Below are 57671 nucleotides of genomic sequence, written 5' to 3'. Positions count from 1 at the left end.
GCCGGATGTCCAGGCTACAATAGTGCCACTTTCTGTAGCAAAAATAAAATGGGCCCCGCCAAAGCTGTTCGTATTGTTGAATACTACACCACTGGGAGCAGAACCACCTTTTTCGGAAAATGCAGGGATTCTCACCGGCGCTCTCAGTGTGTTTCCGTCTTTATCATAGATAACACTCTGATCGGTGCCATTGGAGGAAATCCAGAAAGCTCCGGTAGGGCCTACTGCAAGCCCCCAGGCATTAAGAAGATTTTGATCAATGTGAGCCGCACCGAAACCAGCGGTGTCAGCAACCAGGTTGGTTTGTTTGTAATCTTTGGATAAACAATCACAATCGTTGCAGTCATGACCATCGAATCTGCGGCAACTGGTTACCATCATTAAAAGCATGACCAGCATCACTGCCATTCCTGAATAAACATTTCCGGGATGTGTTCCTGCAGTCAATCTTGCTGCAAGCATTTTTTTAAATGAAGTTGTCATCTTGCTGCGTTTTAGAAGTGAAGGAATAATGATCGTATCGTTTCCTGAACCTGAATGATCAAAGAGGACGGCCGGGAACTATGCTGTGCCCGGCCGCTGTGCTGCTGCAATTCCTGGTAGATGTACTGTATTGTGGATGTTAATTCTTCAGGATGTAACCAAAGAGGCCATGAGTTTCTTCAAGAGGGCCTGCAGTGAAAAAGATTTTATTTCCGTTACCGGTTATATGACTTTCAATAGCCCATAATCCATCAATCTTCAGCGGAGCATTACCTTTCTTGAGTTGTCCGAGGAAGGTGCCATTTTCTTTATAGGCATTGATATGGCCATCGCCGAAGTTGCCGACAAGGATCACATCATCACCAATTCCGCCGCTGCAACCTTCTGTAATACCCCAGGGAGAATTAAGCGTACCCTGAGAAGCAAACCTTCTTACAAGGGAGCCATTAGGCCTGAAAATATTGATATATCCATTGCCGGGACCTGCCTGATCATCATGCTTATCAGGAAGTTTCTGTTTGGCGTAAGTCACAAATATAGAGCCGTCGATGTTCCTGATATTAAACGGTGCGAAATCGTTTGGAATATTCGGATCACGGAATTGTTTGTACGAAATATAGTGGAAAGCAGTATCAAATACGTCTACAGTTCCATTGTGGAAATTGGTGGCATAAATATAGAGTTTGCCACTGTCACTCGCGATAGTAATACCTTTGTAAACAGCATTAAACGCGGAACGGTCTGCCTTAATCACAGCAGAGTCGCCGGATTTCCAGGCTACAATAGTGCCATCTTCTGTAGCAAAAATAAACCGGTTGCCATCAAAGCTGCTGGAGCTATTGAATACTACACCGCTAGGTGCGCCTGCGCCATGGCCGGAGGGAGAAGGAATGAATACCGGTCCTCTCAGTGAATTGCCATCCTTATCATAAATAACGCTTTCGCCGCTGCCATTGGCTGAAATCCAGAAAGCACCGTTGGAGCTTACAGCAATGCCCCAGGCATTAACGAGATTAGGATCAATGCGGCCTGCACCAAAACCTGCGGTATCAGAAACAAGGTTGGTTTGTTTGTAGTCTTTCGACAAACAATCACAGTCACTGCAGTCAGGGTGGTCCCATTTGTGACAGCTGGTAGCCATCATTAATAGCATGACCAGCATGGCCGCTATTCCCGAATGAACATTTTTAGCATGGGGTCCGGCAGCCAGTCTTGCTGCCAGCATTTTTTTAAATGAAGTTGTCATCTCTCTACGTTTTTTAGGTGAAGGATTAAGCATGGTGGAGTGAAAGCATCATTCCATCGACCGGTCCGCTAAGCAATTATGCATTGTCTTTCTTGCTACATTTATTCAAAGGGGCTTACACCAATCTCTGCTGTCATAATCACTATGCAGGATTTGTTATTTCGGGGTCAGAAATATTTGGGTGGTGAGATGAATAAATAAGGATTAAATGATAGGAAAAGTTGACTCTTTGGAAAAAATATTATTCTTTGAAGCTAAGGATGGGGACGGTTTTTATGACTTTTATGGTTGTTGTTGCTATCCGCTGAAATTTATTTTTCCGATAGATAGCATCCGTGGATTTAGTAAATTCATACAGTCATGTTTTTCTTCATTAATAATCATTAATGCAATGATTTTTGTTGAAAGTGAATTTGCCCCGCTGCAAACGGTCGTACTGGCTGAATCGGAATTTGGAATGCCTAAAGTGCCTCGTGAAGAAGATCTTAAATTTTTACGTCCTGAAGCATTCACCGAAATGTATGAAAAGGCCGGTATGGATTACGCGGAGGCATATCCTGAAAGTCAGCAGGCATGGGAAAATGAACGCATCGCACTGGAAGCAGTACTGACAAAACACGGTGTGAAAGTGCTGCGTCCGCGGCGGTTGACCACCGCTGAGAAACGGGCTGCCGGTGATGATGGTTACGCTAACTTTTTTGCCCGTGATCCTTTTTTTACCATCGGTAATCTGGTCATTGAAGGCTCTCTTCGTTTTCTGCACCGGCGCATGGAAATACTCCCTATCAGGGATATCATCCTGAAGAATGTATATCCGGAAGACTGTATGTATGTGGCTGCTCCCCGCCCGGAAGTGGCTGCAGCCGACGATCTTACACTGGGGCCTGGTCCGTTTATAGAAGGAGGGGATGTGCTTGTACTCGATAAACATATTTTTGTAGGTAACTCTGGTCTGGCTTCCAACGCACTGGGCGCACGCTGGCTCGAAAAATTACTGAAGCCACATGGTTATACGCTGGAGATGCTACGTCTGCAACCGGAAATCCTGCATCTGGACTGTGCACTGGGACTGATACGCGAAGGTCTGATGGTCATTTGTGAAGCTGCTTTTAAAGATGGCGTGCCAGAAAAACTACGCTCCTGGGACCGTATTCCGGTTACCCTTGAAGAAACCTCCCTGCTGGCCACCAATGGACTTCCGATCAGCCCTGAGGTATATGTGACCGATCCTGTGTTTAAGCATATTGGAGAAAAGATCGCTCAACACGGAGTTAAAGTGGAATATGTGGATTTCCAGGTATCACGCAGCCTCGGAGGCGCCTTCCGTTGCAGCACTCAACCCTTGTTGCGTAAAAGTTGAATCCGGATAATAGACTTCAGCTTTAAAAAGTATCACTTTTTTCCTATTTTTCTACAACATCACACACCTTTTTAAGCCGGAAAAATGACAAAACAAAAAGTAAGTCTTAATGCTCAGGTAACAACATTTCTGGATAATCTGGAACATCCGTTACGAAAGGAAATCGAACAACTGCGGCAGGAGATTTTGACCACCTGTCCGTCATTGATGGAAAATATAAAATGGAATGGTCCCAATTATCACTTGCACGATAAAGACAGGATAACTATGAAAATTCAGCCACCCCGGGCAATTCAGTTGATATTTCATCGCGGGGCAAAAGTGCTGGCGATGCCCAAAGAAAAACTGATATCCGACGATACAGGGCTATTGGTATGGAGGGCTAATGATAGAGCAGTGGCCACTTTTAAGAGTACAGCTGATATTAATCAGCATAAAGATGTGCTTTCAGGGTTGATACAGCAATGGATCGCAAAAGCATAATACGCAGACGCCTATACGCAATTGTACTAACGACAACGATTTAGTCCGTATATTTGGTTATGATGCCTATATTTTCACAAACGATAACTGACTGCTGGCAGGCGCCCTTTTTGAACGGAACCCTTCTCTGTAGTGATAACTTGTTTACAGTGATTGTTAGTCCGCACCTGGACGAAGATAGCCCCATAACGGTGCTGGAAATGCCCGACGGCCAGATAAGGGTAGCCCTGACTCCTGCGCTGGCAGATCATCTGGACCTTCATCCACAACAAAATTTAACAGCTCAGGACTTCCGTCGGAAACTAAATGAAGCAGATGTACAGCTCCATGGTGCTGATTATCTTTTTTATTTTTTGGAAGAAGAGAAACAGATATTGCTGCAGGAACCTGTGAAAGCTAACGTGCGCCGTTTAACAGCACAAGACAAAGTGATTTTTGATGCGTTTTGCTCCCAGGCTTCCGAAGAAGATCTGGATGGCGCTTATGTAGAACTGGACCACTGGGCGGTATTTGGTGCTTTTGATGAAGATCGACTGGCTTGTGCAGCCAGCATATACGCCTGGGGAGATACAAAGATCATGGACCTGGGTGTGCTGACACTCGATGCTTTCAGAGGAAGAGGACACGCCCGTCAGGTAGTGCGTGCCATCTGCCAATATGCCCTTGAAAACGGATATGAGCCACAGTACCGGTGCCAGCTGGATAATCTGGCTTCCGTGGCACTGGCTAAATCAACCGGTTTAACTTTGTTTGCAAAATGGGATACGATATTTCCCGACTCCGGAGACTGAGTCATTTTAGTTTAAACCGATGATAACATCATCGGTTTAAACTAAAATGTTATTAAGCTCAGCTGCCGAATAATTAACAGATTTCAGTGTTTTGTTATCAGATTTTCTGTAAACAAGATACAGGTCGTCTACTTTATTATAGTAACAATCTGTGTTGTGATGAGTCTTATAATGCTCAATGGTTTTTTCGGCTTCTTCAATGGTTTTGCATGCCTTACTCATGTTGGACCGATGCACTTCACTGAACAGCGTATTAAATTTTTCACCTAATCCAAACTCCAGGATAGCCCCGGCTAACACATATTGCAGGTCGCATAAAGCATCTGCAATTTCAACAATGTTTTTATCTGCAATTGCCTGCTGTAATTCATTTAATTCTTCACTTATAAGCGATACTCTTAAATCACATCTTTGCTGATCGGGAATAACAGGTGTCTTTTCAATCGGGTGTTTAAAGGTGGTATGAAACTCGGCCACTTTATTGAGCGCTTTTACATCTTCCATCATTAATTGAATTAAAAGTAAACAAGGGCTCAAATATAGGGCTTATCCTGAAATTTAATGGGATGCCATAGATACCAACAAATGCGAATAATATATGATATCGTTATAAAAATTTTAATGCATCTTTAATAAGGAAACCAGAGGGATAATATTTTTTACCCGTTATTAATACTGAAAAACCTTAAAATCCTTAAACCGAAACCCAAACACCATGCGTTCAATTTGTAGCAACCTTGCCCTCATCATGATCTGCCTGCTTGGCCTCACATCATGTAGCAAAAAAGAATTATCAGAAAACAGCAGCAACAAAGATGTCAGTAAGACATCTCCCAAAACGGAACTGATCGACTACCGCCAGGAACTGCGCACCTTTATCCAGGATATCAGCGCCTGGGCACGTGCACAGAAACCCGGATTTATTGTGGTAGCACAAAACAGTACGGAGCTGATCACTACCAATGGAAGTCCTGCCGGCCCTGTTGCGGCTAACTACCTCAAAGCCCTCGATGGCATTGGAAGAGAAGAGTTATACTATGGTTATGAAAATAATGACGACTCAGTAACCCCCTCCAATGTCACCAATGCATGGGTAAACCTACTTAAAATTGGTACTGCCAACAAACTCACGGTTCTTACTACAGACTACTGCAGCACTGCAACGAAAGTAACCGCTTCTTACCAGAAGAATGAGAAAAATGGCTTTATCTCTTTTGCAACGCCCAGCCGTGAACTGAAAGTCATACCAGCCGGCGCTCCTTATCATGAGAATGTAAACAACATCAACACACTCGCTGATGCTAAAAACTTTCTCTACCTGATCCATCCAACCAATAACCAGTACCTCAACAATCTGAAAGCTACCAACTACGACGTACTGATTATTGACGCTTTTCAGCTTGATAATGAAAGCGTTACCTGGACAAAAGATCAGGTCAATTCACTTAAGGTGAAAAAAAATGGCGCCAAACGCTTGGTGCTGGCCTACATGAGCATAGGACAGGCAGAGGATTACCGCTGGTACTGGAATCCGTCATGGCTCAACAATAAGCCAGCATGGTTTGGCGATCTGGACCCTGATTGGGGAGGCAACTATAACGTACGCTTCTGGATGCCGGAATGGAAAGCCTTTATTTATGGTAACGCCAACTCCTATACGCAGAAAATACTCGATGCAGGATTTGATGGTACCTACCTCGATCCGGTAGACGCTTCCGGATACTGGGAAGAACATCCCAATACAATCATAAAACGCTAAGGCGCTTCGGGTAAAAGACAAAAAAGCCGCATATATCGAAAGATGTATGCGGCTTTGTCGTTTTGGGTGGATCTGTTTTTTAATCTTTGTTTACCCACCCCCTTCAAAACTTACCTATGCTTTAATCAAAATTGATTTTGTCAACCTGGTTGTTTCCATAAAAATAATTCGCCTCAAATGATTTTCCGTCCTTATGATAAACTTCTTCAACAATTATTTTATCAGCAATTTTGTTTCTTTCCAGGATATATGACTTTTGCTCTTCCGTTAATTTTTCGAATGGAATAATCCTTTCAAATTCATATCCTTCATCATACTTATATTCAAATGCGTATCCCCTTTTCTGCCATTTAATTTTTGCTTGAACCCCATTTGAATCCACACTGGTAGATAAATTCACCTGATTGTCATGAGCAAAGGCCGATACGGATTGAAACAGCATCACAACACCAGATAATACCATGGCAATATATCCGACCTTTTTGAATACAAATTCACTCAGGAAAGGTAATATCCATTTCATTGTCCAGGAGGAGACAACAGCTGCTATAGCCACCACGGCGCCTATCCATATAACTTTTGCAGATATTAATCCAAAGATGGCATATAGAATAATTTTAATCAGATGCAGGATAATTTCATTTGCTGCCCTGGTAGCAACAATTTCCTCTTTTTTAAGGCCATAGCGCATATAAAACTTATTGAACAACAGTCCTACTGCACCAGTTAAACCAGATAAAAATCCCGCAGAAAAGCCAATCATCGACAATGTAAAATTACCTGGCTTCTCTGTCTGGTCATTCTCCTCAGTCTTCTTCCTGAAAACAAATGGAAGATTGCCAATTAAAAAAAGTCCCATCGCAATTTCCAGATACAATGGATTAATAAATTTCAGGAGTAAGACACCGAGCCCAACCGCAGGTAACGCCGCAGGCACAAAATACCGAACGATAGGCCAACAAATATTTTTTCTAAAAACATATAATCTTGATGCAGAACTGGTAAATGTGCCAATAGATAATGCAGCCGGCACCTGTGCAACAGGTAACAGCCTTCCAAGGATCGGGAGCATGATTAACCCTGCTCCACCACCACAAATAGCACTTATTGCAAATGCTAAAAAACTACAGATAAAAACGATTAACAACAACACTAACATCTGTTCTCAAACTTTTTAAAACCCCAGGGTATTGTTTTTCCAGAGCTTCTGGTTAAATAATTACTGCAAAGGTGGCACATGATTTTGGAGGAAATATGAAGCAGTAATCCAACTATCTGAAAAAAGAAAAATGAATAATCGTAATATTATATATTACAACAATATACACAGATAAATCCCGTAAATTGGCTGCCAGAAGGATATTCATGACCGAAGAAGAAAAATATTTAGCTGAGTTCAGGGAAAAGCTCCTGACATATTATCCGATTTCGGATACTGCTTTTCAGCTGTTGAAGGATATTATCAGTTTTCACCGGTTAGATAAAGGCGAGATACTGTTAAATACCGGACAGGTTTCCAAACACCTTAACTTCATTTGTCAGGGAGCTATGATTGCTTTTTTTACAGATGATCAGGGAAATACCTATAATAAAAACATCTTTCTGGAAAGACAGTTTGCCGGATCAGCTGTCTCTGCATTGTTAAAAGCCCCGTCTGAATTTACGCTGCAGGCTATTGAAGATACGACCATTATCAGAATGAATTATAGCCAGTATAAAGAGCTCATCTATAACAATGATGAGCTGAAGCGTTTTTATATCGCCTATCTCGAGAAAAACTGGATCATAGATAAAGAACAAAGAGAAATTTCCCTGGTAATGGAAAATGCCACCACCAGATATCAGAAGCTGCTGGCTGCATATCCGGATATAGACAAAAGAATTCCATTACAACATATCGCATCACACCTGGCTATTACCCCCACACAATTAAGTCGTATCCGGAAGGATTTAAGGGAAAAAGATTCCACTCAACATATGTAAAGAACAATGAAGATGCTTAGGGATAATTTTGCCCTATGAATCAATATTTTGTTTCCGCAATAGCTTTTTTTGGAGGTGTTTGTCTGGCTATACAGGCTGGTTTTAATGCCAGGTTAGGTTCATTGCTCAAAATGCCGGTCCTTGCCTCTATTTCATGAGAAAACAATCGGCGTCACGGCTATGTTAATAGGAATAATTTTAATTAGTTCAAAGTAAACTGTATTTCAAACAGATTTATCCAATAGCCAGTACAATGGATTTCATTAAAAATATGGAATGGCGGTATGCCACCAAAAAATTTGACACCACCCGGAAAATTTCCCGGACAGAGCTGGATCTTTTGAAAAGAAGTATTCAATTAACTCCATCCCCATACGGGCTGCAGCTTTACAAAGTGATCATCATCGCCAGCCAGGAGCTGAAAGAGATGTTGAAGCCCATTTCTCAGCAGCAGCATCAGATTACGGACTGTTCGCATCTCTTTGTATTCTGTAATTATTCAATGGTGAAGGATGAATATATTGATGATTACATCCGCACCAAATCCGGCATATTGCATATGGACACGGATAGGGCTGCAGCTAACGGCGCATCGCTGAAAGCAAAGATCGCTGAAAAAACGCCGGAACAAACGGCCAACTGGTTGAAGAATCAAACCTATCTTGCGTTGGGGTCTTTACTAACAGCTTGTGCCGATTTAAAGATCGATGCATGTCCGATGGAAGGTTTTGAACCAAAACATTACAACACTATTTTAAGGCTGGAAGAAAAGGGACTCAATGCCTGTGTGATTGCTGCAACCGGCTACAGAAGCGCCGAAGATAAAGTACAGTATAATCCGAAAGTAAGAAAACCTGCCGGATTACTCTTTGAAGAAATCTGAAAACATGTTTAAAATATATGCTTATGAAAAAGCTTAATAAAGAAGATATCAACCCGGCAGTTTTTGAATTATACAATGATTACGCACACAATCGTTTAAGCAAGGAGGAGTTTACGGAAAAGTTGTCCACCTATGCTGTCGATGGATGGACGGTTGCATCACTGGTTACTTTTTTGATGCCTGATTACAAAGATGCCATACAGATAAAGCCGGATGATCCGCGCATTGTTACGGAATATATCAGCTATCCTTCTCCCAAAGGAGGAGGGACTATAAAAGCGCTGTTGTGTATGCCTGCCGGCAATCAGAAAAAATTACCGGGCATACTGGTCGTACACGAAAACAGAGGACTGAACCCACACATCGAAGATGTAGCCAGACGTGCTGCTTTGGCTGGTTTTATCAGTCTGGCGCCGGACGCATTAAGTCCTTTGGGTGGTTATCCCGGAAATGATGATGATGGCCGTGCCCTCCATAACCAAAGGAAGCCGGACGAAATGCTGGAAGACTTCATAGCAGGCTTCGAATGCCTGAAGAAACAGGAGTATTGCAACGGAAAGATAGGTGTAGTAGGCTTTTGTTTCGGTGGCTGGATTTCCAATATGCTGGCGGCCAGAGTCCCCGATTTGCTGGCAGCAGTTCCTTTTTATGGCGCCCAGGCGCCTTTGGCGGAAGTGCCGCATATCAAAGCGGCGCTTCAGTTGCATTATGCAGAATCCGATGCTAGTATCAACAGCGGTTGGGCTGCCTATGAAAAAGCATTAAAAGATAACGGAAAGGACTATACGGTTTATCATTATCCGGGCACACATCATGGTTTTCACAACGATACCACACCACGCTACAGCAAAGCAGATGCTGAATTGGCATGGAAACGTACGATTGCTTTCTTTACTGAAAAGCTGGGAAAGTGATTCTCGATTGAAAAAAATGGAAAAGCAGCTGGAGTAATTATCTCCGGCTGCTTTATGCGTCCGCTCTCTGGCTATCTTCGTCATCTGCATGATCTTACTCCATAACAAGTTCTCCTGGTCAATATCTAAGGCTTCCATACCGATACGCCTCATCCTAAAAGAACTGTTTGTATATACGATAGAATTTACTGAAATTCATTCTGATGTTGTATATTGCTGTATGTCTGTTTACCTGCTTGTATAGGTAACCTAACAACATCTTTTTATTCAATCACCCGCCGATTTTTTGTTGACATATCTTAATAAACACAAAACATTAAAAATTATGAGCAAAATTATCTTTAACAGCGGAATATCACTTGATGGCTTTTTCGCAGGTGATAGCAGGAGTCCAAGCAACCCAATGGGCGACAATGGACAAGCAATTCATAACTGGATGTTTAAACAAAAAGCATTTTGGAAACACATCAATAAGGAGGGTGGTGAAGAATATGGTGCAGACAGTAAATTGATTGATGATGTGTTTGCAAGAACCGGGTCTTACATTATGGGAAAACGGATGTTTGAAGAAGGTGAAGTCCATTGGGCAGAAGATTTATACAAAGCAGATGTTTATGTGCTGACACACGAAAAACGGGAACCCTGGGTTCAAAAAGGAACAACAACTTTTTATTTCATCAATGACGGAATACAAAGTGCATTGGAAAAAGCAAGACAATCAGCCAAAGGAAAAGACATAAGAATACAAGGTGGTGCGGATACTATTCAACAATTTCTTAATGCAGGGCTTGTGGACGAATTTTTTATTCATATTGCCCCGCTTTTTTTAGGAAGTGGTATCCGACTGTTTGATGGGATTGATAAAGATAAATATGATATTCAAATTATGGAAGTAATACCATCGGAATTGACCACACACCTGAGGTATAAATTGACGAAGAAATAAACAAACCGGCCCTTATAGAATTTTGGAATTCTTTCAATTGATTTATTTAAATTAGATGGGAATTTTTTCCCGGCTAACATTAATAGGGCATATATGAACAAACTCATTCTGGAAACTCAGATCAGTATAGACGGTTTTATAGCAGATAAAAATGGTGGTACAGATTGGATGATCTGGAACTGGGGGCCAGCATGGAATTGGGATGAAGATTTACAATTGTATCATACCAATCTGAATAAATCCGCCAGTAGAATTATTATCAGCAGCCAAATGGCAAAGGAAGGTTTTAATGCACATTGGCATGATGTTGCTTCTAGACAAAATGATAAGCAGTACAATTTTGCCCATCATATCGATAATGCTTCTAAGTATGTAATTTCAACTACTTTGACTAAAGATGTTGAAATACCTGGAGGGTGGAGTAAGACCGATATTTTAAATGGTGATTTAAAGGATAGCATCACGACATTGAAAAAATCTGAAGCCGGTGATATAATTGTCTATGGCGGTGCAACACTTGTTTCTAACCTGATAAATGAAGATCTGATTGATGAGTACCATTTAATTGTAAACCCTGTTGCCCTGGGAAGCGGTTTATCCATTTTTAAAAAATCGAAACATTTAAAACTGATAAAATCCACCTCATTTTCATGTGGAGTTATTGTTAATCAATATTCTAAATGATTTTGCCATGCGTAGGAATTTATCAATCACCCCTACAGCTAAACCGGAAAAAGTAATCATCCCCTCAACCAGCTATATTTAATTCAGATAAAATAGGAAGATATGCAAAAATATTGTTATCTTTATTTCGCTTTTTAATTTCTCCCCATAACCCGTCACCTCTGTTAAAGCTTGTTTAACTTTCCCGTCAGGGCGTATGCTTTTGAATGGGATATTATTGCCAATAGACACATGACAAAATCAATGCATGGTACATGCACGAAAGGGATATCAGTATTACTTGTTTTCCTGTGCTGTTTTAATTTTTTGGGAATCGCGGGTAACGCCCAACCCGGAAAAGACTCTGTCGCCGCAGCTGCGCCCGGCCCCGTGAAGCTAAGTGCCGACAGCCTGTTGATACGGATGGAGGAGCTCCACAACACGCTCAACCGCATTAATGATATCACCTCCCGGGGATTTGATACACGTGGTATGGAGGGAGAACTTCCTGAAATAAAATCCAATCTGCAAACCATTGAAGATAACCTGAGGCTGTACAATAAAGTTTTAAATATCCGCAACCTGCAAATGTTCCGTGTATTGCTGGCTGATATGCGGGAACATCTGGACGACTGGCGCTCCCGGTTGTTCGACTACAACAAGGAACTGATGAGGATGAATGCAGAGATGATGGCCTTTACCAAAGATTCCTTTGTAAAACAAATCAAAGCAGACACTACTTTCCGGAAGTTTTACCTGCCTGAGTTAAAAGAATTAAAAGGAAAATGGGTTGAGGCACAGAAAGCCACCACACAGCATCTGGATAAGATTTCCGTATTGCAGGCCGGTATTTCAGGCAGTTATTTTAAAGCGATAGAACTGGAGAATAAGGTCAATGAACAGTTACGGATTTTTAGTATCAAGTCTTTCAGTAAAGAGTATAATTACCTGTGGGAAGATAAAGGCCGTACTGATTCCTCTGCTGCTACGCTGACGCAGCAATCTTCCAAATCATTTGAGGGATTGGGAAAAATACTGAATTATTATACCCGTAACCATTCCAATACCTGGTTATGGATGTTGTTGATAGGACTGGTATTTTTCTTCCGGGTGAATAAACAATTCAGAAGAATAAAAAAGGCTGACAGAAGCGAATTGCTGCAGCCGCCCTATATAAAGTATCTGCGGGCGCTTCCTGTTTTAGGAACGTTGGTGGTCATTCTTAATATCGCCTCTTTCTTTGACCTGAATGCACCGTCGGCTTATATAGATTCGCTGCAGTCCTTTTTACTGTTTTTACTGACCATCTTGTTCTGGCGCAATTGGGAACGCCGGATGTTTGTTTACTGGATCGCCATTTTTGTACTATACCTGCTTACAACGGCAACCGCGGCAGTGGTTGTACCGGATGTGCGTGTCCGGATATGGATGCTGGTACTGAATGTTTTATCCGTAATAACCGGCTTGTTTATTTATTTCCGCATCTACAAAAATTTATCTGCCGGAAAGCTGGTTAGAATTGTGTCTATGATCTTCGTTGTTTTGAATGTACTGGCGGCACTGTTCAACCTGTATGGCCGTTTAAGTATAGCTCAGGTATATAGTACTGCTGCGATCGCCGGTTTATTGCAGATCATTGGCCTCACAGTGTTTATACAGATCGTGGAAGAAGCCTTTTACCTCCAGATGCAGGCCAGCCGGATAGCAGGTGGTATTACTGCCCGGTTTGACTTTGAAAAAGTGCGCGGAGGACTACACAAAATACTGGTGGTACTGGTTGTGGTATTATGGCTGATGGTGTTTACCACCAATCTGAATATCTACAATGAATTATATAGTAATGTCAGCAGCATGATTACTGCACCCAGAATTATTGGCAATACTTCTTTTACATTGGGTAATATTCTGCTGTTCTTTGTGATTCTGTTAATTTCCAATCTTTTCCAGAAGTATATCGGTTATTTTTTTGGAGAGACAGAGGATGACCTCGTGGGTGAAGTAAAAGAGAAAAGTACCCGGTTATTACTGTTACGACTGCTGGTACTGGTAACTGGTTTTCTGATTGCCATCGCGGCTTCCGGTTTACCGATGGACAAGATTACCGTGGTACTCGGTGCCCTGGGCGTAGGTATTGGTTTGGGGTTACAGAATATTGTAAACAACCTCGTGTCAGGTGTGATCCTCATCTTTGAACGCCCGCTGAAGATCGGCGACTTTGTAGAAGTAGCCGGGCAGAAAGGCCGGGTAAAAGATATTGGCATCCGGTCCAGCAGAATGATAACCACAGAAGGCGCAGAAGTCACTGTACCTAATGGCGATCTGTTATCTTCCAAACTGATTAACTGGACACTCAGCAATAACCATATACGAACAGAACTGCTATTCACCATTGCTCCTTCCACAGCATTGCCGCTGGCTAAAAAAATTATCCTGGAAGAAGTGTCCGGTTCGGATGCCATTATCGGCAAAGTAGCGCCTGAATTACTGGTGAAGAGTATTAATGATAGCAGCGTAGCGCTCAAGCTACAGGTATGGATTCAGAATGTACACCAGGAAGAAACATTCAAGAGCCGTATGTTACAACAGATCTATCAACGGTTAAAAGATAATGAGATCACGATGTCATAATATTTCTTCAGTAATTTATTATTTATAATTTTATCTGATGGGGTCTCTTTCTGGTATTTACGGAGAGAGACCCTATCAGATAATAGTATCTATTAAACATAGCCTTGAGGAATAACTAATCAAAAATAAACTGTCGCATGAAAATATTAATTATTGGCGCTAATGGAACAATTGGTAAAAAACTCACACCACAATTAGCCAAACAACATGAGATAATAACGGCTGGAAGAAACAGCGGGGAAGTCAGGGTGGATATATCTTCCGAAGAATCCATTAAAGAAATGTTCCAACAAGTAAAGAATATTGATGCTTGTATTTGCATTGCGGCTTCCGGTCCTCTGGATAACTTTTCAACTCTTACGGAGAAACAGCTTTTAGAGGATTTTAAAGGGAAACTATTTGGTCAGATGAATTTAGTCCTAATCGGCCAGGAATATTTAAATAACAACGGTTGCTTTACTTTGACTTCTGGAGTATTTGCTGACATTCCGTATAAAGGAGTAACCGGTGGAGCTATCATAAGTGGTGGTTTACATAGTTTTGTATTGTCTGCATCAATAGAATTACCGAGAGGACTAAGGATCAATGTGGTAAGTCCAAGTATGGTTGAAGACTCCGTGGCAGATTTTGGATATTTATTTCCGGGACTAAAGGCCGTTTCAATGAAAGAATTAGTCGATGCTTACGAAAAAACAATAAACGAAAATATTACCGGGCAAATTCTTAGAGTCTATTAAAAGCCCGTCCTCCGGGAGAAGTATACTCCCCGATTACAGCTTCATACAGACCCGAAGGGAAACAAGACCATCTGACAGAAAAATGTAAGCTAAACGCTATATATCTAAAACAAAAAGCCTCCGGATATAATCCGGAGGCTTTTTTGTTTCTTGCGGGGAGATGGTTACAACTTTCGACATTTTTTTCCCGCGTTAAATTGGAGTAATGGCTTTCCGGGGTGTGCAATGAAATGATACGAATGGCCTGATTGATACGTTCAGTCAGCGTTTCCCCGGAATGATATTCACTAACCTTCAATAAGCTGTCCAATACCCCCGCTGTTCCAAAGATCTGATGGACTGCTTTTTGCAGCTATTTATTTGCAAATTCAATTGCTTTGGCTAATAGCGGATCACGATTTTCGATGGCATCAGCAACAGTATACCTTACTTCAATATCAATTGGGATGCCTTTTCGCTGGGTCTCAGTACCATCAGGAAAATAAATCCCTAAACCTGAAAAAGCTATTTTGTATCCGCCTGGAAGAATCGTTCGGGTTACATTTCCGTCTGCTCCAGCCGTCTGGTTTCCAATTATCGTTACATTTTTGGATGTCAGCAAAGTCATACAAGCCCATTCTGCTGCGCTTTGCGTACGGCTGTCAACCAGTAAAATGATTTTTCCGCTGTAAGGATTTTGGTTATGCCTTCCAACCTGGGAAAAAGCTGTTCCCTCATTCGATATCATGTAATTGAATCTGCCAGGCAAACTGAAATCAGGATACGTGTTTCTGGCGTATATCTCAGGCTGGGAAAGGAAATGTCCTGGAACCTGGTACGTTCCTGTTCCCTCTCTGGGGTAGTTTCGCATATCGAAGATAATTGCTTTGGCATTCATTACAGATTTCATTGCGCTATCCAGGTTTTGATGGTTGAGATTACTAAAAAACACATAACCGATATTACCTTCCAGTACCTTAGTTGTTATCTTGCTGTCCATTTGAAAAAAATCGAGATAGTCTTTCAAAAAATCCCTTTCTATTTGCCGCAAAACCGTTTTGATCTTCTTGCCATCTTTGTTGATGCCGCAATATAGCGCCTGCTCTAAATGGGTGTTAAGTATAAAAGCATGCATGGATTTAAGCTTGCCGCCAGCATTGGATGCGGGTACATAATCCCAATATGTTTTGATCAAACGGGAAATGGGAACGCCGTTAATAGATGTCAGGGTTGCGCCCACCTGGAATCTGGCATCATGTACCAGCGTACTATCGATAATTTTTGTTACCACTGCTTTCCCTTCAATCAAACGGAAGTTGAAAGGAGGCATATATTTACCTGCGATAGGTTTGAATACCTCCGGCCACAATCCTCCATGTGAGTCGTTTATGGAGGCCGCCATTTGCGCGATGGCCCGATAATAGGATAGCGTGTCACTGGCCTTTATCATCACAGGAATCATCTCTAGCAGCACTTGATCCCAGGGCTTGCCTATCGCATATTTGTATGGATAGTAATAATTGATCACGTTCCAGAATCTGAAAAGCCCCAGCAAGCGGTATTTGACATCAGGAAGCAACATGTCTTTGTATGGTTTTTCATTAGAGGTGGAGACTGCACTGTCCATGTCATCTCCTGGATGTGCATAGAAGTTTTTTCCTCTGTGGGGATGAGTTGCTATATAATGTAGTTTTTTCTTCTGCGTGTTACTCAAATATCTGGCACTATTGATCCAGGAAATATCATAGTTTCTGTATCTTATTGAATGATCTGTGTTAGGCGAATAATAGTCTGTAGTATCATTACCAGCCACCGCTAAGATGTCATCAATTGCTTTACGGAAACGGTCAGCATCCCTGGCGGATAGAATGTTACCTATATTGACAATCAATACGCTGTCCCAATCATGTTTGCCGCTCGCAATCTCAGGATGATAGTATTTTAATAGTCCCCATGTCCTAGACAGCTCACTAAGCTGATGACGTTGTGTTTTAGATTGTGCAAAAGCAGTTGTCATTGCCAGGATTATAATCAGGATGGTAGCATAATTTCTTTTCATACCCCAATATTAGCCAGGCTATACGCCAACGGGATATTTATTCGATGAAATCTGATTCCTGCTTGCCGGACAGATATCTCATTCACTTCGACCTGTAAAACGACAGGTTCATCTAAAAACTTTCCTGAGGTTGTAAATGATGTTTAATTTTAGGGAATGCGTTTTCGATCCTTTGCACTCAGTTACAAACAGAAGGGACTGCTGGCTGAGTTTGTGTATTTATTTGTAACAGGCGTGTTAAGCCCTCTTGCAGTTGGTCTTCAAATATTCAGTCAGTTTTCATTCACATTGAGCCTTGTGCTGCTCAATATTTTTCAGTTACCCCTGATCGTTTTATTCTATCGTGTATATTTACCCTACACTATTGGAAAAGGCAAATACCTGTTAGCTTTAGTTTTATTTCCAGTATATATACTGGTATATGAATTAGGTTCCAGGTTGAGTAGTCTTGTGATGATTCATCTTCCATTCATACCGAAAGTATACCGTGATAATCTTTTAAGCGCACATCCTGAAGATCTGTCAAAAGGTTACTTCAACCAATCCCTGGGTTACACCTGTTTAGTATTGCTGGCTGCCTCTTCGTTATACGTAGTAAAGCTATTATTTAAAAAGCAGCACAACCTGAGTGTGGTGGAAACGGAAAAGTTAAAACTGGAGCTAAACCAATTAAAAATTCAGATACAACCCCACTTTTTTTTCAACACCTTAAACAACATCTATTCGTTAAGTGTACAACAATCGTCAGGTGCTCCCAGGATGATTGAAGGCTTGTCTTCGATTATGAGGTACGTGATTTATGAGTGCCGCCATGAAACCGTTAGATTGGAACAGGAAGTGGAATTTATTAGAAACTACATCTATTTGGAAAATATACGGCATGCCTCAATGAATCTGATTGATTTCAGTATCCAGGGAGAGATAAATAATATCAATATCGAACCTTTACTTTTTATGCCGTTAATTGAGAATACCTTTAAACATGCCCTTCATCAGAATATGCCTGAGAAATGGGTTAAAATGGTGTTATCAATTGATGACAATGAGCTTATTTTCCAAATCTCTAATGCAAAGAACTTATCCGCAACGATGACAGAAGACAAGTATAGCGGGATAGGTTTGGTAAATGTGAGAAAACGTTTAGAATTGCTTTATCCGGACAGACATGAATTGATTATTCATGATGAGCCAGGTATCTTTACCGTAACCTTAGTAATTAGCATTTCATGATCAACTGTATTGTAGTCGATGACGAACCCCTGGCGAGGCAGCTGATTATTTCTTATATAGATCAGATAGCTGACCTGCATTGCCTGGGCTGTTATAATACCGCAATGGAGGCCTTTGCTGTAATGCAAAGCCAGTCGGTAGAGTTGATGTTTTTGGATATCGACATGCCTGGCATCAATGGGATGAATTTTGTCAAATCAATCAGGAATTCGCCTAAAGTGATATTTATTACAGCTCATGCTGAATTCGCCGTAGATGCCTTTGAACAGGAGGCGGTTGACTATCTTGTAAAACCTGTTTCCTTCGATCGGTTCTTAAAATCGGTTCAAAAAATTGTACAGCCGGGCAGGGTAAACCATGAGGAAAGAGATACATTGCAAACATCAAGTATCTTCCTTAAAGTTGACAAGCGTTTGATAAAAGTGGACTTTTCAGAAATCCGCTACATAGAGGCATTGGGGGATTACTTAAAGGTTCATACAACGGGTGGTACTATTGTGAGCTATATAACCATTGGGAAAATCGAGTCCTTGCTTCCTACATCAAAATTCATAAGAATACATCGGTCCACTATCATAAATTCCAGTTTTATCCAATATCTGGAAGGGAATTTCATGGTAGTGGATGGCATAAAGCTCTCCGTTGGACTTACCTATAAAGAAGCCTTGATAAGAAGATTATCCTGAAATTAAACAATGCGTTAAAGAGAAAATTAACTTGTTGCTAATTCACAAACGGTAATCCTTTTAGCCGTGACAGGTCCTTAACCATGAACTGGCACAAACGCAAAAAAGTCACACCCTTTTGAGATGTGACTTTTATTTGCGGAGCGAAGGTTGCAACTTTCGACACTTTTTGCCCGTGATCTGACCAGTATTTCGGTATTTATTGAGAAATATTGCAAAGAAAACCCTGAGTTTGGCTTTAAGTGAAAAGCAGATGAACCGTCCTGAAAAAAGTTGACGGTTCACCAACTAGGAATGGCGGATTCTACCAATTTTGTGTAAAAAACTAAAAGAATTGTCTATAGCCCTTTAGTGCCCACAGTTCTACCTGTCTTTCTATCATGTAAAGTAAATTGGTGAAAAATTTCTGCAGGTTGTTTAATTTGCAAAAAGATTTCATTAGCTTCTTCTGGACTATGTTCTATTCCGGACAATTCATTAAGTCTTTCTGGTGTCAGGAGCCGCCACTATTTTTTAAAGACTTCAATTTATTCAAATTTTTAAGGCACATTTTTAAGTGTTTCTGGGATAATATTTCGAACTGTATAATAAAAGAAATATACAATTCCCCAAATACAAAAAAGTTTTCAAATCTGATGACTTGAAGGCTTTCTAAATCCTTGAGAGAATCAGGGAGTACAATTGAACTCTTCATCTCACCGTTAAATTTTCTTAATTGTATTACTTGACTGTTAATTGTTTGAAAAGTAAAACGCTAATAATTTGCAATACAATTAAAATAGTATTATAAAAACGATAAAATAATACATTTATTGACACATTTACATTCTTTATAAAGTTAAAATGGCCGATACACTTGCGAACATAATACCAATAACTTTTTCTGTGTCTTTTACATTTAGTAGGTATATCATTCCGTCATCATTTTGATGAAGAATTTGGTTTCGTAGCACAAAAGCAAAATATATAAGCATAGCTTTAAATTTCACATCGTTGTTATCCTTCGCGGCCAGTTCTAATTCATTAAGATAAGTAACAAAGTGATTGTTAAATTGTGAAACGCTTTTCACTTTATATGTAGTGGACAAATTTTGGGAAGGACCATATATATAGTTCCAAACATCCAAATTTATTTTTTTTAAATCGTTGGTCAAAATACCACCCAAAGTCTGTTCTTTAGATTGGTAGTTATTCTTAAATACGGATTCACATAAAACAGATAGAGAATGGATTAGTTCTTGCCCCTGAATTTTATTTGTCACTAAATTATCCCCCAATCTTAGATTTTTTAAGATTTTTGTACTTTTAAGACTACAGGATAAAAAGTGGAAAAGGTCAGCATTGTTCCTCAATTTTTTGAAGTAGTCGTCAAATGGGAGCAGAAGTTTGAATTGAAAATAGATGAATTCGTTTTTATGATACCCTTCTGAAGCCGGGTTGTAAAGGGGGGGGAATGTCTCGCGAAAGCGACCAATTAAATCCTTACCCTGTGTATTTTTTTTGTTCTTCTTAGCAAGTTCTTCTTCGCTTAGCTCCCAATATTTCAGTCCATTATCATAATCATTGTGCGCGCTTGCTAAAAGCGCTTGAATAAAATATAAATCATGTTTATTAACTTTTATTTGATTTTCATTTTCATAGCTAAGGATCTTCTTTTCAATAGAATCACTTACTCCCTTTACTACGGAATGAAGAAATGAAGACTCTGTAAGGGATAATGCATAGACATCAGCTAATGGAATAAACAGATTATCATCCTCCTCAAGTCGATCATTAGAATTGCCTCTATTACTAAGTAACTCCTCAAATTTAGAAATCACTTCATCATTTAATTTTTTGGTCAAATTAGAGATTTCATTTACTTCTCTCTTGAAGTATTTAGGCTTACGAATTTTGTGTTTTTGTTTCACTGACGTTGAGGCTTGAGGAGATTGGAGGTTGGTTTGGGTCGTTGACATAAAATTCAAAAAATAATTATTGTTAAAATAACACAAGTTATAAAAAAACAACAAACTTTATTTTTAGTTTAATTGCAATGGTCTAAGCATCGATGAACAAAAGCTTATCTCTTATAGAACAAGAGGATCGCCTTAAGACTATAAAATTATTGCGGCGGAATGGCATTCAGGTAAATAAAGAAAAAGTTGAAATAATATTGAATTTCCTTTATCTCATTGCAAAGACATATAAAGCTCAAAAACTAAATAGTATCATTTAGTATCATTGATGAAGCAAAACGTGATGATTGATAACAGTGGTCAGGAGTTTCCAATTCATAAGTGCTATAAAGTACCCTTCGGTCCTCTAGAAAGTTTATAGCTTCTCGAGCGAGTTCAATGTCCGACTTTGAAGGCGACCGCGATACGCCAAAGATAGGGAAACTTATACCTGTAATTTTGCTGGCAATTTCTTTGATGTCATGGGGGCAATTGGGATTTCTAAATTCCAAACTTTTCAACTTGATCCAAAATTGGTTATAACCTAGACGAATATAGTAAATAAAGGCAAAAAGAAAGATCCAAATGGAAATATTTGATTCCATTTGGCTCTAATCGAAAAGTGCGGACTGGACGGGACTCGAACCCGCGACCTCCGCCGTGACAGGGCGGCATTCTAACCAACTGAACTACCAATCCGTTTCCCTTAAGGGAGCGCAAAGATAAAGATTTACTTCTCTAATTTCCAAGAGGATTGACATTTTTTTTCTGATAATGTTGTTTTTTCACCGGCAAAGGTATTTTTGTAGTAACGCATAAGCCATAACGGATGTATCAGAAATATCATAGAACCCGTATTGCGCCTACTCCCAGCGGTTATCTGCATCTGGGAAATGTACTTTCTTTTGCGCTCACTGCCACCCTGGCTCGCCGTCATGAGGCGCGGATACTGCTTCGGATTGATGATCTGGACCAGCCAAGGGTTCGCCCTGAATATGTACAGGATATCTTTGACACGCTGGATTATCTGGAAATACCCTGGCAGGAAGGCCCTCGTAATACGCAGGAGTTTGTGCGGGATTATTCACAGCTGCATCGGGTGGAAGTATACCGGCAGGCATTGGAATCTTTGAAAGAGCAGGGCAGGCTCTTTGCGTGCAACTGCTCCCGGTCTGGTTTACAGGCAAAAAATGCGGCATATAACGGAGGCTGTCAGATAAGGACTTTACCCTGGGATAGCCAGGATGTTTGCTGGCGGGTATATACAGATGATCATCAGCCATTATCACTGAAGACTTATGGCGGCGTATTGGCTGCTAGCCTGCCATCAGACCAGCAATATTTTGTGGTGCGGAAAAAAGACGGTCATGCAGCCTATCAACTGGCTTCCTTAGTAGATGATGATTATTTTAAAGTGGATCTGATTGTGAGAGGAGAAGACCTCTGGGCTTCTACGCTGGCCCAGCTGCATCTGGCCAGACTGGCAGGTATCCACCGCTTTGCCGACGCTACTTTTTTTCATCATACCCTGCTCATGGAAGGCCCCCAAAAGAAACTGTCAAAGTCGGAAGGTGCTACTTCTGTACGTTATCTCAGGAAAGAAGGAAAAACCAGAAGCCAGATTTATACCCTCATTGCAAATATGTTGGGGGTGGAAGCACCAGTGACCGGTTGGGAAGAATTGGGTAATATCCTGTTGGACCGGCAGCTGGCTTTCCGGCAGTAAGAACAGCTTTTAAGCTACTCCCTATATCCTAACGGATTTGTCCATGTAATATCCTTTATCGTCCATGTTCTGTTATTCTTCTGTTCAATAGCTTTGTTCAATCAAAATCAATAGAAGAATAAAAGAATAATACAATGAAATCCTTAAAAATTCACCTGTTTATCCTTGGCATCCTACTCGCAGGATCAGCTACAGCCCAGCACAAAAAAACATTTCAATGGATAGGTGGACCTACCTACGTATTACAGCTGGGGAACTTTAAAATATTGACAGATCCGATGTTTAGCCCGAAGGGTGATTCGGCATTTATGATTAAAAAGCATCCTTCCACCGGAATGGCTAATGCATATATTCAGCGTTATATTGCACCGGCGGCATTTGATACGGCCAATATAGACATCCTGCTGGTAAGCCATCCACACGCGGATCACTTTGACCAGCAAGCCAGGAATGCCCTCAATAAACAACTGAACGTGGTCGTTCCCGGTGCCAATACATCCACTTTACAAGGTTGGGGCTTTACACATCTCAGAGGACTCAACTGGGGGGATACTACAGAATTTAAAAAAGGGAATGAAACCTTGCGCATCATAGCCGTAGAAGCGATGCATGCCAAAGATGATCCATTAAAAACAGAGTTGGGAAAAGGAAATGGTTACATCATTGAATACACTGTAAACCACAGGGTATATCGGATATATTGGACAGGAGATACAGTTTGGTTTGATGATATGCAGCAATATACCCGTTATGGAAAAATCAACCTGTTTATCCCGGATATGGGTGCTGTGGGCTCTGATGGCCACATCGGACGTCGTGGATTAAATTCACAGGATTGTTTGAAAATAATAGAAACACTGCATCCTGATCTGATTGCACCAGTACATCATTCTACTTTTTCCATGTACATAGAGCCTATTGCTAAGCTGCAGCAGACATTGGATACTACATCATATAGAAAGAAGTTAAGGATCGTTCCTGCCGGAGGAGTAGTGGTATTGTAAAAGAGTAACACCGGAAATGATAAAAATAAAAAGCCTTCAGGTAAAACCTGAAGGCTTTTTTGATCCGCTTATATCGATCGTTAGTTTAGAGACTCATTTTTACGTATATGCGTTGGGTTTAACAATCAGGCTGAAAGGCTGGCTACTCACTTCGGGTTGAATCGTTTTGCTTTTGGCGGGCATCACGTGTATTCTTCTGTACAGCAATAACGGCAAACAGACTTAAAGTATAAGAAATGGCATAAAACCCTTTTTCACTCTTCGTAATACTGGCATTCCATAAACCAACTGTTAACAATACGATCGACAGCAATGTGGAAAACCAGGACAAGCCATAGTAAATATTCGTAACCGGTATATTCTCCAACTGATCTCGTACAGATTTTTGTACAGATACCGCAGCAAAAAGTCCAAACATCAATACCGTGAAATAATATCCCTTTTCGTTCAGGGCCATCTCTACATTCGATAAACCAATGATAAAAGATGCCAGGCCCACAATTAAGGCTAGCCAGGAAGCACCTACGAAGGCGGCAGATGGTTGTTGCTGATTTCTTTGTTCCATAGAGGTAAGTTTAATGCAACAAAGCTACCAGTAGCCAATGGCGAAACTTTTGACAATAGTCAAAAATCAGCTTTGTAATTGTTAAAACCGGCTACGGACACGGCTAAGTGTTTCCTGTGAAATCCCCAGATAAGAGGCTATATATCCCAGCGGCACCTTCTCAACGATATGCGGAGACTGCTCCAGTAACTGCTCGTAACGTTCTGCTGCCGTTTTGAAATGGGCGTTTACAAAACGTTCTTCCAGCCGTATATAATACCGCTCATACGCCAAACGTACCAGGCGCTCCAGCTCATGGTGTTTGTCCATCAGACTGGTGAGCGATTCCTTGGAAATAGCCCACAGGATAGTTCCGTTCATGGGCTGTATATTCTCTACCGCTGGTTGCCCGGTTATGAAACTATGAAAAGAAGTGACAAAGTCATTTTCAAAACTAAACCAGTGTGTTATTTCCTTTCCATCCTGATGATAAAAGCCACGTAAACTACCGGCTTCCACAAAGTAAAGATGTCTGCACACCCTTCCTTCTGTAATCAGCATTTCATTCTTGGGTAATATCGTTTGTTTAATACATGCTCGTAGATCATCAAGTGCTTTGTCTCCTATATGATGGATTTGTGTTAGTTGCGCTAGTAGACGTTCCATACGGTTAGATATTGGCTAATCACACTGTCCTGCAGATCTTAGCCTGGTTAGCAAAAAACCTGAAAAATAGCTAATTAAACATTGATTTCAATAATAGCTCCCTCCGGTTGGACAATTTAACAGGGTAAAGTATCATAGTGTCAATAGTAGACAAATTCAATTTTATCTACATAAAAATTATAAAAAACACTACTTATTTAAGAACCAATTATTTCCGTTAATCCCAAATTACACTGCAGAAATACCGCATACTTCCCGGGGATCTTCCAATCAGCAATATTGCTATGGTTCCTAAAAATTGTTTTATGGAAGTAACTGCATTTTCAACCACCCAGCCTATTACAACCACCCAGGCCGCGGAGATCCTGGAAACACGTACCATGATTACAGATCAGCTTCGTTCTGCCACACTGAATGCTGCAAAGCAATTGGGTACCACTCATGAGCATTATGTACAGGGACAACAAAATGCATTTCTGTTCGACCTGCAACAGCTGATAGAGATGGCTAAAAATGCTGAATATCTGATGGTGGTAATGGGCGCCCATCCGGAAAACGATGGCGGATTTAAAAAAGGGGATCCCACTGTAATGCTGGTTCCCTGTAACCACGAAAATATTAAAGAACAGGATGCTTCCGGCAGAACTATAAAAATGTCGTTTCCTGATACAGGAGACGATGACCCTATCGGATTAGAACATCCTCCTATTTTTACAATATGGGGATTTGAATTTTAGTAGCTGATTACTAGCGGCTAGCTGCCAGTAGCTAGCCGCTAACTTTATTAATCTTTATATTACATCACGTTTCCCAATCAGATAGTCGTTTTGACGAAGGTTTGTTGAAACGACTACTGTAAGTATGAAAAAAACTGGCATATTGGAGTCCCCGGCTTCAGAAGAGAATGATGAACTACTGCTAAAATGTTTTAAAGATCATTTCAATTTCACGATTGATGATTTGTCATCGATCAGAACGCACTTTAATTTTTATAACAAGAAGAAAAAGGACTTCCTCGTCAGGGAAGGGTATACCTCAACCAATTATTTTCTCATTCTTGAGGGCTATGTTCGTGTATTCTACAGGACAGAGAATGGTGAAGAAGTGACCATCGATATGCTGAGCAAAGGAGAGTTTGCATCATCTATGTATAGTATATTAAAAGGCGCCCCTTCTTTTGAGGATATTCAATGTTTAACAGATTGCCTCGTTTGTAAAATATCAGAAGCCTCTTTCGAAGCTTTGGCTGCTGAAAATCCTGCATGGATTCAATTAGGTATGAGAAGCCTTAAGGCCGCACTGCTGAAAAAAGAAGAAAGAATATTGACTTTTGGGAAACTACAAGGAAAAGAACGTTATATGAAGTTAATGGCAGAAAGACCTGATATTATTAAAAATGTGCCGCTTCAGTACATAGCCTCCTATATTGGTGTTAAACCCGAATCCCTAAGCCGGATAAGAAGATAGTATATAATAAAATAACAATTGTTATTTTAATTGCTTTTGATTGCTGTGATTTTTGTGTGGCAATAAAATTACAGCAATGATAGAATTCAATAGAAACACTCCTGCCGGCACTGTATCCTATTTCCGTCATTGTATCAAAACGGGTGATGTTAAAGGAGCCATGAGTTGTTTTGATGTTCAGGGAGTGTACATAGATAGGACTGGTGAAGAAATCAGAGGGCTACCACAAATTGAACAGGCAATTGGACATCTGTGTACATGGAGGCCAGACATAAAAGGTGGCCGGCCACATTTAACTATACTCGATGATATAGCGATTTGGCTGGATAAATGGGAAATGACAGGTAAAACACCAGATGGCAATATCATTAGCATGAATGGTCATACAACTTGTCTGCTGAAAAGAGATGAAACAGGCATTTGGTTGTGGTTGGTGGATAATCCTTTTGGTACGGCAGTACTGGAAGTCTGATTGGGAGCTATTCTCAGCTAATCAACCCGACCTCAAAAAAAGCCCTCAAATCGGGAGATTTGGGGGCTTAGTGCTTGTGGGGCGAAGGTGATGTTTAGTTTACAGGTTCATAGGTAAGTTGTACAACACCTGATTTAAACACATTGGTTTCAGTCAACTTTAAACCTATTCGTTCCTTTATGTCTTCAAATAGTGGTTTACCGGTTCCCAAAACTATCGGATGTACCGATACTTTATATACGTCGATAAGGCCTGATTGTATAAACGTCTTGATAAGACTTGCTCCACCATATAGCCAGATATCTTTGCCTCCTTGTCGTTTTATTTCAGCAACCTGATTAACAATGTCGGAGCTTATGAATGTAGCCTTACCATCTTGCCTGTTTTGCCTCGAAAAGACAAATTTTTTCTTTGAGTGTATTCCTTGCCACATCTCTTTTTCAGCCGGACTGGTAGTTGTGTCTGGCTGGAAATTTCCCCAGGCGTCATAACTTACCCTACCGTAAAATATGGTGTCGATGCTGGATATAAAACTACCAAAATCCATATCATCATCCATAATGCACCAATCAACTTCCCCATTTGGCCCCTCAATAAATCCGTCTAAGGTAACAGCCAGGTTCAAAATTATTTTTTTCATTTAAAAGACTTTTTACAAAAATAAATACCGGTCTTGTTTCTCTTTTGGAAAAAGGCGACAAAATTAAAATTGAGCAGGAGTAAGGCCTGTATGCCGTTTTACTTCATTCGTAAGATGTGCCTGATCATAAAAGCCACATTCAAAAGCTATATCTGATAAGCTTTTCTTTCTTATGTTGTTCATCATGGAAAGTACTGACTGGAAGCGAATAATCTTTACATATTCCTTAGGTGTTAAACCGACATGAGTTTTAAAAATCCGTTCCAATTGCCTGACAGTTGTAAAATTCCTTTTAGAAATTTCACGGATGCTTACATTCCCTTTAGAAATATGAATGTCGTTCAGAACAGCCTGAAGCGGCTGGTTGATACTTCCTTTCCTATCCAGAAAATATTTATTGAGGTAAGCGTAAGAATCTTTATTTATTTTCCCAATATCAAATGAGTGGGGCAAATCAAATTCAACAGTATGATTAGTCAATTCATTTTGTGGAGCATAGTTGTAAAAAGACGAAAACACAGCTGGTTTGAGACACACGCCTAACAGATGGGTGTTCCTGTCAATAAAACTATCCTTAAAAGTGGTCATTGCTCCTACGATGTATGTTTTGCCATAATCCATAGTAGCCAGGCCATTATCCGTTTTGCAGGGTTCCCCTAAATTTATAACTATCCCGGGACACCCATCAGGAAATATTCGCTCCCATTGGCCGTCGCTATCATCGCCTTTTAATTCCCAAAAAGAATGGATATAGGGTGCTAATTCCTGGCAAGGTTTGGTCCCATTATGTTTCATGACTAATACTAAATTGTTATTTATAATCTGGTTATAGAGCCAAATAAGACTACCGCAATATCCCGAAAATAAAAAGTATCAGGAATATATCCGAAAGGTTTTGTCTCCTAAATAGCATCTGCTAAAAGATGAAGGGTATAAAATGAGGCAACCGCAGCCCCAATAAATATTATAATTATATTCCACCACCGTATTCTGATAATAATGTTGAATTCTCTCCTCGTTTTGTCGTACTGAAAATAAGTGATCGACAACATATTGAGAATAATACCAAGAAAAGGAAAGCCGGTGAGAAATATAAAAAAAAGCAAAGCTTTCCAGTAGACCGGAAGTGATGAGGTTCCTGTGGCTATCCAGCCGGTCAGCCGTGGACCTAAATTAAACAGGTGTTGAATAAAAAAAAGCGAGATAAGTAAAAATGGAAACACGATCAATAGGGCTCCTATCCAGGAAGAACGTCTGGAATTCAGGAGGGCAAATTTGAGGGTGTCCTTTTGGGCCGGTAGAGGAGGCGTCGGCTTTTCCATGTTGTGCAGATAGTTTTCGAATTGTTGTTCGTCCATAATGATCCCAATTACGGGTGTTTATAATTGTGAAAAATAAAATATGGTTGCAAGTTTAAAGGGATTGCCTAAGTCGGTCTATTCCTCGTGAAATCAGTGATTTTATGGTGCCTTCTTTTTTCCCCATTATCTCACTAATCTCCTTAATGCTCATCTCTTCAAAGTATTTTAGTGCAATTACCTTCTGATAATCAGGCGGCAAAGATTGGAGCAGCTGTTGCACCCTTTTAAAGTCTTCCGTCATATAGATCCTGGAAATGGTATCATTCGTCTCATCACTAAAATGTTTATACCCGGACGTATTTTCAACTGCTCCTAATTCTGTCAGTGAGGTGGAAGTATATTTTTTACTTCTGAAATACTGATTCAATTCGTTGGTAGCAATTTTAAAAAACCAGGAAGACACAGAGATGCCCTTCCATTGGAAGGAGTTGATCTTTGTGAATGCTTTCATAAAAGTTTCAGCAGCAATATCACATGCGATTACATAATCGCCTGTAATTCGAAATGCGTAGTTGAAAATTTTTGAATAATACTGATCGTATAATTCACCGAAAGCATTTGGGTCGGATTTCGCCTGTTCAACGAGTTGCTGTTCCGTTTTCAAACATTAGAATTTATATTATAATGAATGCACCTGAAAAAGGTTGCACTGTTAATAAAACAAATTTGGAATCGAGTTACTAAAGATATTCAGGGAAGATGATGTTGTATGATAATTTGGATGAGCTATTGTAATTAGGCCGGGCTGCCCTGACACATATCGAACCGGAAGTAAAGGAAGCCTTCGTGTTAATGGCAAGCTTGTGTGGCATTCTATCTCAAACGAAAAAGGGACAAATCATACCGATGATGATTTGTCCCTTTTTGCGGACTGGACGGGACTCGAACCCGCGACCTCCGCCGTGACAGGGCGGCATTCTAACCAACTGAACTACCAATCCTCAACATGGGTGGGCTTTTGAGCCGTTCCGTTGTTCCCGTTTGGGGTTGCAAATATAGAAATATTTATTTCAATCTGCCAAATTATTATACGAATTTTTTTAAATAAATGTCTATTCGCTTGCTGGTGGCGGATTTAAGCCGTCTTTATATTCCAGCAATGCCAGTCGTGCATAGTGGTCTGCCAGCCGGGTGGTTTCCGGAAGGCGGTATTGAGTAGCCATTTTCAGCACTATATCGGTGGCGGTGGCCAGGGATACCTTATGACCGCAGGAAACAAATACCGGATTAATACCGGGTTGTGTACGCAGGGCATTACCTATCAATGCCTGGTCTTCTTCGGCAATCAGCGGTGCAATGCTGCCCCTGGGTTCTGCGAGTTGTTCATAATGTCCACATAAACGGGTTTTTCCACAGCCTATAACAGGTTTGTCCAGTGTCACCCCAAAGTGGCAGGCCAGCCCGAAACGGCGCTGATGGGCCAGTCCCTGGCCGTCACAGATGATCAGGTCGGGCTGAATCTTCAGTTTATGATAGGCTTCTAATAGAGGCGGCATCTCCCGGAAAGAGAAAAGCCCGGGGATATAGGGAAAACTAACTTCCATACAATGAGAGGCTACATCCAGTACCTCCAGCGTGTTGTAGTCCAGTACCACCACACTGCCGGCGATCAGGTTGCTGGATTTATCATATTCTACATCTGTCCCGGCGATTGTACGGATAGGGGATGGGAGCTCATCGGTGGTGATAACCTGCGCCCGGAGTGTTTCCTGCAGAGCAATGGCGGCTGCTTCTGTGATCATATAGGGGATCGTTTTGGGGCACAATATTAGTGATTAAATCGGGTGGGTAAACAAACTATGTTTTCTTATAAAAAAACACGCTTATGGCACTTTGTTCTCATCTGCAAGCTATTACCAGTATCAAAACCCCCAAAGCATATGTGTGCGAAGAATGTATCAAACACGACGGCGTCTGGGTACATCTGCGCACCTGCCAGACCTGTGGCGCCACCCTTTGTTGCGATGATTCTCCCGCCAGGCACATGACGCAGCATTACCATCTGACGGACCATCCTGTTATCGCTTCGGCAGAACCAGGTGAACAATGGCTCTGGTGTTATAAAGATGATGTCTTCGCGGAATATTAGTATACCTTTCTGTTGAAATGATTAATAACGGTAGCTATTTTAACATACACAGGAGTCAGGCCCTTAGCGTGTATGCTAATGTACTGGATGCCGTTATTCTTAGTCGCCAGCACTAATAGATGCTCATAATGTTTGTGAAGGTTTCTTTCCACAATATACGTGGCATCAATATTATCCCAGGAGTAAAAATCTGCCTTGTAACTGATGCCCCTGGCGTCGATTTGTATCCCGGGGTTCAGGAAAAGAGAACATTTCCTGGTAAGAAGAGTCAGGACTACTGCCACTAACACCATGCCTGTTAGCAGCAATGGTATAAACTCCTCAATGACGGATGAGGCTATTTTAAAGGTGAGGACGATTAAAAAGAAGTAAACGAATATCAGCACATTAGCAGAAGAATCAGGAAATACATACCGGTCTTTATCCAGTGTCATCATAAAAGTGCGCAGCGATTTATCAGTAGTACTTCGTATACGGATGGTTCCCTTTTTATTCAGAGGATGTCCGGATTCGTAGGCATAGATCCTGGGATAACCGGGTAAGAGTTCGGGTTGATCGGGTTGAATAATAGGCATTGGGTGGCGGAAAGATTTGACAGCGAATATAATTTAATTCCCGAAAGTTACTGCTGTCCTCACGTCAATGGCTACACTGGTTGGATATTATTGCCTCCGGCCTGTCTGAAAAGCAGGCCGGAGGCGATAATATTTTATTTTTTCTGCGGGATTTTGCAAAGCATGTCTGAATGGATATCTAACCCGATATTGGTCATATTGTACAGGTGCTCACTGGCAACCAGCCATACGATCTCACAGATCTCTCTTTCAGAATAGTATAAGGCCAGCCGGGCAAAGGTACCCGGATCTACTTTTTTATCTACTGTCAGTTCGGTTGCATAGTCCAGCAATGCTTTTTCGGCCTGCGTGAAAAGCGGACTAGTACTGTATTCTGCCAGTGCGTCTATTTTTGCATCGTTCATGGAAGTTTCCAACGCTTTATAACGGGCAATATCTATGCAAAAAAGGCAGATGTTCAGTCTGGCTACATGCTGACGCACCAGCATGACGGTTTCCATTGATAAACTCAGCTTTTTATCCAGTTGGCTCACTTTATTGTAAAACATGCCAAATGACAAAGGAAGCCGCGCGGCATGTACCTTCAGCGGGGTCAGCACTTTACCGAACTGTTTACGGGTTAAAAAATAAACAAGCTTCATTATCAGTCCTTTAGGATGCTCAATAGGAGGAAGAAAAGTATTCATGTCAATTGATTTATGGTGAATGTTATACCCTTATGTCAACTGAATTATTTCAAATAGGACAGGAATGGGAAAAATTTTTCAGAAAGAAGGAAAGTGTCTACCATCTTGGGTTTGGAAAATTGTATATAGGTAAAAAGGAGAGATGTTAAAAGTTGAATTTTTAGGGGAAGAAGGAATCAGAGTGAATGGGGTATTGGATAAAGAGGCGGGTTATAATGATCATGTATCGGGTACTTTCAGTAACCCCAAAGTAATTGATTTACTCTCGGAATATTCATTTGAAGAGCTGGCAAGCCATTTCAACGATTTTTTTATTGAGAAAGCTGTGGATGTTGATAGTGGAAAACAGACGGTTTCCTATTATATATACCTTGGGGAAACTGTCATAAGGAAAACTCCTCTCAAAAATCTCCATATTAGTATAGATTTTGATTTTGAAGCCTCTCTTTGGGCCAAGCCCTGGAGTGTGCTTGATTTTTCGTCGGTGTTCGCCAGTGTGTTAGAAAAACTTAAAACAAAATATTGCTATTATCAAAGTGACACTGACGATCCCTTCGATGGATTTGGGATTAAATATGATGTAGAGGAGAAGGAAATGAACTTAGGTATTTGCCTGGCAGAGATGACAGAAACCATGCAGTCAGCATGGAATAAAACAGAAGAAATCCTCCAAAGCAAACTGGACAAAGACAAACTCATCACCTATTTCCATTTCCCTTCCTCCGTTAAAACCGCCTGCAAACAATATCTCATTTACTTCACGCAATTTCTCTCTGATCTGGGTATCGAAGCAGAAACAGAAATTGAAGAGAAGGGAGGTACTACGATGTTAAAAGTAATTCCGGAAAACAAAGAAGAAGCATTGTCACAGATCCGCGAAGCGCTGGCGGTATACCTCGCCATTCCTGGTTCACAGGAATTCGACGAATTATCCGGAAATATGTATGATATCAGCCTGGCACAGTTACGTGCCAATGTGCTGCATTTAAAATCGCAATGGGAAATGGCCAAAGCGCTGCTGCAAATGAAAGACGCTACCATCGGGCAGCTACAACTCTGCAATTATCAGTACAAACAACTCCTGGACGGCCATGCTATGACCCCAAAGACGGCTGAAGAAGAAGATCTCATTGAAGGTGTTTTAACCGTTACCAAATACAAAGGTGATGCCTTTACCATCAATCTCCCCGAGATACTGAGGAAAATAAAAAGGAAACTCAAATAACCAGCTCCGTTTTAAATTTTTGTATCTTGCTCTTCAATGTAGTTTTTTTGATTGTCAATTGAATAAATTTGCTAACCCCCATTAGGTACCAGTCTTAACTAGCCAACTGAAATCCTGATGGAAAATTTTGATCATACCCTGAAATGAAAAATATCGAAACCGTCAGTCCATTCGACATTGAAACCAGCAAAACAGCATCGGGAACAATTACGGTGTTAACAGCCGCAGTTGAGTTATCTCATAGTGGCAACCTCTCCCTCGATGGGCAATCCCTCATCGGCATTTATGTTTATAACAGCCGTTCTTATAATCTGGTGTACACCTTCATCGATGCAGATGGACAGGTGGTAAACAGCTATAAGGAAGATGACGGCATCTTGCCCCGGTTTTTTACAAGTCCCGCAGGTAAAGGTTATGTCTCTGTAATACCATACGATCCCGATAAGGAACTGGAAATCAGTATACCGCTGTTTGATAGGGAACACCTGGAAAAACCCAAGGGCAGCAAGCCTTTTATGGGCGATTTTAAAGGAGTGGTGAATAATGCCGTCGTGTTTTTTGATCTGGACAGCTTATCCGATAAGAAACCAGACAAAATGCTGGTCATCGGGTTTAAAGAGGAAGTGCTGAAGAAAAAGAACTACGTCAAAATTCCTCTTCCTGCTAAAAATAAAATGCACATCTCCAACCATGAAATACACCTGTTGGCCAGAGATAACGGTCAGTGGGTACATAGACAGGTAGATGAAAAAGGCAATGAAATAAAAACACGGGTTATCTCCACCAGCCAGACCTGGTTCCGGGAAATATTACAATTGTCGTTTAGTGGTACCGGTTATCTCCTGACCAATTCCGGCGGCCAGCTGGAAATAATAACCCTGGATATGGATGGCTCGGTGAAGAAGGAGCTGCTGTTTGATCTGGGAGATGAATTATACAACACCTGGAGGCCGGTACAGATCGGTGACGGCACCTGTGTTGTCAGGTTTAATACAGGGGCGGGCAACGGGTGGCTGGTACTCAAAAATGGTCAGCTGCTGGAGTTATTCTACAGCAAAGGTCAACAAGGGTATAAAAACCTCCTCACTGGTGAAATCATAGCAATGCCCGTTGATAACCTGATCCTTTCAGGGTTGAATAAAACCCGTGAAAATGCCTATGCTGTGGTGTTTTATCCCCGAACTGATAAATCAGAAAAGAATAAACGGTTAATTATATTAAACCGTGAATCGTCTCTCAAGTAGTGTATATGCAACAGGATGAACAAAGAAAAGCATTTGATGATTATTCCTATAAGCTGGTGGAGAAACTGTTCTCTCAGCATGAAGGAAAGCTGGACAAACTCTCTGAAAAAGAGCAGGAAGTAGTCAGGATCTGGCGACTGGAAGCAGATATGTATAACGGCGGTTTTTTACAGTATTTCTGCAACTGGGGCTATGATAATTTTCTCGAAACACAGAAGATATTACAACAGTTAGGCGCCGTTAAATGTCTTCAGATTATTACGGAGTATGAATCCACTATCGCCGTGGTGCAGGATGATGAAAGGCTGACGGCATTATGGGATATCCCCAAATACCTGGGAGACTATCTGACAGTAGAACAGGAGCAAAGGCTGGAGGAACTGGATAATCTATATTGGGATAATCCGGATGATCTGCAGTTATTATGTTACAATTATTATCTGAAACCAAATGAATAACAAAACAAAAGTATTAAGCATATTCCTGGGGCTGTGGGCTTCCTGGGCGGGAGCGCAGTCTAAAACAAACGACTATCTGAATATTCCGGGTCCGCTTCATTTGAACAATGCAAGTTATAGCCTGGTATGGTCTTCTCATCCCAACAACAACTACTACAAGCAGGAATATCTGACAGCAGGAGATAATCTGGAAAAATTCAAATCACTGGTAACAGTGGATTTTCTCAAAGGTGATTTCCAACCGCAAGACCTTGTAAATCAGAAGGTGGAGGAATTGAAAAAGATGAAAGCTGTTAATCCGGTGGTGAATTACAACATTTATGAAAAAGATAATCAGTACATACTCGATTTCCTGGTCAGCCAGAATGCTGCTGATGGAAATAGTATCCTGATTGTGGAGCGTAATGTATATCGTTACCAGTCTGTTAGTAATGGCAATACAAAAGGTGTGCTGCTGTTGGCTGCCAGCCAGCGGGCTTATGGAAAAGAGGTGGAAGCTTTCCTGAAAAAACTAAAGACAGATAAGCAGAAGCTGGTGGAGGCTGTAGCGGCGTATAAGCTGCCGGAACTGAATGTGAAATAAAGTTATTCAATGGCATCAAGGTCTGTTTTAAAAACCGCTGCATCATTTTCCAGTCCATTGTCCTGGCAGAAGTGGATCAGCTGTTTCAACCGTTGTACATTATCATAGCCAATGTTATAAAACAATTTTCGCTGACATTCGGAGCAAAGGCGGGCGGGAGTTTGATCGGTTTCATCCAGACTGTTGGTGCCATTCATTCTGCATTTTGCGTATATGCAATGGCGTAGTGACAGTATATGCCCAATTTCATGCGATGTAATTTTCATTAATCTTCTCAGACATAGTTTGAAGTTAGCAGTATCCAGCTGTTGGTTTTGTAACCGGTATATAGAAGTGATACCCACGCTATCGACATAGGAGGCTAGTCCGAATACATAATTCCAGTCATTTTGTGGATACAGGTCCTGGGCGCTGATGGCGTGCAGGGCAATACCGTCTTGGGGTATTTTGCCTTTGAGAAGGCTGTCCAGTAAATAGGGGGCCAGTAACTGCATATGACCGTCTTCTTCCTGGCGCATGGCAAACGAGGGAACGGTTTTGTCTGAAACAGGTGGCAGCAGCACTGTTTTTAACTGAAAGAAAATGGCGGTGTATTGCCGGGTGGCCAGTAATGCTTTTTGCTGAAGTTCGGTGAAATCGCCCACCGGCAGCAGGTAAAGCACCGACTTGTCTTGTGTTGGCTTTACCAGGCGACATTTTTTATAGGCTTCAAAAGTCTGTCCTTTCTCTTTGTGTCTGAAAAGCCATTCCCCTTCTCTGGGTTTACCCATTTTGATATCATTGGCTGCGATGGCGTCAAAGTAATGCATCGGATTTTTTTCTTTCCTGTTGTGGCAGGACAAAAAAGAAGATAGTAGCAGGAGCAGGATGGTTTTGGTGCAGATGATGGAGGGCCTGGAGAAGCGCATAGTGGTATAGGTGATCCGTAAAATAGCTTTAAAATAAGGATCTGCCGGGAATTTTTTAAAAGGTATTAAATCATCAGGGGATAAAAACAGAAAACCCGCTCACTGAGCGGGTTTTAACTAATTCTGCGGACTGGACGGGACTCGAACCCGCGACCTCCGCCGTGACAGGGCGGCATTCTAACCAACTGAACTACCAATCCTTCTTCAAAAAATCGCTATTGCCTAGCTATCTTTCTGTTTCCCAATCTGTTGTATTCCTCCGTTTTGGGATTGCAAAGATAGCAACAAAGTTCCCAATTAAGCAAATCTTTTTTAAAAAAAATTTTCAGCACTATCTTTACACCCGATCTTTAACCAATTAAACAAATTATGCAATTCCTGGATTTCGAAAAACCTATCGCGGATTTATATGACCAGCTGGCTAAGCTGAAGGAGAATGGTGAAAAATCCGGGGTGGATGTTTCTGCCACTGTGAAAGAATATGAGCAGAAAATTGAGGACACCCGTCTCAACATCTACACCCATCTCACTGCCTTCCAGCGTGTACAGCTCAGCCGTCATCCGGATAGGCCGTATACTTTGGCGTATATCGAAAAAATGTGCACCAACTTCGTGGAACTGCACGGCGACCGGAATGTGAAAGACGACAAAGCCATGGTAGGTGGCTTTGCTGACCTGGATGGAGAAACCGTGATGTTTATCGGTCAGCAGAAAGGCGTGAACACTAAAATGCGCCAGCTCAGGAACTTTGGTATGGCCAACCCTGAAGGTTACCGTAAGGCGCTTCGCCTCATGAAACTGGCGGAAAGATTCAACAAGCCTATTGTTACCCTCATCGATACTCCCGGCGCTTATCCGGGCCTGGAAGCTGAAGAAAGAGGACAGGCAGAAGCCATTGCCCGCAATATCTTCGAAATGGTGAAACTCCGTGTTCCGGTGATCTGCGTTATCATCGGTGAAGGTGCTTCCGGTGGCGCTTTAGGCATCGGTATCGGCGACAAGGTGGTAATGCTGGAAAACAGCTGGTATACTGTTATCTCTCCCGAAAACTGCTCCACCATCCTCTGGCGTAGCTGGAACTTCAAAGAGAAAGCGGCCGAAGAGCTCAAACTCACGCCTGACTACATGAAAAAATTCGGTCTGGTAGATGGTGTTGTCCGTGAACCGCTCGGTGGTGCCCACGTAAACCCCGATGAGATGGCCAGCATCCTCAAAACTTATATCAAAGAAACACTCGCAGAACTGAAGAAAATTGATCCCGATGTACGTATCGAACAAAGGATCGATAAGTTCTCTGGTATGGGCTTTTACGAAGAACACTAAAAAAAAATTTAGAGATCACGATAAAAAATTCGAATTTCGGCCTTCGGAATTCGAATTTTTATTTTTTTCCCGTAAACACAATATGGAACAGTTAAAAGGCACCGGGGTGGCATTGGTTACACCCTTTAAAGCAGATGAAAGCATAGACTGGAATGCTTTGGAAAAGCTGATCAATTATGTGATCGATGGCGGCGTAGACTACGTTGTGTCTTTAGGCACTACCGGCGAAACGCCCACTCTTTCTGCAGATGAAAAGCTGGATTTGATAAAATTCACTTTCGAAAAGGTGTCGAAGCGGGTGCCGGTGGTTGTTGGCATCGGCGATTATAATACCCGGGATGTGGTAAAAAGACTGGAAAAATGCCCACTGGATGAAGCGGCCGCTATCCTTAGCGTATCCCCTTACTACAGCAAACCTACCCAGGAAGGTATCATTCAGCACTATAAAACTATTGCTGCAGCTTCTCCCAAGCCAATCATTCTCTACAACGTACCCGGTCGTACAGGCCGCAACATGACCGCAGAAACCACGCTGCGTCTGGCGCACGAAGTGGAAAATATCATCGCTATGAAAGAAGCTTCCGGTGATATGGCACAGTGCATGCAGATCATTCGCGACAAACCGGAAGGTTTCCTCGTGCTCAGTGGGGATGATGCCCTCGCCCTCGCCCAGCTCGCCTGCGGCATGGACGGCGTGATCTCTGTGGCTGCTAACTACTTTGCAAAGGATTTCTCCGCTATGGTAAATGCTGCACTGGGGAATAATTTCCCTGCTGCCCGCGCACTGCACTACAAAATGCTGAAAGGTTTTGACCTGATGTTCTGCGAGAACAACCCTACTGGCATCAAAGCATTTCTGAGCCATGCCGGCATCATCGAAAATAAATTCCGCCTGCCGGTTTTACCTGCGGATGATGCAGTATATCAGCAGATAGGAGCGTATCTCAAACAATACTAAACAGATTATACAGACATAAAAAAAGAGCGAAGAATTTTTCTTCGCTCTTTTTTATGTGGTTAATAATGCTGTGTTATACGTAATAAGTGACGCCTTCTTCCGCGATATCTGTTGATGCAAATACAGGCCGTGTTTCTTCCAGGAAAGGCTGAAGGTCAGTGTATTTGGAGGAGAAATGACCTATCAGCAGTTTTTTGGCACCGGCTGCTGCGGCCAGGGAAGCGGCCTGCACGGTGGTGCTGTGAAAACGCTCTGCCGCCCGTGTTTCCAGGTCATGCAGATAGGTTGTCTCATGATAAACCAGATCGGCATCTTTCAGCCAGGGCAGCAGGCCGGTATCGTACAGGGTATCTGCACAATACACATACCGCTTGCCTTTTACGGGAGGCAGGGTCACCCAGTCGTTTTTAACGATGCTGCCGTCTTTACGGGTATAATCCGCTCCTTCCTGCAGTTTACCGTAGTAGGCAGCCGGAATCTCGTAGGCTTTGGCCTGCTCTGGTATTAGTTTCCGCTTTTTTTTCTGCATGCTGATGGAAAAACCAAAGCAGGAAATCCGGTGCTGGGTAGGAAAACAGCTCACGGTGAGGTCCTTGTCTTCCAGAATAACGCCGCTGTAGCCCGCCTGCAGCGGCACAAATGACAGTTCATACTGCAACATCGTGCCGGAGCAGTCCAGCTGCAGCTGGATGATAGGTTCCAGTTCCGGTGGGGCATAGATACTGAGTGGTTCGGTCCGCCCCATCAGGTTCAGGGTATTCAGCAAACCTATCAGTCCGAAATAGTGATCACCATGCAAATGGCTGATAAAAATGTACCGTAGTTTGGTACGTTTAATCCGGTATTTAGCGATCTGTAGCTGTGTTCCTTCTCCGCAATCCACCAATAATAATTGGTCGTCGCATGTGATGATCTGTGCGGTAGGGTGTCTGTCCAACGTGGGTATGGCAGAGTTGTTGCCTAATATTGTAACTGCAAACATAAAAGTAAAACGTTTGGCAGCCTGCTTCCTGCATTAACCGGCTTCTCCGGCTAAAAGCTGAAACAGGCAGCGCTTTATTAATCCATTCCGTCCAGAAGCTCTCTTTCCAGCTCTTCCATCATAATCAGGTCTATGGCTTCTGCCATGGTAGGTGCGATGTTGAGCATATCGCCACCTGCTTCCTTCAGCTCCTTTGTTAAAGCACTGTTAAGGCCAGTGATGGCGCAGGAACGGCTATTGTCATATATATGCTGGTATACTGTTAAAATGGCTTGAATGCCGGAATCGTCCATTTTTTCCACCAATTTCAAGTCCAGTATGAGATTGCGGGTGCTAAGCTCTGGCAGTGTGCTCAGGGTAGTAACAAACTGATCTGACAAATTAGCATCCAAAGCAGCTTCTTCAGGACAAAAAACAACAATTTTTTCTTTGGTATCAATTTTGAATTTCATGCGTTGGACGTTGTTTTATACATTTAGTAAAAAAATCAATTTAAAAAAGAGGGAAACCCAGCCTATTTAAAAACTAAATAAAAAGGAGATCAAAAACAAAAGCCGCTTTTTCCTCGTAAATAATTTTGAATGCTTATACCCGCTTCTCCACAAAAATAATTCTTATACTATTAAAGTGTAAGTTGTTTGAGTGTAAAAAAGGAATAACTTCAACTAAAGAAAATAGCTGATAATTTAAGTTCATAATTATTCGTTATTATTGTATAAGCAAGCCCCCGTAAGGGTTTTTGATCATTTAATATTCTCACAATGGACCAGAATTTTTCACCGCAAGTTAAGGAGATCATTTCGTTCAGCAGAGAGGAAGCTTTACGCCTGGGAAATGATTTCATCGGTACTGAACACCTGCTGTTAGGTATTATTCGCGAAGGCGAAGGCACGGCCGTAAAGATTCTGCAGGCTTTAAACGTAGACCTATACGAATTACGTAAAGAAGTAGAATTAGCTGTAAAAGATAAGACTGGAAAAAATATCGCCAATATTAACAGTCTCCCCCTGACCAGACAGGCTGAGAAAGTCATCAGGGTTACGGTCCTCGAAGCTAAAGCACTTAAAAGTGCTACCGTGGAAACCGAACACCTCATGCTTTCCATACTCAAGAACAAGGAAAACGTTTGTACACAAATCTTACAACAATTTGACGTGGACTACGATACTTTTAAAAACGAACTGGGCTTTGTAAAGTCTGCTGACCCTAAATCAGAATTCGACGATCCGGGCGAAGAAGAGTTTGAAGACGAAAGAAAGAGTTACGCTTCCAAAGCCAAACAAACCAATACCAAGTCCAAAACGCCCGTACTGGATAACTTTGGTAGGGATATCACTAAGCTGGCCGAAAGTGGCAGCCTTGACCCCATAGTAGGCCGCGAACAGGAAATTGAACGCGTTTCCCAGATCCTGTCACGCCGTAAAAAGAACAACCCCATCCTTATTGGCGAACCCGGTGTGGGTAAAACAGCCATCGTGGAAGGCCTCGCGCTGCGCATCGTTCAGCGTAAAGTGTCCCGCGTACTGTTCGACAAACGGGTGGTAAGCCTCGACCTCGCTGCCCTGGTAGCCGGTACCAAATACCGCGGCCAGTTTGAAGAAAGGATGAAGGCCATCATGAACGAACTCGAAAAGAACCGTGATGTTATCCTGTTCATCGACGAAATTCATACCATCGTAGGTGCAGGCGGTGCTTCCGGCTCCCTCGATGCCTCCAACATATTCAAACCAGCCCTCGCCAGAGGCGAACTCCAATGCATCGGTGCCTCCACACTGGACGAATACCGCATGTATATCGAGAAAGACGGCGCCCTGGACCGCCGTTTCCAGAAAGTAATGGTAGAACCACCCAGCGTGGAAGAAACCATACAGATCCTCAATAATATCAAGCCCCGTTATGAAGAATATCATAACGTAAGCTATACCGATGCTGCCATCGATGCATGCGTGAAACTCAGCGACCGCTACATGACCGACCGCCTGTTGCCCGACAAGGCCATAGACGTACTCGATGAAGTAGGCGCCAGAGTACACCTCAAAAACATCAACGTGCCGCAGAATATCCTCGACCTGGAAAAACAGATCGAAGACATCAAGCAGGAAAAAAATAAAGTCGTTAAAAGTCAACGCTTCGAAGAAGCCGCTGCGCTGCGCGATACTGAAAAGAAACTGGGTGAAGACCTGGAACGCGCTAAAGCCATGTGGGAAGAAGAAGTGAAACATAAACGCTACCCGATCGACGAAGAAGCTATCGCGGAAGTTGTCAGCATGATGACCGGTATCCCTGTAAAAAGGATGGTACAGGCCGAAACAGAGAAACTCCGCCGCATGGGCGAAGATCTCAAAGGCGCCGTGGTTGGCCAGGACGATGCTATCAGCAAAGTCACCAAAGCTATCCAACGTAACCGCGTAGGCCTGAAAGATCCGAAAAAACCAATCGGTACCTTTATCTTCCTCGGTCCTACCGGTGTAGGTAAAACAGAGCTGGCCAAATCCCTGGCCCGCTACATGTTCGACTCCGATGAAGCACTCATCCGTATAGACATGAGTGAATACATGGAGAAATTCTCTGTAAGCCGCCTCATTGGTGCGCCTCCGGGATATGTAGGATATGAAGAAGGTGGTCAGCTGACCGAAAAAGTTCGGCGCAAACCATACTCCGTAATCCTGCTCGACGAAATCGAAAAAGCACATCCGGATATCTATAACCTCCTCCTGCAGGTGCTCGATGATGGTATCCTCACCGATGGCCTCGGCCGTAAAGTGGATTTCAAAAATACCCTCATCATCATGACCTCCAACATCGGTGCCCGCCAGTTAAAAGACTTCGGCGCCGGCGTAGGGTTCACCACCTCCGCTAAATCAATGAGCGAAGAGGAAAATACCAAATCAGTGATCGAAAAAGCACTGAAAAGGACCTTCTCTCCGGAATTCCTTAACAGAATCGATGATGTGATCATCTTTAACTCTCTGAGCAAAGAACATATCTATACCATCATCGATATCACCATGAAGAGCGTGCTCAAACGCCTCAACAACCTGGGCTTCAGCCTCGAACTGACAGACGAAGCAAAAGGCTTCCTCGCAGACAAAGGCTACGACCAGCAGTTCGGCGCCAGACCACTTCACAGGGCCATCCAGAAATACCTGGAAGACCCGCTGGCAGAAGAAATTCTGAATATGAACATCCATGATGGCGATGTCCTGGTTGCTGACCTCGACAAAGAAAACCAGAAACTGGTGTTCACCTTACAGAACAATTCTTCCAAAAGCAAATCAGAGAAATCTGAAGCGTAAATAACGCAATACATATTATCCAGGAGGCTGTCTTATTATTAAGACAGCCTCTTTTTTTATAGCTTTTTAGTATTCATCATCCTGTATTTTGGCAAAAAATGGCCATTAAATCCCATTTATCAAGGCTGTCCTAACATGTTCATGTTAACTTTAGTTTTTTCAAGATAAGTTCGGCTGCTGCACTATGTTTGCAGCCCACATCCTCCTCGTTGAAATCGATCTCAAAGCCCTGAAATCATGAAATAACTCCGGTTTTATGATATTATGAAAATATAAAATATAGCATAATAGTGTCATTTTTAAAAAATTACTTATGCGTACTTTTGTTGTATCAATAAATATTAACCTCTGTTATTTATTGTTTAGGAATTGTGTATGCATTTATTCCTATATATATTATAAAATTATCTATATCTTTATTCTACTTCCTTTAACTGAATACACAACGATATAAAACAAGCTGGTCATGCCTGGCTTGGAAGATCATTTAAACTATTTATCCTTATACCATGACTAAACCTTTACACGTCGCACTTCGCGGTATGTTACTGGGAGGCCTCGCGCTTCTTGCTACCGATACCTACGCGCAGCTTAAAGTGGGTGATCACCCAACCAAAATAAACAAAGCCTCCGTATTGGAACTGGAATCAGACAGACAGGGTCTCTTACTGCCCCGCCTGAAACAGTTCAGTGATATCGACGCCCTCACACCTCCAGATGGTATGATCGTTTATTATGATCCGGCTCCTCCCGCACCCGCCACTGACAAAGGTCTCTACATCAGAAGAAATGGTGCCTGGGAAAAAATGGCTAACAACGCCGATGCGAACAGTAACTGGAAACTCACCGGAAACGATGCTGTAGCAGGTAACTTCATCGGTACCAACGCCGGCAGCGTTCCTCTCGTATTAAAAGGCCAGGGCGTTGATGGTCTCATCATCGACAACGGTTATGCCTTCTTCAAAAAACTGGACCTCGTAACCACGGGTGTAGATGTATTACTGGTAGATCCTACAACTGGTAAGGTGTCCAGACGAACAATCAGCGAGTCTGCCTTCACCACCGCCATCAATTCACTGAATGGTGATAAAACTGCAGCCCAGACACTGTCTACAGATGCGGCTGACTATAGCTTCGCTCACGATGGCGCTGGCGACCATAAACTCACTATCGCTACACAGGATGGTACTAAAACAGTAGGTCTCCTCACCAAAGCCGATTATCTGCGTTTCGATCAGGCTACCAAAGCACTGGTGATCACCGGCTTCAATACTACCCCTAATGCCAACGGTCTGAGTATTACCACCATTGCTGGTAACCCGTCCCTGGCCCTCCACGCTGCTGATGCTACCAACCCGGGTGCATTAACAGCTACCGACCAGAACATCGGCGGTAACAAAACATTTAAAAACAACCTCATCGTAGATGGTTCCGGTACTATCAGCTCCGGCCTCACCGTTACCGGTGCTACCCTCCTCAAAGATGATGCGGTTATCAATAAATCATTACAGGTAGGAACTACCTCCGAACTGAAAGGTAAAGTGACCCTGGGCAGCGTTGCCGCAGGTACTGCCACAGACCTGGATGTGCTCATGCTGGGAACCACAGGTGAAGTAATAAAGAAAACATTGCCTGCTTCTGCCTTCAATCCGGTAATCAATACTATCAACGGTCTTAAAGGCCCGGATGTAACTATTAACAACGGTATTCAGGGACCAGATGTGCACTTTACACAGGATGCTGCTACCCAAACTGTGACACTCCACATCCCAACAGCTACCCCACTTACCGACAGAGGTCTGATGTCCAATGGCGACCAGACTTTCAAAGGAAACAAGAAACTGAACGATGACCTGGCTGTACGCACCAAAGTAATTGTTGGTGATACTACTGCACTTGCCAACTCTACTCTGCAGGTGGCTGGTTCTGTATCCATGAACATCGTGAACGTTTCTGCAGACCACCCTATGACCGATGCAGATAACACCATCCTGGTAGACTGCTCCGGTGGCGACCGTAAAGTAACCCTGCTCACTGCTGTAGGCAGAAAAGGAAGGGTGATCACTGTTAAAAAAATCGGCGGTACCCTGGCCAGATCCTTACAGATCCTGCCTAACGGTGCCGAACGTATTGAAGATGGAACCGACTACTTCATTTATAACGACTGGACTTTCGTAACACTGCAGTCCGATGGTGCCAACTGGTTTATCATCAGAAAATAATTCTATAACGGTAAGGTATAAACGCTTTTTGTAAAAAGCGTTTATACCTTACCGTTATCAGCTGTTTTGTCTGTTTTACCGATTTCCCGCAACCGTAATTTATGAAGATGATTGCTTTAAGATATTTACCCATACTGGGAATGGGCATCCTGTTTTCTGTCAGCTCCGCTGCCCAGCAGCTGAAACTGGGCCTTCAACCTACACAAATCCGTAAAGATGCTTTGCTGGAACTGAACAGCGACAGCCAGGGGCTGTTGCTCAACAGGGTTCCTAAAAGTGCCATTACTGCCGGAGGAGCACTATTCAATGCTGCCGATGGTATGTTTGTGTATGTAACAGACGCTGGAGAAAAATGCCTCTATATCAAAGCTGCCGGTGCGTGGAAAAAAGTAGCCGATTTCTCCGGAATCACTACAGACAACATTCCTGAAGGAACCACCAATCTGTACTTTACCAACGCAAGGGCCAGGGCCGCTTTCTCTGCAGGCACCGGTATCAATATCGATGCGGCAGGGGCCATCAGCAATACGGGTGTGCTCACTTTCGCCGGCCGTAAGCCGGATGCCGCTGGTAATATTGCTCCACTGGCAGCCGATTACGCGTCCTTTTACCTGCCCTGGGCCAGTACAGTCACCTTACAGGCTGGTATCGGTATGAAAAGCACTACTACCGCTACCCAAAACCTGAACACCAACCCAACATTCACCATTGATGCAGACAAAGACGCTGCCATCTGGAACGCCAATAAACTGGCTTCTGTACCGGTGTCTGCTACAGCGCCTGCTGCTAACCAGGTACTTACCTTTAATGGTACACAATGGGAGCCCAAAGCTCCAGCATCCGGAGGAACCGGATTTATCATCAATGGAACTTCGCCGCAAACCGCAGATTTTAACATCTCCGGTTACGCAGATGTTGGTACGGCCGTAAGAGTAGGAGGTAACATAACCGCAGGAGGTGGTTTAACCGCAGCAACGGGCTCTTTTTCTTCTACCGTATCCGTTGCCAACGGCCTCTCTTTAACCAACCTTACCACCGGCTCTGTGCCTTTCATCGGAGCCTCCGGCCTGGTAACGCAATTCAACGGGCAGTTCTTCTGGGATAATGCCAAAACAGCCCTGGGTCTGGGCACCAACGCCCCTAAAAATAAACTGGAAATAACCAGTCAGGCTGCCGGCCTCAATGAAACTGGTTTCACCTCCGGTCTCCGGCTCAGCAACCTGGCTTCTGTTGCACCTGGCGCTGCCAATGCAAAAATGCTCTCCATCAATACAAATGGTGATGTGATCGTAACACAAAACCCGATTAGTACCAGAAAAATCAAGCTGGTAGCTGGCAGCGGCGTCATCGATTTCGGCGCCACAGGAGAACAGGATCTGTCTGCCGACAGAACCTGGCTCATCAAAGTGGACAGCAGCAAAAACATCTGGAACGCCAATAAGATCCAGAATAATGCAGTAGCCACAACTGCCCCCAATGATGGTGACGTATTAAAATGGAACACGACCACACAAATGTATACCCCCGCTCCGGATATTACTGGTGGCGCCTCCTATGAAACATTAAAAACAACGGATATCACTAAGGCAGACGCCCCGGATGCCCGTTACCGCATGAAAATATGGCAAGGTCCTGATCCGGCAGTGACAGGGTCTGGTGCCGGACCAGTAACGAATGGGCCTTCAGGTACCACAGCATGGGCCTGGAGTGCACTTGCTTTTAAATCCGGTAACTATACCACTCAACTTTACTTCGACAAAAATACACTGGCGCTCAGAGAATGGCAGGGTGGACAGGCTCCACTGACAGCAAACACTGGTAACCCCTGGTATAAAGTGGTGACCACGCTTGGAGATAATAGTATCCCTGTCGGTGCCATCCCATTTGGCTATCGTACCAGTGATGCATCTACAGAAATTAGCCAGGATGCCAATAACCTCTTCTGGGACAATACCAATAAAGAACTGGGAATTGGAACCAATAACCCCGCTGCAAACCTTGACGTGAATGGCACTTTTAAAATGGGACAGAATGCCACACCATTGAGCGGTATGTATAAATTCCAGGTCACTTATGTGCCGGGATCTAATACAATCGCTGCGCAAAAACAATATATAGCAACCCTTACGGTGCCAGCCGGAACACCTGCATTGAATACAGATGGAAGTGTGATTGTGACCCCCACTGCAGATTTTCCAGCACCTGGGAGTTCCGTATTGTTGATTGGTTGGGCAAGAGTTGGTAGCAATAATAGTATCAGAATCTGTTTAGTTAATGCTGGTTCAGCTACATATAACTCTACCACAAATATCAAATTCAACGTCACCGTTATTCAATAATTGAGTTTTGAAGAGACATCTACTTGCGATATTAATAATATGTTTGATGGGCAGTGCATTTACAGCATCTGCACAGCAGGGTGTCTTCATCCCCGCCGGTGGCTCTGTATGGCTGTCCGGCAATTCCGGTGTGTTTTCTGATCTCACGAATAATGGGATCTTCGGATCTAATCCTTCCACTACTTTATATTTCCTTAGCAAAAAGTGGACTAACGGTAACGGTGCTACGTTGCCTGATGAAAGTGCCGATGGCCGCTCTGGTATAGGTGGTAAATTCCTCTTCTCTGCCCTGAATCCGCTGTATGGCAATATGGGTCAGCAGACGGTTTTCGGCAGTTATAGCCTTGCCTCCAGGCAGGGTACAAGTTTCCCCAACATCGAACTCGACAATTCCGCAGGACTGCTACTCGATGATCTCAGCGATCTCAAAATCAGAAACAACCTGCATTTCACCAATGGTTATATTTTCCTCAACGGCTGGAATCTCCAGGTAGGAGAAAACAATCCCGGCACTATTACCGGATACAACGATAGGAAGTTTGTGGTGAATGGCCCCGGTTTTGCCGGTGGCGCACTCTACCGGACAGGCATAAACGATGCTGCTGCCAAAGTGGTATTCCCCGTAGGTACTTCTACTGATAACTATTCCCCGGCAGCTATTCTGTTGTCAGGCGCTACCGATATGTTCAGTGTGCGTGCCTACGACAGTGTGTACACCGTTGCTGCAGGCGGCCGCGCCTACCGCGACAGCTTCGTCAACAGAACCTGGAACATCACCCGCACAGACAATACCGGTGGTGAAGCTACGGTGATACTCCAGCACATGGATAAAGACGAACTGCCTGGCTATGCTGCTGCCCGTGATAGTAGTTACATCACCCGTTTTACCGGCGGAGTATGGGACCAGGTGCCTTATATTGCAGCCCTGCCCAAACCCGGCACCCTTACTACCAACGGCCTGGCAGACCCGGCCACCATGCATATGCGCACTTTCACCGGCCTCGGCGCCAGTGAATATTTCTCTAAAACAGTATTGGTCAGCAAAGCAAAACCTGCAGTATTCCTGCTCTTCGAAGCTTATCGTATAGCACCGCTCATGGTGCAGCTCGACTGGACCACCAGCAGGGAAGTCAACAATCTGTTGTTTGAAGTGGAACGCAGATACGAAAGAGAAGAAGTGTTCACAAAAATTGCCACTGTACCTACCAAAGCACTCAACGGCAACAGCAATGTGCCGCTCAGCTATACCCTCCAGGACCTCAACGATTACGATGGCTGGACCTATTACCGTATCAAGGCTGTGTCCAGAAGCGGCAAGGAAGTATACTCCGAAATCAGGGCGGTGCCACCATTTGTACAGATCGATGTATTCCCGAATCCGAACAATGGCAAGTTCAGGGTACGTATCCGTGGCATAAGAGGCCCGCTGTTTATGCAGCTCCGCGATACCTGGAGCCAGTTGATGCGCCAGTACGATATACAGCAGGATAATGACCTCAACGTGAGCGATATGCCAGCTGGTACTTACTTTATGGTCATCTATCATAAAGAGACCATGAAGGTGGCTTATACCTGCAAGGTAATCGTGGTGGAATAAGGAGCGTTTGCTTTTTTCGCATAATTCCCTCAATTTTGTAGGGTTATTTCTGTAGGCGATCCAAAAAGAGCAAGTTTGAAAAGAATAATTATCACGATAGATGGCTACTCCTCTTGTGGCAAAAGTACATTGGCAAAACAAATGGCCAGGAAACTGGACTATGTGTATATAGATAGTGGTGCCATGTATCGTGCTATTACGCTCTATTTCATGCAGAACCGTGTAGACTGGGCTTCTCAGCCTGCTGTAGTAGCTGCGTTGGCAGATATTCACCTCGAATTCCTGTACAACACCCTCACCGGTGCCAGCGAAATGCACCTCAATGGTGAAAATGTGGAGCACCTGATACGCGAAATGCTCGTCGCAGAAAAAGTAAGTGAAGTAGCTGCCGTAAAAGAAGTACGGGAGTTTGCCGTAGCACAGCAGAAAAAAATGGGTACCCGCAAAGGCATCGTGATGGATGGCCGCGATATCGGTACTGTTGTATTCCCGCATGCCGAGCTCAAGATATTTATGACGGCAGATATCTCCATCCGGGTAGAACGCCGCTTTAAAGAGCTGTATGAAAAGAATAAAAACATCTCCATCGAGGAAGTAAAGGAAAATCTGGAGCTGAGAGATTATATCGATGCCAATCGCGAAATCAGCCCGCTCCGCAAAGCCGAAGATGCTATCATCCTGGATAACAGCCAGTTAAGCCGCGAAGAACAGATGGACCTGGTAATGCAATGGGTGGAAGATGCCATAATGGCCCATACTTCATGAAATAATATTTTCTTTTATTAAAAGTGTTTTATACATTTGCCTTGTCCCTGCCTAACCACCAGCGGACCATCTCAATAATTTTCCACATCCTGAAGAATTTCCTGCTATTTTTTGTGTATGCAAAACTATGTCAATACCTGACCCGGTTTTTCATGCCTCATCGGACCTAAAAGATTGCCTGGGTATTTATGCTGAATAATGTGATGCGCCCCTGGCACCTGTGCCTGAACGTATAACATTGAATAAGACACAACCATTGAATTTGTGAACGCTGGACGCGTATAATATATATGTCGCTGTCCTATGAAAGTCTTATCCTGACTATATCCACAAGGACCTTTTGCTATTAACCGATTATTGAACTTATCTATATATAAAACTCGCCCTGCGCAGTGTAATCACTGCTGTAAGGCATAAAGAGAAATGTGGGATGGCATGGCTTGCCATGACCGTTCCATGTTTTCAGTAGGTGTATTCGGTTAATAGGAAGAAGGGGCGAATTCTTTCGCCCTTTCGCTTTTTGGGAAGAATCAGCTTCACACCTGAATAATACCCCTGATTCGTAATTTGTAATCCGTAATTCGTAATTCTTCTTTAAATTGTGTGGTCACACTGTTCTGCTAATGTCTGTAAAAGGTCTATGGATTTTAGGCTTGCTCGTTATCGGCGCTTGTTGGGCCGCATCTGCACAGGATTCCCTGCGGATCTACCACACCCTCGACTCCATCCGTATGCTGCCCAATGATACCGGCAAAATATCCCTGCTGATCAGGAAAGGTAAACAACATGCCCGCTATTTCGAGAGCCATAAAACGGAAAACCTCTTCTGGCAGGACGCTTTGCCGCTGGCCCAGAAACTACGCGCTACCAGAAGCCTGGTCCTCATTTTCAATGAACTGGGTACTGTCAAAAGAAACAAATCCCAGTACCTCCTCGCTGAAGATTATCACGAAAAAGCCATCAAATTTGCAGAAGAAGCCAATGATACCCTGCTGATGTGCCTATCCTTTAATAACGCCGGGGTAGACAGCCGGCGCCAGGACAAACTACAGCAGGCCTTCGATTACCATCTCCACGCACTCCAGCTGGCCGAAAAAATCAACGATGTCCGTAATATCTGCGTGGCCACCAATAGTATCGGCAATATCCAGCTGACAGCCGAAAACTATGACGATGCTATCCGCCATTTCAACCGCGCCCTTAAACTGGAAGAACAAAGCCATAACGACCTGGGCGTGGCCATCAACCTGGGTAACCTCGGATATGCCTACCAGGGGCAGAATAAACTGGACCTGGCTATTATGTATTACCGCCGCTCCCTGGTCGTCAACCAGAGAATCGACAATCCTACGGGAATGGCTATATGTTATAACGCCCTCGGTGCTACCTACAAAGAGAAAAAAGACTACAGCGCCGCTATGGACTACCTTCAGAAGGCCCTGACAGTCAATGATAAGGTAGATGATAAAGTACATGTGGCCGAAAGTTATCTCAACATCGGTAAGTTGCTCAGCGCCCAGAACAAACATGAAGAAGCCCGGAACTATATGCAGCAGTCCATCGATCTCAGCATGTTCTGGAACTTCAAGTCTATGCTCATGGATGCTTACAAGGCCCTGTCAGCCGATTATAAAGTTAGTGGCGATTTCAAAAGGTCTATGGACGCCGCCGATAAATCACTACTTTATAAAGACAGTATCCTCAACGAAAAATCGGCCATGGCCCTCAAACAGATGCAGGCCATCTATGAGGTAGACCGGAAAGATAACCAGATCAAAACATTGGAACATGATAAAATGGTGAATGAACTAAGGACCAAACGTAACGTCATGTTCATCTTCACCCTCGCAGGTTTCCTCCTGATGTCCATTGTAGGTGGGTTCTTTTATATCCGCCACCGCAACCTGGAAGCCAACAAACAAACCCTGCAACTGGAACTGAAGTCCCTTCGTTCCCAGATGAATCCGCATTTTATCTTTAATTGTCTCAGCTCTATCCATCGGTATATCTGGAGTAATAATCAGGAAGAAGCATCTGACTATCTCACCAAATTCTCCCGTCTGATGCGTCTTATCCTGGACAATACCCAGCATACTTTTGTGACGCTTAATAAAGAACTGGAATCGCTCCGCCTGTACCTCGATCTGGAATCTTTACGCTGTAATGGTATATTTGAGTACAGTATACGGGTAGATCCCGAAATCAATGATGAAGAAGTCCTCATCCCGCCGATGATCCTGCAACCTTATGTGGAAAACGCGATCTGGCATGGCCTGGTACATAAAAATGCCGATATGGGATTACTGGATGTGGAAATAATGCTGAAAAGCAGAAGTCTGGTTTGTACTATTACCGACAATGGCATCGGCCGGCGTAAAGCCATGGAAATAAAAGAAAAAAAGGATAAAATGCATAATTCCGTCGGTATGAAAGTGACGGAAGGCCGGATTGACCTGATCCGGAAGATCAATAATAAGGAAGCAAAAGTAACCGTAACAGACCTGGAAGATCCGGCTGGTCAACCTGCCGGTACCATGGTAACGATCGTTTTACCAGCCGAATTTATATTTTAGCAAAAAATTGCGGACGGCCTGATGCCTGCTCGCACTAAACCTACACAGCATGAGCGATATAAAAGCTATCATCGTAGATGATGAGCAACATTGTATTGATGCCTTGCAGACCATGTTATTAAAGAAGTGCCCCGGAGTAGAGATCGTTGGATCAGCCAAAGGAGTGAAAGAAGCAAAAGAACTGGTGGATGAACTTCATCCCGACCTGGTATTCCTTGACGTGGAAATGCCTCACCAGAACGGATTTGAATTGTTGAAACAGTATGAAAAGGTTGCCTTCGACGTTATTTTTACCACTGCATATGAACAATACGCCCTCAAAGCGATTAAGTTCAATGCGCTGGACTATCTCCTTAAACCCTTCAGTGTAAAGGAACTGCAAGATGCCCTGGACAAATGCCGGGAGAAAAAACAACACCGGCAGAAAGAGAACGGAACATCTCCGATGGATGTGTTCCTGCAAAACATGAAAACACTCCAGCAATCACATAAAAAGATTGCCCTGCCCACTATCAACGGGCTCGTGTTTATGCCGGTACAGAATATTGTACGTTGTGAATCAACCGGCAACTATACCCGCATTTTCTTTACAGACAAGAAAAACCTGATGGTGTCCCGTCCGCTGAAGGAGTTTGAAGAACTCCTGGCAGATGTCGATTTTTTCAGGGTGCATAATTCCCATCTTATCAACCTGCAGCAGATGCAGTCCTATATCCAGGGAGAAGGAGGGTTTGCACTGATGAGTGACGGGGCGCAGGTGGAAGTTTCCAGAAGGCGTAAGGCCGATTTTCTGAAGAGGGCTATGCAGTTCTAACCGGTGAAAACGGCTATGTCCCTTATCTTCAGCGAAAAAGTGGTTTCCGATTTTATGCTTATTCATACCACTTATGGTCAATATGCTACCGGATAATAAATGGCTGTTGCGTCCCTTTTCTGGATGGTTTACATTTGAGTTAAGATTTCATTTTAACGCTATATAAAAATTTAATTCTCTGCATTACTAGCGTGATTAGCCCCAAAGAAAAAAGACACCTTCTGGTGTCTTTTTTGTTATAGTAATATTGTTATTAATCCTGTTACAGATAGCAATTATTAGTCAATGATGGCGAGTTCGTCTGCTTTATGCTCCAGTCCGTAAAACGACAGCAGCCGGCGGATGACACCTTCTACCAGTGCATCGGGGCAGGAGGCGCCACTGGTCAGGAGTATGGTCACCTGTTCTTTTTCTGGTAAAAAAGTATCACTGTGAATTTCTGTTTTATGATGGAAATCCCAGTGGTTGATTTTGTCTGTCGCTACCATTTGTTCCGGAGCGTTGATAAAATAGGTGGGCAGCTTCTCTTCGCAGAGTTCTACCAGGTGGGAGGTATTGGAGCTGTTATAGCCGCCTACTACAATCGCTAGGTCAGCAGGTGCTTCCAGCATACCGATAACGGCGCTTTGGTTGTCATTGGTGGCATAACAGAGCGTATCGCGGGTATCCGCAAAACGTTCGCCTGCAGTGGCCTCTGTGAGGGCGTAACGGTCCATCATTACCTGTCGGATATAGTCAGCGATGGCCTGTGTTTCGGTAGCCAGCATGGTAGTCTGGTTTACCACGCCTACACGCTGCAGGTCTTTGGTGACATCAAAACCGGGTGAATACTGCCCTTTGAACTGCTCATAAAAGGCATCTGCCGGTGTTTCGCCGGTGATGAAGCGGGCCAGTTTTTCGGTTTCAGCCATGTCTTTTACCACTACGGTAGGGGTGTTGGACTGGCTGTGGGAGAAGGTGGCCCTGGTTTCTTCGTGTTTGGGTTTGCCATGCACGATGACGGTATATTGTTTTTTACCGATTTGTTCCGCTTTGTTCCATACTCTTTCCACAAAGGGGCAAGTAGTATTGTATTTCAGTGGTTCTATGCCGAGGGAGGCCAGTTTGTTTTCCGTTTCAATGGTGGTGCCAAAGGCGGGAATGATCACGATATCATCGGGTTGGAGTGTTTCCCAGGGTACCAGCTGGTTGCCGGCGGTGTCCATGATAAACTGCACGCCACGGTCCAGCAGGTCGTTATTCACATGTGGGTTGTGGATCATTTCGCTGAGCAGGAAAATACGTTTGTCCGGGTTTTCGTCCACTGTTTTAAACGCTATTTCGATGGCGTTTTCCACTCCATAGCAGAAGCCGAAATGGCGGGCAAGCAGTATTTTAAGCGGACCAAAGTCAAGCGTAGTGGGCGTAAAGTCCTTTTTCATGCGGTCCTGCTGTTTGCGTTGGTTTTTGATGGCGCTGATCAGCGGACTGCGATATATAACCGGAACATTGAATGTTTTCATGCGTAAATGGGCAAAAAGTTGAAAGGCAAAGTTAATCAGTTTTCTTTGCTGACTTTATCCAACCAGGCTTTTTCTTCAGCGCTGAGGCTTTGGTAACCTTTTTCGTTGATTTTGTCGAGCAGCTGGTCGAGGCGCAGCTGGTTGTTGTCTTCCGGTTTTTTCACCACTTTGAGCGGGGATTTTTTAGGTTTGGACCGGGCCTGTTGTTGCTGGCCTTCTTTTCTGGTTTCAGGATCAAAAAGCCAGATAAGAGGTTTACAGAGGTCGGTACCATTTTGCAGTATTCTGATGTAGAAGAAACCGAACAGAGCGCCGCCCATATGGGAGATGATACCACCCAGGTTGCCCCTTGGGATGGAGATGATGCCGAGGGCGATGAGGCCAAGGGCCAGCCATTTCAGCCTGATATTACCCAGGAAGAGCAGGCCTATTTCGTAGTTGGGCATCAGGGTGGCGCAGGCTACCAGGATGCACATAACGGAGGCAGAAGCGCCGATCATGCCGGACGGGAAGCCGGGCAGGAAGAGGTTATAGCAGAGCATGTACAGGAGGCCACCGGAGATGCCGCCCATCAGATAGAGGGGAAGCACGCGTTTGTTGCCCAGGAAGCCCCGGAAAAGGTTACCAAACCAGTAAAGGTTCAGCATATTGAAAAAAATGTGGAAGATCTCTACATGGGTAAACATATAGGTGATCAGCCCCCATGGTTTTCTGATGAAGGTGTTCAGCTGCGAGTGAAGGGCAAGCTGGTCATATGTCCAGGAAAATAAAGTGTTGGTGGGGTAGAACGTATTAACGATATACAATATATTGATCCCGAGAAAAACAACAATATTCCAGAGGAGCAAATGATTGACTGTGTTGCCTTGCCTTAGCCAATAACGAATATCCGATTGAAATGAGGTCCCGTTCATATACACAAATTAAGATAAAAAATCCGGGATTTTACATCCATTCATAGAGATTTTCAGTTGATGAAATTTATAGTTTTTTACTGCAAACAAATATTCATTGGACACTGAATAGATAACAAATTTTTACTATTCTGGTTGTGAAAAAAGGGGCAAAAATTATTCCTTTTTCTGTTGTCGTAAAAAAGTAAAAAATGTCTTCAAAAGAGAAATTTTATGCATGTGTTTAAATAAAATCTGAAAAGAACGTTAAATACTTCAGTGAATTGGGGTTTTCTTCAGGAAAAATAGGGTAAACCGGCTAATATTTCGTATTTTTGCCCTCCCATAAAACAGGGAGTCCGGGTATTCCGGATTTAAAATTTCATTTTTTTATGAGCGAAAACAACATTATTAACGAACAAAACGCTGAACAACAGGCTCCGCAGGCAGCTGCGGCTGAAACAGCGACACCAAAGGCTCCTGTAGTAGCTACTGCCCATGACGATTTCGATTGGAGCGTGGACAAGCGTAACGTTTCTTCTTACAGCAAAGAAGAAAAAGAAAAGTATGACGCAACTTACGACAGTACCTTCAAAGTATTTGAAGAAAACACGCTGCTGGGCGGTACTGTAGTAGGTATTACCAACACAGACGTAGTGATCAACATCGGTTTCAAATCTGACGGTCTGATCTCTCTGAACGAATTCCGTGACTTACCAGGCCTGAAAATCGGTGACGAAGTGGAAGTGCTGGTAGTAGAAAAAGAAGACCGCGATGGTAACCTGCACCTGAGCCGTAAACAGGCTCGCCAGAAACGTGCTTGGGAAAAAATCGTGGAAGTTTACAAAACAGGCGAAGTGGTTACTGGTACTGTTACCAGCAAAACCAAAGGCGGCTTGATCGTAGACGTTTACGGTATGGAAACATTCCTGCCAGGTTCTCAAATCGACGTGAAACCGGTTACCGACTACGACCAGTTTGTAGGCAAAACCATGGAGTTCAAGGTGGTGAAAGTAAACGAAACCATCCGCAACGCCGTAGTTTCTCACAAAGCGCTGATCGAAAGCGATATCGAACAACAAAGAGTGGACATCATCTCCAAACTGGAAAAAGGCCAGGTATTGGAAGGTACCATCAAGAATATCACCGACTTTGGTGCGTTCATCGACCTGGGCGGTCTGGACGGTCTGCTGTATATCACCGATATCAGCTGGGGCCGTATCTCCCACCCAAGCGAAGTGCTCCAGATGGATCAGAAAATCAACGTGGTTGTTCTGGACTTCGACGACGAAAAACGTCGCATAAGCCTGGGTTACAAACAACTCACTCCTCATCCATGGGATACTTTACCAGCTACTATCACCGAAGGTGCTAAAGTTAAAGGTAAAGTGGTTAACATCGAAGATTACGGTGCATTCCTGGAAATCATGCCGGGCGTAGAAGGTCTGGTACACGTTTCTGAAATCTCCTGGGCTTCTACTCCTATCAACGCTAAAGAATTCTTCAAATTAGGCGAAGAATACGAAGCAGTGGTAGTTACCCTGAGCAAAGAAGAGCGTAAAATGTCTCTGTCTATCAAACAACTGACAGAAGATCCATGGTCTACTATCGAAACTAAATTCCCTGTAGACAGCCGTCACAAAGGTATCGTGAAAAACATCACTCCTTATGGCGTGTTCGTTGAACTGGAAACAGGTATCGGTGGTATGATCCACATCTCCGACCTGAGCTGGATCAAACGTTTCAACCACCCATCCGAATACACTAAAGTTGGTAACGAAATCGACGTAGTGATCCTGGGTATTGATAAAGAAAACCGTAAACTCAGCCTCGGTCACAAACAGATCGAAGAAGATCCTTGGAACACTTTCGAAACTATCTTCCCGATCAACTCCGTACACGAAGGTACAGTTGTGAAGAAAGATGAGAAAGGTGCTACTGTTCAACTGCAATACGGCCTGGAAGCTTACGCTCCTGCCCGTCACCTGAGAA

54 protein-coding genes and 3 tRNA genes (2 of these 57 running past the window's edge) are annotated in these 57671 nt (G+C 43.1%); 34 read left to right on the top strand and 23 right to left on the bottom strand.

What is annotated here, in order from left to right; genetic code table 11:
• Both DF182_RS07410 and DF182_RS07405 read right to left on the bottom strand, forming a co-directional pair.
• On the bottom strand, nt 1-483 hold the 5' end (the start) of the coding sequence (locus DF182_RS07410; RefSeq protein ID WP_113615012.1) for a TIGR03118 family protein. Its footprint begins 627 nt before the window's first position; only the first 483 of its 1110 coding nucleotides appear in the window; it begins with the start codon at nt 481-483; the stop codon falls past the left edge of the window.
• A gap of 139 nt (nt 484-622) precedes the next feature.
• Nucleotides 623-1729 carry a TIGR03118 family protein gene (locus DF182_RS07405; protein ID WP_161964082.1) on the bottom strand — a complete coding sequence of 369 codons (1107 nt, stop codon included), beginning with the start codon at nt 1727-1729 and terminating at the stop codon, nt 623-625.
• Between the two features lie 391 nt (nt 1730-2120).
• On the opposite strand from DF182_RS07405, the gene DF182_RS07400 reads away from it, so the two are divergent.
• From DF182_RS07400 to DF182_RS07390, 3 genes are all read left to right on the top strand, one after another.
• Entirely contained in the window at nt 2121-3089 is a 969-nt protein-coding gene (locus DF182_RS07400) for a dimethylarginine dimethylaminohydrolase family protein (protein WP_113616803.1), read from the top strand.
• A gap of 84 nt (nt 3090-3173) precedes the next feature.
• Nucleotides 3174-3572 (top strand): DUF1801 domain-containing protein, encoded by a 399-nt coding sequence (locus DF182_RS07395; protein ID WP_113615010.1) that lies wholly within the window; start codon nt 3174-3176, stop codon nt 3570-3572.
• A gap of 149 nt (nt 3573-3721) precedes the next feature.
• Nucleotides 3722-4363: a GNAT family N-acetyltransferase gene (locus tag DF182_RS07390; RefSeq protein WP_211327074.1), complete on the top strand. Its 642-nt coding sequence runs from the start codon at nt 3722-3724 to the stop codon at nt 4361-4363.
• A 36-nt stretch (nt 4364-4399) separates the two neighbouring features.
• On the opposite strand, the gene DF182_RS07385 is transcribed toward DF182_RS07390, so the two are convergent.
• Nucleotides 4400-4870, bottom strand: a complete 471-nt coding sequence (locus tag DF182_RS07385; protein ID WP_211327073.1) for a pyrophosphohydrolase domain-containing protein — start codon at nt 4868-4870, stop codon at nt 4400-4402.
• 208 nt (nt 4871-5078) lie between these two features.
• On the opposite strand from DF182_RS07385, the gene DF182_RS07380 reads away from it, so the two are divergent.
• Nucleotides 5079-6122 carry an endo alpha-1,4 polygalactosaminidase gene (locus DF182_RS07380; protein WP_113615008.1) on the top strand — a complete coding sequence of 348 codons (1044 nt, stop codon included), beginning with the start codon at nt 5079-5081 and terminating at the stop codon, nt 6120-6122.
• A gap of 121 nt (nt 6123-6243) precedes the next feature.
• Here the strand turns inward: DF182_RS07380 and DF182_RS07375 are convergent, their stop codons facing one another.
• Entirely contained in the window at nt 6244-7281 is a 1038-nt protein-coding gene (locus tag DF182_RS07375) for a sulfite exporter TauE/SafE family protein (protein ID WP_113615007.1), read from the bottom strand.
• A gap of 185 nt (nt 7282-7466) precedes the next feature.
• Here DF182_RS07375 and DF182_RS07370 point away from each other — a divergent pair, with 185 nt between their 5' ends.
• The 8 genes from DF182_RS07370 (at nt 7467) to DF182_RS07335 (ending at nt 14876) form a co-directional block, all read left to right on the top strand.
• Entirely contained in the window at nt 7467-8105 is a 639-nt protein-coding gene (locus tag DF182_RS07370) for a Crp/Fnr family transcriptional regulator (protein ID WP_245957386.1), read from the top strand.
• Between the two features lie 35 nt (nt 8106-8140).
• Nucleotides 8141-8263, top strand: coding sequence for a DMT family transporter (locus tag DF182_RS32845; RefSeq protein ID WP_113615005.1), 123 nt, complete (start codon nt 8141-8143; stop codon nt 8261-8263).
• A 95-nt stretch (nt 8264-8358) separates the two neighbouring features.
• Nucleotides 8359-8988: an NAD(P)H-dependent oxidoreductase gene (locus tag DF182_RS07360; RefSeq protein WP_113615004.1), complete on the top strand. Its 630-nt coding sequence runs from the start codon at nt 8359-8361 to the stop codon at nt 8986-8988.
• A 23-nt stretch (nt 8989-9011) separates the two neighbouring features.
• Nucleotides 9012-9902 carry a dienelactone hydrolase family protein gene (locus DF182_RS07355; protein WP_113615003.1) on the top strand — a complete coding sequence of 297 codons (891 nt, stop codon included), beginning with the start codon at nt 9012-9014 and terminating at the stop codon, nt 9900-9902.
• Nucleotides 9903-10227: 325 nt separating this feature from the next.
• The gene (locus DF182_RS07350) at nt 10228-10848 is read left to right on the top strand and encodes a dihydrofolate reductase family protein (protein ID WP_113615002.1); all 621 of its coding nucleotides are present in this window, start codon (nt 10228-10230) and stop codon (nt 10846-10848) included.
• A gap of 93 nt (nt 10849-10941) precedes the next feature.
• Nucleotides 10942-11532: a dihydrofolate reductase family protein gene (locus DF182_RS07345; RefSeq protein ID WP_113615001.1), complete on the top strand. Its 591-nt coding sequence runs from the start codon at nt 10942-10944 to the stop codon at nt 11530-11532.
• 306 nt (nt 11533-11838) lie between these two features.
• Nucleotides 11839-14139, top strand: coding sequence for a mechanosensitive ion channel family protein (locus DF182_RS07340; protein ID WP_161964081.1), 2301 nt, complete (start codon nt 11839-11841; stop codon nt 14137-14139).
• A gap of 137 nt (nt 14140-14276) precedes the next feature.
• The gene (locus DF182_RS07335; protein ID WP_113614999.1) at nt 14277-14876 is read left to right on the top strand and encodes a short chain dehydrogenase; all 600 of its coding nucleotides are present in this window, start codon (nt 14277-14279) and stop codon (nt 14874-14876) included.
• A gap of 352 nt (nt 14877-15228) precedes the next feature.
• Here the strand turns inward: DF182_RS07335 and DF182_RS07330 are convergent, their stop codons facing one another.
• Nucleotides 15229-16914 (bottom strand): S41 family peptidase, encoded by a 1686-nt coding sequence (locus tag DF182_RS07330; RefSeq protein WP_113614998.1) that lies wholly within the window; start codon nt 16912-16914, stop codon nt 15229-15231.
• Nucleotides 16915-17070: 156 nt separating this feature from the next.
• On the opposite strand from DF182_RS07330, the gene DF182_RS07325 reads away from it, so the two are divergent.
• Both DF182_RS07325 and DF182_RS07320 read left to right on the top strand, forming a co-directional pair.
• Nucleotides 17071-18144, top strand: a complete 1074-nt coding sequence (locus DF182_RS07325; protein WP_113614997.1) for a sensor histidine kinase — start codon at nt 17071-17073, stop codon at nt 18142-18144.
• Nucleotides 18141-18830 carry a LytR/AlgR family response regulator transcription factor gene (locus DF182_RS07320; RefSeq protein WP_113614996.1) on the top strand — a complete coding sequence of 230 codons (690 nt, stop codon included), beginning with the start codon at nt 18141-18143 and terminating at the stop codon, nt 18828-18830. The genes DF182_RS07325 and DF182_RS07320 overlap by 4 nt, the downstream gene beginning before the upstream one ends.
• Before the next feature lie 830 nt (nt 18831-19660).
• On the opposite strand, the gene DF182_RS07310 is transcribed toward DF182_RS07320, so the two are convergent.
• Together DF182_RS07310 and DF182_RS07305 are read right to left on the bottom strand one after the other, a co-directional pair.
• Complete coding sequence (locus DF182_RS07310) at nt 19661-20788, bottom strand: hypothetical protein (protein ID WP_113614994.1); 1128 nt, start codon at nt 20786-20788, stop codon at nt 19661-19663.
• A 604-nt stretch (nt 20789-21392) separates the two neighbouring features.
• Nucleotides 21393-21466 (bottom strand) — tRNA-Asp (locus DF182_RS07305).
• Between the two features lie 130 nt (nt 21467-21596).
• Here DF182_RS07305 and DF182_RS07300 point away from each other — a divergent pair.
• Together DF182_RS07300 and DF182_RS07295 are read left to right on the top strand one after the other, a co-directional pair.
• Nucleotides 21597-22493, top strand: a complete 897-nt coding sequence (locus DF182_RS07300; RefSeq protein WP_113614993.1) for a glutamate--tRNA ligase family protein — start codon at nt 21597-21599, stop codon at nt 22491-22493.
• Between the two features lie 134 nt (nt 22494-22627).
• A complete protein-coding gene (locus tag DF182_RS07295) occupies nt 22628-23497 on the top strand; it encodes an MBL fold metallo-hydrolase (protein ID WP_113614992.1) in 870 nt (289 codons plus the stop codon).
• Between the two features lie 142 nt (nt 23498-23639).
• Here DF182_RS07295 and yiaA read toward each other — a convergent pair whose 3' ends face one another.
• Both yiaA and DF182_RS07285 read right to left on the bottom strand, forming a co-directional pair.
• On the bottom strand, nt 23640-24062 hold the full coding sequence (gene yiaA / locus DF182_RS07290; RefSeq protein ID WP_113614991.1) for an inner membrane protein YiaA: 423 nt from the start codon (nt 24060-24062) through the stop codon (nt 23640-23642).
• A gap of 81 nt (nt 24063-24143) precedes the next feature.
• On the bottom strand, nt 24144-24707 hold the full coding sequence (locus DF182_RS07285) for a Crp/Fnr family transcriptional regulator (protein WP_211327072.1): 564 nt from the start codon (nt 24705-24707) through the stop codon (nt 24144-24146).
• Between the two features lie 305 nt (nt 24708-25012).
• On the opposite strand from DF182_RS07285, the gene DF182_RS07280 reads away from it, so the two are divergent.
• The 3 genes from DF182_RS07280 (at nt 25013) to DF182_RS07270 (ending at nt 26646) form a co-directional block, all read left to right on the top strand.
• Nucleotides 25013-25444: a hypothetical protein gene (locus DF182_RS07280; protein WP_113614989.1), complete on the top strand. Its 432-nt coding sequence runs from the start codon at nt 25013-25015 to the stop codon at nt 25442-25444.
• Between the two features lie 124 nt (nt 25445-25568).
• Nucleotides 25569-26174 carry a Crp/Fnr family transcriptional regulator gene (locus tag DF182_RS07275; protein ID WP_113614988.1) on the top strand — a complete coding sequence of 202 codons (606 nt, stop codon included), beginning with the start codon at nt 25569-25571 and terminating at the stop codon, nt 26172-26174.
• 76 nt (nt 26175-26250) lie between these two features.
• Complete coding sequence (locus DF182_RS07270; protein ID WP_113614987.1) at nt 26251-26646, top strand: YybH family protein; 396 nt, start codon at nt 26251-26253, stop codon at nt 26644-26646.
• Nucleotides 26647-26740: 94 nt separating this feature from the next.
• On the opposite strand, the gene DF182_RS07265 is transcribed toward DF182_RS07270, so the two are convergent.
• The 6 genes from DF182_RS07265 to nfi form a co-directional block, all read right to left on the bottom strand.
• Nucleotides 26741-27286, bottom strand: coding sequence for a dihydrofolate reductase family protein (locus tag DF182_RS07265; RefSeq protein WP_113614986.1), 546 nt, complete (start codon nt 27284-27286; stop codon nt 26741-26743).
• A gap of 63 nt (nt 27287-27349) precedes the next feature.
• Nucleotides 27350-28081: a helix-turn-helix domain-containing protein gene (locus DF182_RS07260; protein ID WP_113614985.1), complete on the bottom strand. Its 732-nt coding sequence runs from the start codon at nt 28079-28081 to the stop codon at nt 27350-27352.
• Nucleotides 28082-28188: 107 nt separating this feature from the next.
• A complete protein-coding gene (locus tag DF182_RS07255) occupies nt 28189-28644 on the bottom strand; it encodes a hypothetical protein (protein ID WP_113614984.1) in 456 nt (151 codons plus the stop codon).
• Nucleotides 28645-28699: 55 nt separating this feature from the next.
• Nucleotides 28700-29251: an RNA polymerase sigma factor gene (locus DF182_RS07250; protein WP_113614983.1), complete on the bottom strand. Its 552-nt coding sequence runs from the start codon at nt 29249-29251 to the stop codon at nt 28700-28702.
• A 263-nt stretch (nt 29252-29514) separates the two neighbouring features.
• A tRNA-Asp gene (locus DF182_RS07245) sits at nt 29515-29588 on the bottom strand.
• Between the two features lie 111 nt (nt 29589-29699).
• Nucleotides 29700-30389 carry a deoxyribonuclease V gene (nfi, locus tag DF182_RS07240; protein ID WP_113614982.1) on the bottom strand — a complete coding sequence of 230 codons (690 nt, stop codon included), beginning with the start codon at nt 30387-30389 and terminating at the stop codon, nt 29700-29702.
• 83 nt (nt 30390-30472) lie between these two features.
• Between nfi and DF182_RS07235 the strand changes: the two genes are divergently transcribed.
• Complete coding sequence (locus DF182_RS07235) at nt 30473-30736, top strand: UBP-type zinc finger domain-containing protein (RefSeq protein WP_113614980.1); 264 nt, start codon at nt 30473-30475, stop codon at nt 30734-30736.
• Here DF182_RS07235 and DF182_RS07230 read toward each other — a convergent pair.
• Nucleotides 30733-31311: a hypothetical protein gene (locus DF182_RS07230; protein ID WP_113614979.1), complete on the bottom strand. Its 579-nt coding sequence runs from the start codon at nt 31309-31311 to the stop codon at nt 30733-30735. The genes DF182_RS07235 and DF182_RS07230 overlap by 4 nt on opposite strands.
• 134 nt (nt 31312-31445) lie before the next feature.
• On the bottom strand, nt 31446-31997 hold the full coding sequence (locus tag DF182_RS07225) for a carboxymuconolactone decarboxylase family protein (RefSeq protein ID WP_113614978.1): 552 nt from the start codon (nt 31995-31997) through the stop codon (nt 31446-31448).
• 142 nt (nt 31998-32139) lie between these two features.
• Between DF182_RS07225 and DF182_RS07220 the strand changes: the two genes are divergently transcribed.
• The 4 genes from DF182_RS07220 (at nt 32140) to DF182_RS07205 (ending at nt 35507) form a co-directional block, all read left to right on the top strand.
• Nucleotides 32140-33222: a hypothetical protein gene (locus tag DF182_RS07220; protein WP_113614977.1), complete on the top strand. Its 1083-nt coding sequence runs from the start codon at nt 32140-32142 to the stop codon at nt 33220-33222.
• Nucleotides 33223-33365: 143 nt separating this feature from the next.
• Complete coding sequence (locus DF182_RS07215; protein ID WP_113614976.1) at nt 33366-34466, top strand: hypothetical protein; 1101 nt, start codon at nt 33366-33368, stop codon at nt 34464-34466.
• Between the two features lie 5 nt (nt 34467-34471).
• On the top strand, nt 34472-34924 hold the full coding sequence (locus tag DF182_RS07210; RefSeq protein WP_113614975.1) for a DMP19 family protein: 453 nt from the start codon (nt 34472-34474) through the stop codon (nt 34922-34924).
• Nucleotides 34917-35507 carry a hypothetical protein gene (locus DF182_RS07205; protein ID WP_113614974.1) on the top strand — a complete coding sequence of 197 codons (591 nt, stop codon included), beginning with the start codon at nt 34917-34919 and terminating at the stop codon, nt 35505-35507. The genes DF182_RS07210 and DF182_RS07205 overlap by 8 nt, the downstream gene beginning before the upstream one ends.
• Nucleotides 35508-35509: 2 nt before the next feature.
• Here the strand turns inward: DF182_RS07205 and DF182_RS07200 are convergent, their stop codons facing one another.
• Both DF182_RS07200 and DF182_RS07195 read right to left on the bottom strand, forming a co-directional pair.
• A complete protein-coding gene (locus DF182_RS07200; RefSeq protein ID WP_113614972.1) occupies nt 35510-36415 on the bottom strand; it encodes an archaemetzincin in 906 nt (301 codons plus the stop codon).
• Between the two features lie 126 nt (nt 36416-36541).
• Nucleotides 36542-36615, bottom strand: a tRNA-Asp gene (locus DF182_RS07195).
• A 169-nt stretch (nt 36616-36784) separates the two neighbouring features.
• Between DF182_RS07195 and DF182_RS07190 the strand changes: the two genes are divergently transcribed.
• Together DF182_RS07190 and dapA are read left to right on the top strand one after the other, a co-directional pair.
• Nucleotides 36785-37738: an acetyl-CoA carboxylase carboxyltransferase subunit alpha gene (locus tag DF182_RS07190; protein ID WP_211327071.1), complete on the top strand. Its 954-nt coding sequence runs from the start codon at nt 36785-36787 to the stop codon at nt 37736-37738.
• An 82-nt stretch (nt 37739-37820) separates the two neighbouring features.
• Nucleotides 37821-38696, top strand: a complete 876-nt coding sequence (gene dapA, locus DF182_RS07185; RefSeq protein WP_113616801.1) for a 4-hydroxy-tetrahydrodipicolinate synthase — start codon at nt 37821-37823, stop codon at nt 38694-38696.
• A 73-nt stretch (nt 38697-38769) separates the two neighbouring features.
• Here the strand turns inward: dapA and DF182_RS07180 are convergent, their stop codons facing one another.
• Both DF182_RS07180 and DF182_RS07175 read right to left on the bottom strand, forming a co-directional pair.
• Nucleotides 38770-39678, bottom strand: coding sequence for a ribonuclease Z (locus tag DF182_RS07180; RefSeq protein ID WP_113614970.1), 909 nt, complete (start codon nt 39676-39678; stop codon nt 38770-38772).
• A 77-nt stretch (nt 39679-39755) separates the two neighbouring features.
• On the bottom strand, nt 39756-40130 hold the full coding sequence (locus DF182_RS07175) for an STAS domain-containing protein (protein WP_113614968.1): 375 nt from the start codon (nt 40128-40130) through the stop codon (nt 39756-39758).
• Nucleotides 40131-40439: 309 nt separating this feature from the next.
• Here DF182_RS07175 and DF182_RS07170 point away from each other — a divergent pair, with 309 nt between their 5' ends.
• From DF182_RS07170 to DF182_RS07140, 7 genes are all read left to right on the top strand, one after another.
• Nucleotides 40440-42974, top strand: a complete 2535-nt coding sequence (locus DF182_RS07170; RefSeq protein WP_113614967.1) for an ATP-dependent Clp protease ATP-binding subunit — start codon at nt 40440-40442, stop codon at nt 42972-42974.
• A 509-nt stretch (nt 42975-43483) separates the two neighbouring features.
• The gene (locus DF182_RS07165; protein ID WP_147243367.1) at nt 43484-45196 is read left to right on the top strand and encodes a hypothetical protein; all 1713 of its coding nucleotides are present in this window, start codon (nt 43484-43486) and stop codon (nt 45194-45196) included.
• Nucleotides 45197-45297: 101 nt separating this feature from the next.
• The gene (locus DF182_RS07160; RefSeq protein WP_113614965.1) at nt 45298-47535 is read left to right on the top strand and encodes a hypothetical protein; all 2238 of its coding nucleotides are present in this window, start codon (nt 45298-45300) and stop codon (nt 47533-47535) included.
• 46 nt (nt 47536-47581) lie between these two features.
• A complete protein-coding gene (locus tag DF182_RS07155; protein WP_113614964.1) occupies nt 47582-49132 on the top strand; it encodes a T9SS type A sorting domain-containing protein in 1551 nt (516 codons plus the stop codon).
• 75 nt (nt 49133-49207) lie between these two features.
• The gene (gene cmk / locus DF182_RS07150) at nt 49208-49897 is read left to right on the top strand and encodes a (d)CMP kinase (protein WP_113614963.1); all 690 of its coding nucleotides are present in this window, start codon (nt 49208-49210) and stop codon (nt 49895-49897) included.
• 623 nt (nt 49898-50520) lie between these two features.
• Nucleotides 50521-52470, top strand: coding sequence for a tetratricopeptide repeat-containing sensor histidine kinase (locus tag DF182_RS07145; protein ID WP_113614962.1), 1950 nt, complete (start codon nt 50521-50523; stop codon nt 52468-52470).
• 49 nt (nt 52471-52519) lie between these two features.
• On the top strand, nt 52520-53284 hold the full coding sequence (locus DF182_RS07140) for a LytR/AlgR family response regulator transcription factor (RefSeq protein WP_113614961.1): 765 nt from the start codon (nt 52520-52522) through the stop codon (nt 53282-53284).
• A gap of 278 nt (nt 53285-53562) precedes the next feature.
• Here the strand turns inward: DF182_RS07140 and DF182_RS07135 are convergent, their stop codons facing one another.
• The gene (locus DF182_RS07135) at nt 53563-54822 is read right to left on the bottom strand and encodes a 4-hydroxy-3-methylbut-2-enyl diphosphate reductase (protein WP_262511095.1); all 1260 of its coding nucleotides are present in this window, start codon (nt 54820-54822) and stop codon (nt 53563-53565) included.
• Complete coding sequence (locus DF182_RS07130) at nt 54822-55700, bottom strand: rhomboid family intramembrane serine protease (RefSeq protein WP_113614959.1); 879 nt, start codon at nt 55698-55700, stop codon at nt 54822-54824. The genes DF182_RS07135 and DF182_RS07130 overlap by 1 nt, the downstream gene beginning before the upstream one ends.
• 371 nt (nt 55701-56071) lie before the next feature.
• Here DF182_RS07130 and rpsA point away from each other — a divergent pair, with 371 nt between their 5' ends.
• Nucleotides 56072-57671 carry the 5' portion of a 30S ribosomal protein S1 gene (rpsA, locus tag DF182_RS07125; protein WP_113614958.1) on the top strand. It continues 296 nt past the right edge of the window, so 1600 of the gene's 1896 nt are visible here — the first part of the coding sequence; its start codon is at nt 56072-56074; its stop codon lies off the right edge, out of view.

The sequence above is a fragment of the Chitinophaga flava genome (genome assembly GCF_003308995.1).
Taxonomy (GTDB): domain Bacteria; phylum Bacteroidota; class Bacteroidia; order Chitinophagales; family Chitinophagaceae; genus Chitinophaga; species Chitinophaga flava.
The sequence above is the reverse complement of the archived record's forward strand: the minus strand, read 5'-3'. Positions and strand labels throughout refer to the sequence as shown.

Excerpts from the sequence above, each read along its gene's own strand:
- DF182_RS07360 (WP_113615004.1), top strand. The coding sequence starts at position 8,359 with ATGGATTTCATTAAAAATATGGAATGGCGGTATGCCACCAAAAAATTT.
- DF182_RS07400 (WP_113616803.1), top strand. The coding sequence starts at position 2,121 with ATGATTTTTGTTGAAAGTGAATTTGCCCCGCTGCAAACGGTCGTACTG.
- DF182_RS07255 (WP_113614984.1), bottom strand. The coding sequence starts at position 28,644 with ATGGACGAACAACAATTCGAAAACTATCTGCACAACATGGAAAAGCCG.
- DF182_RS07385 (WP_211327073.1), bottom strand. The coding sequence starts at position 4,870 with ATGATGGAAGATGTAAAAGCGCTCAATAAAGTGGCCGAGTTTCATACC.
- DF182_RS07140 (WP_113614961.1), top strand. The coding sequence starts at position 52,520 with ATGAGCGATATAAAAGCTATCATCGTAGATGATGAGCAACATTGTATT.
- dapA (WP_113616801.1), top strand. The coding sequence starts at position 37,821 with ATGGAACAGTTAAAAGGCACCGGGGTGGCATTGGTTACACCCTTTAAA.
- DF182_RS07285 (WP_211327072.1), bottom strand. The coding sequence starts at position 24,707 with ATGGAACGTCTACTAGCGCAACTAACACAAATCCATCATATAGGAGAC.
- DF182_RS07165 (WP_147243367.1), top strand. The coding sequence starts at position 43,484 with ATGACTAAACCTTTACACGTCGCACTTCGCGGTATGTTACTGGGAGGC.
- DF182_RS07325 (WP_113614997.1), top strand. The coding sequence starts at position 17,071 with ATGCGTTTTCGATCCTTTGCACTCAGTTACAAACAGAAGGGACTGCTG.
- DF182_RS07190 (WP_211327071.1), top strand. The coding sequence starts at position 36,785 with ATGCAATTCCTGGATTTCGAAAAACCTATCGCGGATTTATATGACCAG.
- DF182_RS07180 (WP_113614970.1), bottom strand. The coding sequence starts at position 39,678 with ATGTTTGCAGTTACAATATTAGGCAACAACTCTGCCATACCCACGTTG.
- DF182_RS07215 (WP_113614976.1), top strand. The coding sequence starts at position 33,366 with ATGAAAAATATCGAAACCGTCAGTCCATTCGACATTGAAACCAGCAAA.
- DF182_RS32845 (WP_113615005.1), top strand. The coding sequence starts at position 8,141 with ATGAATCAATATTTTGTTTCCGCAATAGCTTTTTTTGGAGGTGTTTGT.
- DF182_RS07130 (WP_113614959.1), bottom strand. The coding sequence starts at position 55,700 with ATGAACGGGACCTCATTTCAATCGGATATTCGTTATTGGCTAAGGCAA.
- DF182_RS07330 (WP_113614998.1), bottom strand. The coding sequence starts at position 16,914 with ATGAAAAGAAATTATGCTACCATCCTGATTATAATCCTGGCAATGACA.
- DF182_RS07145 (WP_113614962.1), top strand. The coding sequence starts at position 50,521 with ATGTCTGTAAAAGGTCTATGGATTTTAGGCTTGCTCGTTATCGGCGCT.
- DF182_RS07310 (WP_113614994.1), bottom strand. The coding sequence starts at position 20,788 with ATGTCAACGACCCAAACCAACCTCCAATCTCCTCAAGCCTCAACGTCA.
- DF182_RS07355 (WP_113615003.1), top strand. The coding sequence starts at position 9,012 with ATGAAAAAGCTTAATAAAGAAGATATCAACCCGGCAGTTTTTGAATTA.
- DF182_RS07335 (WP_113614999.1), top strand. The coding sequence starts at position 14,277 with ATGAAAATATTAATTATTGGCGCTAATGGAACAATTGGTAAAAAACTC.
- DF182_RS07220 (WP_113614977.1), top strand. The coding sequence starts at position 32,140 with ATGTTAAAAGTTGAATTTTTAGGGGAAGAAGGAATCAGAGTGAATGGG.
- DF182_RS07235 (WP_113614980.1), top strand. The coding sequence starts at position 30,473 with ATGGCACTTTGTTCTCATCTGCAAGCTATTACCAGTATCAAAACCCCC.
- DF182_RS07280 (WP_113614989.1), top strand. The coding sequence starts at position 25,013 with ATGGAAGTAACTGCATTTTCAACCACCCAGCCTATTACAACCACCCAG.
- DF182_RS07175 (WP_113614968.1), bottom strand. The coding sequence starts at position 40,130 with ATGAAATTCAAAATTGATACCAAAGAAAAAATTGTTGTTTTTTGTCCT.
- DF182_RS07230 (WP_113614979.1), bottom strand. The coding sequence starts at position 31,311 with ATGCCTATTATTCAACCCGATCAACCCGAACTCTTACCCGGTTATCCC.
- DF182_RS07345 (WP_113615001.1), top strand. The coding sequence starts at position 10,942 with ATGAACAAACTCATTCTGGAAACTCAGATCAGTATAGACGGTTTTATA.
- DF182_RS07405 (WP_161964082.1), bottom strand. The coding sequence starts at position 1,729 with ATGACAACTTCATTTAAAAAAATGCTGGCAGCAAGACTGGCTGCCGGA.
- yiaA (WP_113614991.1), bottom strand. The coding sequence starts at position 24,062 with ATGGAACAAAGAAATCAGCAACAACCATCTGCCGCCTTCGTAGGTGCT.
- DF182_RS07265 (WP_113614986.1), bottom strand. The coding sequence starts at position 27,286 with ATGAAAAAAATAATTTTGAACCTGGCTGTTACCTTAGACGGATTTATT.
- DF182_RS07320 (WP_113614996.1), top strand. The coding sequence starts at position 18,141 with ATGATCAACTGTATTGTAGTCGATGACGAACCCCTGGCGAGGCAGCTG.
- DF182_RS07155 (WP_113614964.1), top strand. The coding sequence starts at position 47,582 with ATGGGCAGTGCATTTACAGCATCTGCACAGCAGGGTGTCTTCATCCCC.
- DF182_RS07300 (WP_113614993.1), top strand. The coding sequence starts at position 21,597 with ATGTATCAGAAATATCATAGAACCCGTATTGCGCCTACTCCCAGCGGT.
- DF182_RS07380 (WP_113615008.1), top strand. The coding sequence starts at position 5,079 with ATGCGTTCAATTTGTAGCAACCTTGCCCTCATCATGATCTGCCTGCTT.
- DF182_RS07270 (WP_113614987.1), top strand. The coding sequence starts at position 26,251 with ATGATAGAATTCAATAGAAACACTCCTGCCGGCACTGTATCCTATTTC.
- DF182_RS07275 (WP_113614988.1), top strand. The coding sequence starts at position 25,569 with ATGAAAAAAACTGGCATATTGGAGTCCCCGGCTTCAGAAGAGAATGAT.
- DF182_RS07200 (WP_113614972.1), bottom strand. The coding sequence starts at position 36,415 with ATGCGCTTCTCCAGGCCCTCCATCATCTGCACCAAAACCATCCTGCTC.
- DF182_RS07295 (WP_113614992.1), top strand. The coding sequence starts at position 22,628 with ATGAAATCCTTAAAAATTCACCTGTTTATCCTTGGCATCCTACTCGCA.
- DF182_RS07210 (WP_113614975.1), top strand. The coding sequence starts at position 34,472 with ATGCAACAGGATGAACAAAGAAAAGCATTTGATGATTATTCCTATAAG.
- DF182_RS07260 (WP_113614985.1), bottom strand. The coding sequence starts at position 28,081 with ATGAAACATAATGGGACCAAACCTTGCCAGGAATTAGCACCCTATATC.
- nfi (WP_113614982.1), bottom strand. The coding sequence starts at position 30,389 with ATGATCACAGAAGCAGCCGCCATTGCTCTGCAGGAAACACTCCGGGCG.
- DF182_RS07205 (WP_113614974.1), top strand. The coding sequence starts at position 34,917 with ATGAATAACAAAACAAAAGTATTAAGCATATTCCTGGGGCTGTGGGCT.
- DF182_RS07170 (WP_113614967.1), top strand. The coding sequence starts at position 40,440 with ATGGACCAGAATTTTTCACCGCAAGTTAAGGAGATCATTTCGTTCAGC.
- DF182_RS07350 (WP_113615002.1), top strand. The coding sequence starts at position 10,228 with ATGAGCAAAATTATCTTTAACAGCGGAATATCACTTGATGGCTTTTTC.
- DF182_RS07395 (WP_113615010.1), top strand. The coding sequence starts at position 3,174 with ATGACAAAACAAAAAGTAAGTCTTAATGCTCAGGTAACAACATTTCTG.
- DF182_RS07225 (WP_113614978.1), bottom strand. The coding sequence starts at position 31,997 with ATGAATACTTTTCTTCCTCCTATTGAGCATCCTAAAGGACTGATAATG.
- DF182_RS07375 (WP_113615007.1), bottom strand. The coding sequence starts at position 7,281 with ATGTTAGTGTTGTTGTTAATCGTTTTTATCTGTAGTTTTTTAGCATTT.
- DF182_RS07160 (WP_113614965.1), top strand. The coding sequence starts at position 45,298 with ATGAAGATGATTGCTTTAAGATATTTACCCATACTGGGAATGGGCATC.